Raw genomic sequence first — 57,671 nt, 5'->3', positions numbered from 1 at the left:
TCGGCAACAACGGCCGACAATGAGACGCCGGCAACCATGCTCAGCGTCCAGCCGGTCAAGACCACGCCGATGGTTCGGCTTTCGCGTCCGGGAGGCGCCACCGCCGCAGCGCTGGCATAGATTGCCGGCAACGCGATGCCGGACGCGACGCCGGCGGCGCGCTGCGCAGCCGCCAAGGCTGGCACCCCCCGCGACAGCCCGCTCAACGGCAGACCTGCAGACAGGCCCACGAGTGCCCACAACAGCATGCGCCGGGCACCCAACCTGTCGACGTGGCGCGCCATCAAGAGTGCGCTGGCAGCCGTTCCCAGCCCAAAGGCGGCCGAGCCCGACATGACCAGGGCAACATTCGAGCCCAGTGTGCGCGCTACCTCCGGTGCGATCGGCCCGAGCACCAGCGAGTTGGAACCTATGACCGCGATGCAGAAGGTGAGCACATAGGCTACCGCCGGCAAACGCGCAGTTTCAGCCAGCAAGGGAGGTGATTGATCCGTCTTCGTCATGGATGCATGATGGCGGAATGACATTCCGCAACAAGAGAAATTTCGACTATGAAGCAAGAAACAGATGACATTCGGCAAAACCGTGTTCCGGAACGCGACCTGGACGAGATGGACCGAAAACTATTAGGCGCACTGTGTGAGGATGCCACCGTCAGCTATGCTGAACTCGGCGAGAAAGTCGGGCTGTCGGCGCCGGCCGCGCATGAACGGGTCAAGCGATTGCGCCGAAGCCAGGCGATCCGCAGCACCTCGGTGCTGATCGATCCGGTCGCCGTCAACAAGCCGTTGCTCGCCTTTGTCCATGTCGACACACGCGGCTGGGGCAAGACGCCCGAGCTGATGGCGATTTCCGCCTATCCCGAGGTCGAGGAAATCCATTCGGTCGCGGGTGATGCCTGCATGCTGCTGAAAGTTCGCGCCAGGGACACGCGCGCACTGGAGGGGCTGCTGGCCAAGCTATATGATACGCCGGGAGTGATGGCCACTCGCAGTTATGTGGTGTTGTCGACCTATCTGGAACGGCCGGTACAACCCGGCTCGACCACGGTCTGGCCGATGCCCAGCTATATGGCGCAGCCGATCGAGCACCGGCGCAACGTCAATGCGATTGCCAAGGCCGATTGAAGGCAGCCTTTGCTATCTGATGAGATCAGGATGTCGGGTAATCGACGCCCGTAAGGAACAGACCGTCAGGTGGGGCGACCTGGCCGCAGGCAGCGCGGTCGCGCGCGTCAAGGGCCCCCTTGAGATCGGCGGCGGTCCACGCGCCTTCGCCGACCCGTTTCAGCGACCCGACCATGGAGCGCACCTGATTGTGCAGGAACGACCGTGCCGAGGTGCGAACTTCGATCATCTCGCCACGTCGCGTGACATCCAGCCGCTCCAGTGTCCGCAGCGGGCTGTTGGCTTGGCATTGCGTGGAGCGGAAGGTGGTGAAGTCATGCCGCCCGAGCAGAACCTTCGCCGCTTCATGCATGGCCTCGGCATCGAGCCGTTTCGGCACCCACCAGACCTTGCCCATATCCAGCGCGGGCGGAGCGCGGCGATTGGCGATGCGATAAAGATAGTGCCGGCCGACCGCGGAAAACCGCGCGTCGAATTCATCCGGCACGGCAACCGCGCCGAGGATCGTCACACGTTCGCCGGCTCGCTGCAGGTAAGCATTGACGGCATCGCGCACCGTATCCGCCGGCCAATCCTTGCTCAGGTCCGCATGCGCAACCTGTGCCGTGGCATGCACACCGGCATCGGTTCGCCCCGCACCCCGAATTGAGATCGCATCGCCACAGAAGCGTTCGATAGCCTGTTCGATAGCCGCCTGCACCGAGTGCTGGCCGACAGCCTGCCGCTGCCAGCCGGAATATGGCCCGCCGTCATACTCGATGTCGAGGCGATAGCGGGGCACGTCGAAACGCTACGCGGCCAGCGCGGTGCCGAAAGCCGAAGCGTAGACCAGCTCGCCGCTCTCAGGCGCCTCGCCCCAGGCCTGGGCCTGCAGCGCTTCACCCTGATATTCGCTGGCAAAGCCGGCCGCACGTTCGTGGCTGTAGCCGAAGCGGCCGTAATAGGCCGGGTCGCCCAGCACGATGGCCAGGTTTTCGCCGGCGTCCTTGAGACGGATATGAGCCTCGCGGACCAGCGCGCCGCCAATGCCCGTACCATGGAAATCCGGCTCGACGGCAAGCGGCGCCAGCGCCACGGCCGGGAACTGCTTGCCGCCACTCTCTACGTAAAGACGCGAAAACAGGATGTGGCCGACAACCTGGCCATCTTCTTCAGCGACCAGCTCAAGGACGGCGTCGCCTTCGGTAACGATCGCATCGACGAGGCCAGCCTCGGTCTGCTGGCCGAAAGCATGTTCTTCGACGAGGCGGATCGCCTCGCGATCCCGCAGCGTCGCCGCGCGTATCGACATCATGCTCATGACAGTTTCATTCCTTCTTCAAACTTTGCCCCGCGCAGGAACTCCTGTGCGGTCACGGGCCTACCGCCCGCGCGCTGCACTTCGACCAGCCTGACCGCACCTGACCCGCAGGCGACCGTCAGCCGGTCGTCGAGAATTCCTCCCGGTTCCCCCATGCCGTCGGCGACAGTCGAACGCAGCAATTTCAGCCGTTCGACCCGGCCGCCGATTGTGGCCTCGCACCATCCGCCGGGGAAAGGCGAAAGGCCGCGAATATGATTGTGGACCGCATCCGCGGGACGGGTCCAGTCGATCCGGGTCTCCGTCTTAGCGATCTTCGCGGCATAGGTCACGCCCTCGGCTGCCTGTTCCACAAAGGTCAGAGTCCCGGTCTCCAGCCTTGCCAAGGCTTCGACCATCAATCCAGCACCCGCCGCCATTAACCGGTCATGCAGATCGCCGGCCGTCATGTCGGGATCGATCGCCAACTTTTCAACCAATCCGACCGGACCGGTATCGAGCCCCTGCTCCATCTTCATGATCATCATGCCGGTTTCGGCATCGCCGGCCATGATGGCGCGCTGGATTGGTGCTGCACCACGCCAACGTGGCAAAAGCGAGGCGTGGCCGTTGAGGCAGCCAAGACGTGGCGCATCGAGAATCGGTTTCGGCAACAGCAGACCATAGGCGACAACAACCGCGACATCGGCATCCAGGGCACGAAATGCGGCCTGCTCGGCCTCACTCTTCAGCGAGACGGGAGTATACACGGCAATGCCGAGCCGCTCAGCCTCGCGCTGCACGGGAGACGGCGTCAATTCCAGCCCACGCCGACCCGCGGCACGCGGCGGCTGGGTGTAGACGGCCACGATGTCATGCCCGGCCTCAGCCAGCGCGCGCAGCGTCGCGACCGAGAAATCGGGCGTGCCCATGAAGACCACGCGAAGCGCCATGGATCTGTCCCGGATCAGCCCGCCAGGCGGCTTGGCGCCTTATCGCGGGCGAGTTTCTTGAACTTCTTGACCACCATGTCGCGCTTCAGCTTCGAGATGTGGTCGATGAACAGCACACCATTCAGATGGTCGATCTCGTGCTGCAGGCAGGTGGCCATCAATCCTTCGGCCTGCATCTCCTGCAGGCGGCCTTCGCGGTCGAGATAGCGCACCCTGACGGTGGCCGGGCGCTCGACCTCGGCATAGTAGTCAGGGATCGACAGGCAGCCTTCCTCATAGACCGAGCGCTCGGTACCGCTTTCCAGAACATCCGGATTGATGAAAACATGGGGAGCAGGCGGCTCGCCTTCCTTGGCCAGGTCGATCACCAGCATACGCAGCGGTTCGCCGATCTGGATCGCGGCAAGGCCGATACCAGGCGCATCATACATCGTCTCAAGCATGTCGTCGGCCAGCTTGAGCAACGGCTCGTCGATGCGCTCGACCGGCTTGGAAACCTGGCGAAGGACGGGATCGGGGAGAATGATGAGCGGCTTGATCGACATATCGCTCACCTAAAACCTTGCAGGGAAAGCGTCAACCGTACAGCTGTCAGCATGTTCACGGTTTGATCTTTTCCTGTCACGAGAATCGTTTATGCTGGGCTGATGAACGACCTCGGCTCCATCCTTTCCGAACCCGTCGCCCGGCTCGGTGCGACGACGATCACACTCGGCCAGGCATTGGGCTTCGTCGTGTTTCTTGTCCTCGTGCTGTTCGTTGCGCTGATCGTCGCGCTGTGGCGCGCTGCCAAGGCGCGGAGCGTTGCTGCGGCCGAAGCTGCCGATCATGCCCGCGACGCCGAGGCCCGCATGGCCGGCATCCTGCAAAGCCAAGCCGAAATGCAAGGCCGCATGGGAGCATTGGCGGAAGTGTTCGGCGCCCGCCAGGCGGAGCTGACGCAGTCGATCGGCCAAAGGCTGGACGCGATGACCGGCCGCATCGGCCAGACCATGACCGAGCAGACGAAGTCGACACATGAAAGCCTCGCCAGGCTGCAGGAGCGGTTGGCGGTGATCGACACCGCCCAGGGCAACATCCAGTCGCTCGCCGGGCAGGTCGTGCAACTGCAGGCAATCCTGTCCAACAAGCAGACCCGCGGTGCGTTCGGCCAGTCGCGTATGGAAGCGATCGTCGCCGACGGGCTGCCGCATGGCTCCTATGAATTCCAGGCCACCCTCTCGAACGGCAGCCGCCCGGATTGCCTGGTGAAGATGCCGAATGCCGCGCCCTCGCTGGTGGTCGACGCCAAGTTTCCGCTCGAAGCCTGGAATGCCATTCGTGCCGCCGAAAGTCCCGAGCTGCAGAAGGTGGCCGCGCAGGCATTCCGGCGCGATATCGAGGTGCACATCCGCGATATCGCCGAGAAGTACCTGATCCAGGGCGAGACCCAGGACACCGCCTTCATGTTCGTTCCCTCGGAATCGGTCTTCGCCGAGATTCACGAGAATTTCGAAGCACTGGTGCAGCGCGCCCATCGCGCCCGTGTCGTCATCGTCTCGCCGTCACTGCTGATGCTGTCGATCCAGGTCATCCAGGCGATCCTGAAGGATGCGCGCATGCGCGAGCAGGCACATCTGATCCAGGGCGAAGTCATCCGGCTGATGGAAGATGTTTCGCGCCTTGATGAAAGGGTGCGCAAGCTACAAACCCATTTCGGCCAAGCCACGAAGGATATCGACGATATCCTGGTCTCGTCCTCCAAGGTCACCAAGCGTGGCCAGAAGATCGAAGCGCTGGAATTTGGCGGAACGGACGGCACCGAAGATATCGAGACAGCTGCCGGGCAACGCAAGGTCGAGTCCGCCTCACGCACGGCTGATTCCAAAACCGGGCAGCTCAGATTGCGAGTGGTCGACCCCGACGACGCTTGATTGTTTCTGGCAGCGTCGTTCCTCGATCGTCACTGTCTCTCGGTTGTCGTCTCGACGCTCTCGAAATGCGGCAACCAGCTCAACGCCGATCCATGCCATTTTTCCGACCGCGGCACGAGATCCTGCCGCTGGCTGGCGGTGCCGACCCGGATGCCATAGACCTTCGGCCCGTCGCCTGCGCCGACGACGTAAAGATGTGAGCCGCAATCGCCGCAGAAGGCCTGCAGACGCTTGGCGCCGCTGCTGCCGGTTTTCACATAGATTTTCGGTTCGCCTTTGATGAGCCGAAACTGCGCTTCGGAGGCGGGGACGGTGACACGAAAGGCTGTTCCGGTGAGCTGCTGGCAGTCGGTACAGTGGCAAATCGATGTCGTGCCGGGATCGACCTCGGCCTCGTAACTGATTGCGCCGCAGTGACAGCTACCGTCGATCTTCATGGCATTTCTCCCGATCTTCCTGCAATGTAGCGCCGCAGGAGAGCCGGACAACGCCTGATTCAGCGTGGCATCATCATCGGATGACTGTGCCTTGCTCTTTGCGCGATCTGTTGTTTCACTCGATCCGTCGAATGGAGGAACGAATCATGGCCAAAGGTTCGATGAAACCGGGCAAGGAGGCCCGCAAGCCCAAAAAAGACGCCAAGAAGCCCGCGGCGGCGCCAGCGATAAAGGCGCCACCCGTGCAGGCGACCCGCATCAAGGACAAGTGAGCTGCGAACCAAGCAGTAAATGCTTGCCAGCCGGCACATGCTGTGCCGGCTGTTTCTGTCGATCCAGAGTCGGCCCTACACCTCGCGCAGACCGCGACGGAAGGCAGCCATGAACGGTTCCATCAGATAAGCGAGTACAGTTCGCTTTCCAGTCACGATCAAGACGTCGGCCGGCATGCCCGGCGTCATGGAAATCCCTTGATCCAGCGTCTCCAACTCGCTTTGCGGCACTTCGACCCTTGCGAGATAAAAGGACTGGCCGGTCGCTTCATCGGTCACCCTGTCGGCGGATACGGACTTGACCGTTCCCGTCACGCGCGGCATGCCGCGGCTGGCATAGGCGGTCAGATGTATGGTCGCTTCGAGGCCGGCTGCCACGACGTCGATGTCGCTTGGCGAAACCCGCGCGTCGATCAGCAGTTGCTCATTGGTCGGAACGATATCGAGGATGGCCTGACCCGGCCCGATCACGCCACCAGACGTCTTGAATTTGAGGTTGGCGATCTTGCCGGTGACGGGAGCGGTGATGACAGTGCGATCCAGCACGTCCTTGCTGGCATTGAGCCGCTCTGCCGTATCGATGTAACTCGCACGGGCCTTTTCCAGCTGGTCGGCGATGTCGGCCGATTGTGTCGCCTTCAGCGATACGCTCTGGGTTTCGAGCTCGCCGATCTTCTGCTCGACCTCCGCGATCTGGCCGATGAAGCTGCCGCGATCCCCGTCCAAGGCGGCCTTTGAGCGCTCCAGCTTCAGGGTCTCTGAGCGTGCCAACAACGCCTTGTCGACGAGGCTCTTCTTGACGCTGTGCTCCTGCACGGTCAGCGCAAGCTGAGCATCGACGCTCATCACCTGTGCCCGCAAGCCCGCCAGCTGCTCCTCGAATTGGCGCTTGCGCACGTCGAGGATCTGCAACTGCGCTTCGAGCGAGGAACGGCGCTGGTTGAACAGCAACGTCTGGCCGGCGATGATTTTCCTGGCACGCTCGTCAGCGCTTGCAACGAGATCGGCCGGGAATACGATCTCGTCCTTGCCTTCCTGTTCGGCCCTGAGCCGGGCCTGCGTCGCCTCCAGGGTTCGGGCCTGCTCCAGGTAGAGATCATAGAGAGCGGCAGCCTGCGTGCTTTGCAAGGTGACCAAAGGATCGCCGACGCGCACCAGGTCACCATCCCGGACCTTCAGATCCTTGATGATGCCCCCCTCGAGATGCTGCACGGTCCGCCGGCTTCCATCCGGGCTGACGATGCCGCTCGCGGTGGCTCCTTCGGCCATCGGCGCTACCGACGACCAGACGATACCGCCACCAATGAATAAGTAAGCCAGCAGGACGCCATACCGGGCAGGCCCGCGAACAACATCCTTCAAACGTATCGGCTCGACCTTGGCATCGATGACATCTGGCAATTTCCTGGCGATTGCCTTGGACTTGCCGGACTGGCTTTCGGACATGTTCTCCTCCCCTTGAAGCACCTGACCCATTTCGGCTCCATCCCATCAGGCAATCTGTTCGATCTGGGCTGCCGGCGGCGCAATCTTCTGCGATGTGTCCTCCGGGCCTTCGTCGGCCTGCGTCTCATCCGAGGCCCTGACCACATGCAGCGGGGTGCGCTCCCCTTCCCTGGCGATCGAACGCAACCGGGCGAGGACTTCGTCGCGCGGCCCGAACAGATGCATGCGTCCATCGCGCAGGAACAGCACCTTGTCGGCCTGCGCCAACGTCGAAGGCCGATGACCGACGATGATCAAAGACGTGCCGTAGGACTTCAGTTCGGCGATGGCCGCCGCCAGCGCAGACTCGCCGGCCTGATCGAGATTTGCGTTTGGTTCATCGAGCACCACGATCTTGGGCAGGCCGAAAACGGCTCTGGCGAGGCCGATACGCTGGCGCTGCCCACCCGACAGGCGTGACCCCGCATCGCCGATGGGTGTCTCGTAGCCCTGTGGCAGGCGCTGGATCATCTCATGGGCATGCGACAGCATGGCCGCATTGATCACAGCTTGATCCTCGGCCTTGGCCATGCGCGAAATGTTGTCGCGCACACTGCCGGAAAACAGTTCGACATCCTGCGGCAGGTAGCCCATCGCCTCGCCAAGCTGCTCGCCGTTCCAGTGCTGGACATCCGTGCCGTCGAGGCGAACCGTCCCCGAACTTGGTAGAACGATACCGGCGATCAACCGACAGAGAGTGCTCTTGCCACTGGCGGAAGGGCCTATGATGGCGACGGCTTCGCCGGGCTGGAACGCAACGCTCAGGTTGTCGATGATGGCGGGCCGCCCTGGCTGGGCAAAATAGGAGACGTTTTCCAGCGAGATCCGCCCTTTGGGCTCAGGAAGGCGGATCCGGTACGGCTCTGCGCTGACATTCTGCAGACGTTCCCTCAGACGGCCATAAGCGATGCGCGTCTGCCCGAGATTGCGCCAGATCGCCATCAGATGCTCGACGGGCGCCAGGGCACGACCGAGAAGGATAGAAGATGCGATCATCACGCCGCCTGTGGCTCCGCCCTGCAGCAGCAGATAGGCACCGAGACCCAGTGTTGCCGATTGGACGAACAGCCGCACGAATTTGGTGATGCCAACGATGGTGGCACCCCGCTGGGAAGCAACATCGGAGGCCCCGAGGAAGGCATCGTTGCTGGTGCGAAATCGTTCCAGCAGACCTGGAAGCATTCCCATCGCACGAACCACCTCCGCATTGCGGATCGTCATGTCCGCATTCTGGAGAGCCTGGATCTGCGAAGTGCTCGCCACCAGGGACGACTTCCGCGTGACGATTTCGTTGAGCACACCAAGCAGGATCAGAAGGATCGTGGCGGCAAGTGCGAATATTCCAAGCGCCGGATGCAGCAGCCAGATCAGCAGAAGGAAGACCGGCGTCCAGGGCAGGTCGAACAGCGCGGCAGACGCTTGCGACGACAGGAAAGACTGCACCTGTCCAAGGTCACGCAATGGCTGGGTGCCGGCCTGATCCCCCAGCAAACGGGCACGAACGCAACCGGCAATGATGACCGGGCTCAGGCGATCGTTGAGCCAGTTCGCGGTACGAGCCATGACGATGTTGCGCAACATGTCGAGCAGGCCGAGCACAAGCAACGCCGCGCCGGCCATGACCGTGAGCAATACCAGTGTTTCCAGATGACCGGTAACCAGAACGCGGTCATAGACCTGGAGCATGTAGATGGGCGATGCCAGCATCAGGAGATTGATGGCCAGACTGAAGACCGCAACGATGATCATCGCGGACTTCGCCTGCGCCATGGCGTCGTCGAGTTCCGTCTTTCTTGCCTTGCGAGCCCGCGAACCGACGACTGCCATGACATTACTCCGTTTTGAGATCGCTCAGGCCAAAAGCGCAGGATCGACGAACAGATCGTGCGAAACGAAATTGGTGAAGGCGTCGGTTATCGTCGTGTCCGGGTTCGTGGTTGTACGCTCGCCAAGGACAACGAAGGTCGAGCTTTCCATGCCGGGAGCCGTGCTGGCTACGCGGGCGACCCAGTAAGCGATGCCGCTGACCGTGAGCGACGCCAGAGACGCAGAGACAGCAGCCGGATTGGAGCGAATAAAGACATCCTCGCCAGTCAGGTAGTCGAAGATCAGGTTGTTGGTACCGCCCAGCACGCGGAAGATGTCTTGCCCGGCGACTCCGCCGTCGCTGACGCCATCGCCGAAAACGGTCTTGGTTCCGGCGCCGGTGATCGAGAGGATATCGGCGCCGCTGCCGCCGCGCATCTGGTCGTTGCCGCTGCCGCTGATGAGCCGGTCGTTACCGCCGGCACCGATCAGGACGTTGCTGAGTGCATTGCCTACGAGCACGTCACCGAAACTGGACCCGGTCAGGTTTTCGACGCCGCCCAATTGATCGCCCTGCGCGTGACCGCCGACGCCGGCAGCTGCGCCGGTATTGTCGAGTTGTACAAGGACACCCGCAGTGGAGCCGGAATAGGAAGCGGTATCGACACCATCTCCTCCGAGGAGAATATCGGCTCCGCCGCCACCGGTAAGAGTGTCGTTCCCGAGGCCGCCTTCAAGGCGATTTGCAGCCGACGCTCCAATCAGTTCGTCGTTGAATGACGAGCCGATGATGTTCTCCACGGCGACCAGCACATCGTTCTGCGCATCACCACCCACGGAAAGCACGCCGGACGTAGCACTATCCGAGAGGATCGCGCGCACCGCCGCGGCAGAAGTCGAATAGTCGGCGGTATCGATCCCCTCGCCGCCAACCAGGAATTCGTTGCCGGTATTGGCGCCACCACGAAGAAAGTCGTTGCCGGCGCCGCCATCGAGGCGATTGGTCGAGCCGTCGCCGACAAGCACGTCATCGAAAGCGGAGCCGATCAGGTTTTCGATGGCGCTCAGGACGTCACCCGCCGCGTCACCACCGCTAGCCGCAGCGCTCGCGAGATTGATCGATACTGCGGCCGACGATGTCGAATATTCGGCGGTATCGCTGGTACCCAGTCCACCGTCGATGCTGTCCGCGCCGGCGCCGCCGACAAAGATATCATTCAGCTCCCCGCCGACCAGGATATCGTCGAAGGCCGAGCCGATGATACGCTCGATCAACTGCAGCTGATCGCCCTCCGCATCGCCACCAGCGCCGGTTCCGATCGCAAGCGGATCGGCAACCGTCGTGTTGAGGCGGATCGTCACAGCTGCCGCTGATGTTGAATAATCGGACGTGTCGACGCCACCTTGGCCGATCATGGTGTCCGCGCCGCCATTGCCGGTAAAGGTGTTGGCATTGGCATCGCCGACCAGAATGTCGTTTTGCGCGGAAGCGACGATATTCTCGATGCTGATCAGCTGATCGCCGCCAGCGCCGCCGCTGAGGGCACCGGTGGCAAGATTGATGCCGATGGCGCCGCCTTGAGAATAGTCCACGGTGTCGGACCCGACACCACCGTCCATGAGATCTGCCCCGGCGTCGCCTTGCAGTATATCGTTGCCCGCGCCACCGAAGAGTTGGTCGTCACCGGCCGATGCGACCAACCTATCATTGCCGTCGCCGCCTTCCAGGAGATCGTTGCCGTCTCCAGCTTGCAGATCGTCATCGCCGCCTTCGCCGAACAGCTGATCGTTACCGATCGATGCCGTGAGAAAATCATTGCCGTCGCCGCCGTGCATGACGTCATTGCCAAGACTGCCGATCAGCTCATCGTTGCCGCTGCCGCCATCCATGAAATCGGTGCCGTCGCCGCCTGTCAGCAGGTCGTCGCCCGAACCGCCATAGAGCGTGTCGTTGCCGAAGCCGCCGATCAGCGTGTCGTCGCCGCTGCCCCCGTACAGGCGGTCATCACCGAAACCGCCGTCCAACGTGTCGCTGCCACCGCCAGGACCATCGATGCCGTCCGGGATGCCGTCGGCGTCGAGGTCGTCGGCAATGCCGTCCTGGTTGGCGTCGGTCGCTCCGTCGCCGATCAGAACATCATTGCCGTCCATGCCCCGCAACAGGTCGTCGCCGGCATTGCCGATCAGCTGATTGTCGAGCTTGTTGCCTGTCAGCGTGTCGTTGAAGACCGATCCAGTGATGTTTTCGATGCCGCTCAACGTGTCCTGCGCGGCATCTCCACCGGAACCCCGCGAGGTCCGTTGCGGGTCCAGCGGCAATGCAACCGTGACTTTCAAGCCCGAGGCCGAATAGTCTGCGGTGTCGATGCCATCGCCACCATTCAGCGTATCGGCGCCAGCACCACCGCGCAGCAGATCGTTGCCTGCACCGCCGTTGAGGATGTCATTGCCCAGGCCGCCATCGAGCACGTCGTCGGTAGCGGCCGCGTTCAGCGTGTCGTTGCCAGCACCACCATCCAGGTAGTCGCCGCCGAGAGTGGCAGCGGCGACCGTGATGACGTCGTTTCCGTCATGCCCTTCGATACGGAAGCTGCCATCGGCAGTCTGAGTGAAGTTGTCCGCGCCATTGGTGAGCTGGATCAGCACGAAAGGATCTGCGGCCAACGCAGTCAGCCCTGCCGAGACGCGCGGCGCTGCCGGTGCGGTCGTCGCCGGGGCGATAGAGGCGGACGTCGGCTCATTGGCAGCGGCAGTGACCTTCTGGCTACCGACCTGACGGGATATCGATATCTTGCGCATCTGAACCTCTCTCCGTCGTCCCTTTGCGCAGACAGGATTCTGCGAGGGCACCCAAGTGGAGCTTAGCGGTGAAGCGGAGCCGGCGGCACAACGCTTAGGTGGAGTTACACTTCAGGCGTAGACCGCGACTTCCTTGGTATGATCCGAATTGGCTCCACAGCGCTTTCGTCGGCGCATAAGAAAAAGGCTCCGCAGGGGAGCGGAGCCTTTCGGTCAGGCTGCAGCGTTGGGAGGATGCGCCACAGCCGACTGCGAGGACTGATCAGTCGGCGGCGGCGTAGCCGGTCGCCGTGATGCTCGACCACTCGTTTTCTTCAACCGCAACGACGAGGTTGAGGTCGGTCGCGGTATCGTGGCCATAGGCCTGGACGTCGATTGCGAACGTGGCTTCATTGCCGTCGATGTCGACGCAGACGTCGATTTCGTGGTTGACGTCGAGGTTGCTGTCGATGTCCGAGTAGAGGTCGAAGTTGACGTCGATGTCGGAGTCGAACTCGTACGAGGCGTCCAGATTCACGTCAGAAGGATCACAGTAGAAGGTCATGTCACTCTCCTTGTCGCTTGATGATGTCCGGTACTCAGGTCCGGCGCATTTGAAGCCTAGGGCCTATCGCGCCAATCATCAAATATTCAAGCGACGTAATTTCATTTTCTTCTAGAGTAATACTTTTGATATAATTTTCCATGATTGTGCAAACTGAAATGCAAGCCGGCGCCCGCCTTGGAAAAGACGAGCGCCGAAGAACCTGCTTTGTCTAATATTCAGCCAAAAACAGCCAGCAGATCACCCAGCTGAAAGGTTAGCTGCGCATCCGTCAACGCCGGATCGGCGTCGGCGTCCACGGCTATGGCGTGCATGACCATAGCCGTCTGCTGTGGCGTAAAAGCGCCGCGCACCGGCAGCGCGCCGAACCCAGGATTGTTGACGAAGAACTCGTCCAGGGTCAGCGTCGAGCGTTCGCCGTCCAAGCGTAGCGTTACCACAAGGTCATCCCGGTCGCCCCGATCACGCTCCATCGAAAGAGATTTCGATCCGACCAGCGTATCGAGACCTTCGACGGCAATGCGATCGCCGCCATCGAGCGAGAAATCGGTGATGATGTCGTTTTCGAATGCGCCGGCGATCAGATAGGTGTCGGCGCCGGCTCCGCCTTGCATCCGGTCATCCCCGTCGCCGGAAGAAGAGCCCAGCCTGAACATGTCGTTTCCTACGCCGCCCGATAGGTCGTCGTGACCGCCACCGCCGTCGAGAAGGTCGCCACCACTGCCGCCCGAGAGTATATCCTTGCCGTCGCCGCCGAGTATCAGGTCGTTGCCGATGTCACCGGAAAGCGTGTCCTTGCCATCGCCGCCAAACAGCCAATCGTCGCCGTCGCCGCCCCCTAGATTGTCACGGCCGTCGCCACCGAAAGCGGTGTCATTGCCGCCACCACCACTGATCCTGTCGTCGCCGTCGCCACCGAAAAGCCAATCATCGCCGTTGCCGGCACGGATGGCGTCGTCGCCGCGATTTCCCCGCACCAGCGAGTCGCCATCGCCTGTCGCGATCGTATCGTCGCATCTGGTGCCGACATATTCCGTATAGACGACATCAGCGTCGATCGCCGATGTCGCGGAGACGATGCTCGACGAATATTGATCTTCCAAGGCGATCGCATCGGCCTGCATATCGACAAAACTGTTTTCGCCATGCGCAGTCACATCGGCACTGAAGGTAGCCAGATTGCCCTGCAGCGACCCGACGCTCGAGCGACACGTCTCCACGGCGCTGCCATCGACCTGGTGCGCCGATCCCGTATCAAAAGCAAAACTGGCCCCAATCGCGGAGGTCGTAGCTTGCTGGTTCATGCCCTGGGCGTCCGAACCGGTTACCGTTTTGTTGTTGGTGACCGAAATATCGGCACCCACCATGGTGACCACCGCCGACGCCATGGCAAGCGGCGATTGGTCACCCGAGCCCTGCGCGGCAGCCTCCGCGCCGACCACAGCGATGGCGAATGAGGCAAGACCGCGATCGATCGTCGTCAGGTAGACCTGCGTGTTGGCGAAGGTGCCTTGACCGAATGCATCTGCACTGACCTGCGCGGACACTCCGATTGCGTTCTGCGCTGTAACAGTGCGCACCTGCACTGTCTGCGGCTGCTGGTTGCCGCAGGGCTGCTGATTTCTGCTCGAAATAGACGCGCTCATGGCGGACCCTCCGTTGCGCGACAAGCATAGTCGCCAAGGTGTTGTCCGGAACGGCTTCATAACGCTGATCGCCTTGATTGCGGCGCTACGCCTTTCGGCTGTGCGCCGTTGGAGCAGATGATGCGCGGAAGGCGAGGCTCGTCATTTGTTGCAGTGGGTAACCACACTCCATCTTAAAGAACATATGGGTTTGCCCAATCGCCGCGCAGGCACTTTCGGCGAGACGCCTTTGGCATGTGAAGCGCCTCACATCGCAGACGCCATCATTGAGATAGGAGTAGTGAAACCAACACGAGAAGAGGGTTCTGGCGGCGCATAGGCAAGCGCCCACAAACCAAGGAGAACAAAATGACTGGGGATGCACAAAAGGCAATTGTGCTGGTGGTAGACACGCTGGTGTTGAGATGCGCCGGCATCACGACTTTGATCAATGAATGGGTCGGCCCTCTCGGCAAATCGGCCCATGCGATAGAACCGGAAAACCTCGGCTTCTACTCTCAACAAGGTAAGGTCGTTTCTCTTATCGTCGTAAATGTAGGTGGCTCATCGCTGCAGGAACTGGCGGTGCGGACGACCCTACAGAGCGTGCGGGATCAATTCCCAACGACGCCTTGCGCCATTCTTTCCGACCGCAGAGAAGCAGATGAGGCCGTCAGCGCCGTCAGTTTCGGCTTCCAGGCCTTCATTTCGACCACGACGCCGTTGGCGATCGTGCATCAGGCTCTCGCCTTCATCATGAACGGCGGCGCCTATTTCCCGGGCGAAGCGCTGCTCGAAATCGCAGATGGCAGGGATCGCCCCCGTCATCATTCGAATGCGACTGCCGGCAACGGCCTGCTTACGCCTCGCCAGAGTCAGGTTCTCGATCGGCTTCGGTCTGGCAAATCCAACAAGCTGATCGCGCGCGAACTCGACATGCAGGAATCGACCGTCAAGGTTCATGTCCGTCAGATCATGAGCAAGCTTGGCGCCTCGAACCGCACCCAGGTGGCCATCATGGCCATGATGAAAGGCGACCTTGCGGGCGGCGCACCGGAATCCGCCGTGGCTTAGAGCGTTTCCGTCTTTCACGGAAACGCGGAAACGCTCTAAGTTGTTGTTTTGTGGTATTTTTTGTAACGCCAAGTGATTCCACTTGGCTACAAAATGCTCTAGGGCGGAGCGGCGCGCCAGGCAACGCTACGACCTGCTATCCAAGCCTCGTTATCGCGCGTAGAGTTTCGCGGACCAGAGCGAACTCGAATACCAAAGAACAACACTATTGAACTGAGATCACGCTCGGGGGGCCGATGTTGATGAGCAGTCTGGATCAGGATCCGAAACACACGCTGGCAAAGTTCGCCCACTACGATCGCGACCTGCTGGACAGGATGTTCGGCGACGCCAAGCCGGAAAAATATGCTGCGGGGCGACTGCTCTTTCTTCAGGACGACCCATCCGATCGCGTCTACGGCCTGCTTGCAGGGTCCGTCGAAATTTCGATCTTCTCGGCCGAGGGCGACAAGCTGGTTGCCAACCTGCAATTCTCACCAAGCCTGATTGGCGAAATCGGTGTCCTGGACGGCGGCCTCAGGACGGCGACCGCCATCTGCAGATCCGAATGCTCGATCGTCTCACTCAGCCGCAAACAGGTTCTGGACCGCATCGATCGGGATCCGCTGCTCGGACGCGCCCTCATCGACCTTTTGTGCAAGCGACTAAGATGGATCAGCGAAGAATTGGGCGATCACACCTTCCTTGGAATTGAGGCACGTCTTGCCAAGCGGCTGCTGCATTTGAGCGGGTTGCTTTCCGACGCCGCAGGCTGGATCGCAATCTCCCAATCGGAGCTTGCCCAGACGCTCGGCGCGACAAGGGAATCCGTCAACAAGCTGCTGAATGACTGGCGCGGCCGCGGGCTGATCGCCACCAAACGCGGCCATGTAAAAGTCAATGATCCAACCCGCTTGCAGCGGGTCAGTTCCGAGTGAGCACCGTCCCGAGGCGCTTCTCTTCATCAATCCCTTGAATCGGCAATGGCATGCTATGTCGTTCGTCATCGCGGGGCGAGGCATGCCGAAGGCTGCGGTGGAAGAGCAGTCCCGGCGGCTGCCCAGGGAGGCAGCCAGCTCAGACAGCAAAAATCAACACGCGCAAGCCGGGTCGGACGCACCGTCCTTCGGCTTCAAGCGCGACTTCAGATATCGCAACGCTGCACGGCTCGGCATGAAGAAGTAGCCGCCACCGCGCGTGGTGACAAAGGAAGGCAGGTTGGTCAGTTCAATGCCACCTTCCCAGCGCGGGATGGTGAAGCGGCCCGCCGCGCTGCCGTTCATATCGATATCCTGGTTGCCGATCAGCGGGTCCTTCTCGCCGCGCAGTCCGTGGAAATTCCGCGCTGACATCCAGGTCTGCTGGATGAATTCGTACTGGCGCTCGAAACTGGCGTTGAAGCAGATGAACAACAGACCCTTTTCCGGCTTGCCGTCGGTGCCGCTGTCCAGGCTGTAGCTGCGGCCAACCCGCAGGATGCGATGACGCTTCGATATCCTGAGCTGGGTGTCGATGTCGGTTCCGAGCGAATCGCGTGGGTTCGAGCGCCTTATGTGAGCACCCAGCGGGCAGTGCAACCCTTGCGGGTCTTCCGCGCCATAGGTGAACTGGTTGTCGAGTTCGCGGCCGGGCTTGTCGGGATTCCGGATCAGCGAAGAGCCGTCCTTCCAGCGGCCTATGATGCGAGCACCAACCCAATCGGCGTCGACCGCCTGATATTGGGCCAAGCCACTGCGGCGCAGATTGTCCGCTTCCGTCCGACAGTAGGTGTTGAACCCGTCCACATCCTGCGCGAGTTGGCGAATGACGACGAAGGAGCCGTTGCGGCCGAAATCATGCACGATGCTTCTGCCCTTGACCGGCCTGCCATCGGCATCGATCGCCAGCAGCTGCCCTTCCCGATCGAATTCGGAAGGTGTGGTGGGGCTGGGTGGATAGTAGCCATATTCGTCGCGGTAGCCGAAAAGGAATTCGCCAGCGGCGATTTGATGGATCGGGCTGGAATTATGGTTTCGCCGACGCCTCGTGCCTTTGATTACGGGTTGGGAGACGCCATCGATGAAGCCGAAATGCTCCCGCGCAGGCAACCGTTCCTCTTCGCTATAAGCTACCGGGGACACGGCCTGTTTCGAACGCTGCACCCCCAGCGATTTCGGCGGATGCTTCACCGGGCACCCCGGCCCGTCACGAACGATCTCGAGTGGAATGGCCGCCCTGTCGATCAGGCCCGTTGAACGGGCCAGCGTGGCGATCTCAAGAGTCATTTCGTTCAACGTTTGCTCTCGGTCGGCATAACAGAGGATAGCAAGGTCGACCGGCGTCTCTTTAGACCCCCACCGCCATTTGTCAGGGGCGCTATCGCCCTGATCGTCCAGGATGCGGCTGCGGTATTCGTTGGCCATGCCCTGTCGAAAGGTCATCGGGAAACTGGCAAGCGGGTCGCTCCCGGGGCTGCCGTTCAGACCAAGCTTCTTCAGGCCATTGGGGCCAAACACGCAGAACGTGGCTCGCCCCGCCGGTTTGATGTCGCCGAAACTCGTGTGTTTCACGAGATGGTCGAGCACCTGAAGGCGCTGCTGCGTGGTGGAGGAGTCTTGATCGATTTCGAAGGCGAACATCCTGGCAAAGGAGAGGCTGCCGAGCGGCCCGAAAATGAGCGACTGGATTTCGCCGGTTTCCAGGCTTTCGACCGCAGTGTCATCGGACTGGTAGAGAAGTTTCCCAAGCGACGATTGCTTCATGGCTTCCTGCCGCGGCAGCGAGGTGAACAGGCTCAGCCAGTCGCGGGCTTCGCTCGCGCGTGCACCATAAAGTCCCTGCCGGATCTGCGAGTTCTTGCGGATCAGCGTCGTGTTCAAATCGGGATAGGCGGAATACCAGAAGGAGGTCGGGATCTGCTCAGCCCGCGCCCAGCGCTTGAAGCGGTCACCGTCGCGGCTGCCGTCGAGGAACAGAAAGCGCGAACGCGGGAAACCCTTGGTGTTGCTCCAGATGGCGGTGAGGCCGGCGGAAGCCTTGGTGACGAAATCCTCGAGATAGCTCTCCCAGCTACCGCCGTAGTTGCTGAAAAACACCAGCCGGTCGGTGCCAGGTATCCTTACCCAGCGTGCGAAGTGGATCTGTCCGGTGTCGCCAAGGTGCCCCGGCCGGAAAGCCCATCTGGCCGTGATCGAGATCACGTAGAACGAAAAGCCGAGCAGGAACCATCGCAGCAATCCGGGCTTCATGACCGAGACTGCCGTCATGTGGTTCTGGCGGTAACCCAGGGCATCTTCGTTCTTCTGCAATTGCTCGAGCAGGCCGAGCTTGATGCCGGCATTGCTGACCTCTTCCCGACGTTCGATGCTGCGCAGCCAGAAGGCGACCGCCGTAAACAACACTGCCGCAGTGATTGTCAGCCCGACCACCGCCAGGATGAAAGAGTCGCCGATCCGCGCCAGCGTGCGGAACCAGCCGCCGCTGGTATCGAATTGCATCAGATAGGTCAGCCAGGTGAAGACTGCGACAAGGATGACCAGCGGAATGGCCGTGCGCAGGTTGAAGACGATGTGGTGGAGTGCTCGAAGCAGCGTTCCACCTGGTTTTTCAAGCAGGCTTTCGGCAGGCGCGAAGACCCAATGGAACTTCCCTGGCGTCCATTCCTCCGGCCCCCCTTCTTTTGATGTCGATTTCTGCGGCCTCAGACTGCACCGGACCTTTTCCAGTATTTCCGCCGCCGACAAATTGCCTGGGACCTGCGCTTTCGACGTGCTTGAGAGAGCTGCAGGATCCTTGAGCCAGGTGTGGTCATCGACGATTTTGGCGGCGGCTTCTGCCAAGTCCTGCTCGGCCTTGATGCGGGCAACCGAATGTCCGGGCGTGCCGCAGAACACGAGCCCCGCCATGCTGCCAAACTGAGGCGACACGTCGACCGTGTGCTTCAGCAAGAACGCTTCAAACGTCCCCTTGAGCGGATCCGCAGCATAGCGTTCGAACAGCGGCACGAAATGCCCATGCACGGCATCTGCAAAAGCCTTTATGACTTGCTGCTTGGTGCCGTCCCCCGACAATTCGAGCAGCAGATAGAAGTCGCCGCTGTCAGGCTTCCTGGAGCCACCGGTCGGGATGGCCGTGAGGCTGGCGAAGTGGATGGTTCCGGCCTTGTCGAGAGCTGACTTGATTGCACGACCAGCCGGATTTCCCAGGCCGTCGACATCCTTTTGCAACTGCTTCCGATCGATACCCGCTTGCACTCTTGCACACACCGTTACGAGCGACTGTTCGGTAAGGCGATTTTCTTCCGGGGCATCGAATTCCACCATGAGCCTGTCCGGATAAGGACCGAGGCGCGTGAGCTTGCCCTCTTTGCCCGGCGCGCGCCGGAAGCCCGGCTTTTCAAACAAGGCCCGGAAGGCTTCGGCGATCTGCACGCTGGCGATCGCCGCACCGATGCAGCGATGGATACCAACGCCGAAGACCATGTTCTCGCTCAGGCTGCGATCCGGATTGAACGTCCAGGGGTCGTTGACGACCGACTCATCGAACATCGCCGAGCGGGTGGCGGGCAGCACCGAAACCCCGGCGGGGATGCTGTAAGGGCGGCCGCGCTTGAGGCCGATCGTCTTGGCTTCCCCGGTGTAGCGCCAGGGCCAGATCCAGTGCGGTTTGAAGCGCATCGCTTCGAGGATTGCCTTGTCGAGGCGCGCGTTGTCACCGTCCTTGATGGCCTTCTTGATGTAGTCGAAAATCTCCGGCCGGTTCAGCACAGCGTCCAGGCAGTTGATGCCGCCCAGCAGGTTGGTCGGCGCGAAGCCGACGACCATGCCGACCATGATCGAGCGCACCACCTCGCGATCCGTCGCTGTCGGATTGGTCTCGTGAACGATCTGCATGACCCGCTTGAACGGATTGTCATGGTCGGATTGCGCCATGTGGACGAGCCGCCCGAGCGGCGTGTCGACAACGTTGCCTTGCTTGACAGCGTTTTCAGCGATGATGATGGAACGGTCCACCGTCGCGAACAGACTCGCGGCACCGGCTACCGCAAGCTCGCGCGTGACAGTGTCCGCACCCCAATCTCCGAACAGGATTTGATTGATGGAGATGGCCCAGTCGCCGAACTGTCGCGGGTCCTCGATGTCCAGGCCATAGTAGTCGCGGCAGATGAGGACCGGGACGATGCGCATCAACTGGCTGGCGGCATCGAATTTCTCGCCGGCGTAACTTACGATCTCCTTCGAGCACCTGGCGGCAATTTCGCGCACCCGGCCGTCCACCTCGTCAGGGGGGAAGGCGCTGAGCACCACGGACTTCTGTTCGCGGTAGAGTTTTCCGTCCTTCAGGCTGAGCAGGAAATCGAACCCGCCGGAAAATTCACGCAACTCGCGGCCATAAGGCGTTTCGAATTCGTCCTGTCGCTCGAGAACCTCGCGCACATCCTCGAAACGCGTGAGAAAAACGACCTTGCCCCAGCGCACGCGCGGGAAGAAGCGCCTGAAGATTCCAAGCCACCAATCTGGATGCTCGAAAGCCCAGGAGAATATCCGCCCCGTAAAGGTCGACCGGCGCAGCCTTTCGCGATCGAAAGGTGGCGCTTCTTCGCCGAACGGCAACTCAACTTGCCCCCTCAAGACGCCGTCATAATACTTGGTAGAGAAGCCCATTCTGACGATCCCCCCGGGAAAACGCAGAGAAATGCTGGCTATGCTATGGTCCGGCACATGCCGGGTAAGTGATCCTCTTCACACTGCTGCCGTGCGAAACGGCATAAACTGGCGGTCTTGCCGGGCTCAGCCAGCGCCATCGAAATTGTCGAGCAGCCTCTGGTTGATGGAACCATCCGCAAAGGGAATCCAGTCGATCCAGCTGCGGTTGAATCTCGGATGCCGAGCTTCGAACAGCTCACGCTCAGTGCGAGCTGCCTCGATCTGCCCGCTTCGGACCAGGGCTCCGATCTTGAGGAAGCGCGGATAGAAATAATCTTGCGCGAAAGATAGCGAGCGCTCGGCGGTCGATATGACGGCGGGCCAGTCTTCCATCAACGTATACGCTGCCGCAAGCTCCCCAAGTGTGTGAAACCGATAGTTCTCGAACGGCGACAAGCGGTCGGCGCGCTTGAGCACGGTGATCGCCTCCTGCGGACGTGACGCCATGAGCCGTGCGCTCCCCATGGCTTGATATGCGAGTACGAAACTCGGATTGTAGTGAAGGGCCTGCTGCAGGAAATCCAGCGCCGCGAGCGGCCGCCGCCGCAGGACTTCGATGGAACCCAGGAAGGCGTAGGGACGGGCATCCTGACTGTCCACCAGCAGGGCCCGCTGGGAAAGATCGGCCACGCGCGCAAGGTCCCCGGGCTCGCCGCGGTTGAGCCAGCCGCGCCACAGATACCACCATGCCAGTTCGCTGAGCACGCTGCTCGAGTTGGGGTCCTCGTCGTATGCCTGCTGGAATAGCTTCAGCGCGGCTTCCATGTCCGCGCGCGTGCGCCGTTGCATATGCCAGCGGCCGCGACGTACCAGTTGCCAGGTCTGCAGCCGCTCCCAGGGTATCTGGAAGGTCCGCACCTGTTCGACGCGGTCGACCTCGCGTTCGAGGGTGGAGACAATTTCCCCGCCGAGATCGTCCTGGAGTTGAGTGAGCTCCTCCAGGCTACGTTCGAATCTGCCGGACCAAATGACACGACCGTTGCCGCTGTCGGTGAGCGATGCACTCAATCGAATACGTTTGTCGAAGCTGGCAACGGAGCCCATCACCAAATAGCGCGCGCCCAAGAGATTGCCGATCGCAGCAGCCCCGAGCCATTGGTCTCGGAACTGAAAGCTGGAATCGCGTGCGATCACGGGGAGCGAGCGCGTTGCCGCGAGCCCGTGGATGATGTCGTCGACAATACCGTCCGCCAGATAGTCCGTCGAACGGTCCGGACTGCTGTTCTGGAACGGCAACACCGCGATGGCGGGTTGATGATCCTTGGTTTCGGTGTTCGCGGGCTGGACGATGGACGAACGGACTGCGGCAAATGCGCGAGACGTTGTTTGTCCCGAAGCAGGAGCGCTAACCAGGATCCTGACCGGTAGGGCGATGTTCTTGAGCTGCATGAGGCCGAGATCGGTAAATTCAACCGAAAACTTGCCGCTGATATGCTCATGCGTGGTGCCGGTGATGGCGACGCCGCCCGGCGGCGAAAACTCCTGCAACCGTGCCGATATGTTCACACAGTCGCCAAAGGTTCCATCCTCACTCTGGATGACCACGCCTGTCGCCACGCCGATACGAAACGGCATGCGCAGATTTTCCGCGGCAGCTGCATTGAGTTTGTCGAGACGCGTCTGGGCTTCAAGCATGGCGCGCAACGCTTCGACGGGGCTGCCGAACTCTGCCATCAGGCTGTCGCCCGCTGCCCCGAAAACACGTCCGCCGAATTCACCGACGGTCTCGGCAATCAGATTGCGCCGCTCGTAGAAGATTTTGACCGCTGTTTCCTGGTTCTCGTTCATCAGGCGCGAGAAACCGACTGCGTCAAGGGCGCAGATGGTGGAGAGCTGCCGGATCACCTGCTGATCAACCATTCATGTTGATCTCACAACCTCAATAGCCGTCAGGCCGACACAGGCCTGAACCGGCCCTTTCAAGGCCGATGGCAGATACTTTGAATCGCAGAACGATTGGAAGTACTTCGCCATTGTCCCCGCTTGGGCAAAGCCAAGAGAGACGCTAGCACGGATTTGGGCACCCGCAAAATCATTAGAATACAAACAACCCTGGCCGGCCTTGGAAATTTGTCCAAGGCCGGCCAAAGGCAGTAAAATTCCGATAAATGAAACGCTTGGCGCGGAAGATCGCCGCGGAGCGTGTCAGGATTTATTCGGCAATGTCGACGCTTTCGAACCGGTGCGAGCCGAGCGGATCCATGACGTAGCCGATCACCTTCTTTGACATCGGCAGCGACACGGTGGAATGGTCGAGCGTCGCCCAGGGCGCCTGTTCTTTGAACAGAACCTGCAGCTCATGATACATCTTCGTGCGTTCGGCCTGATCAGAGGTGACGCGGGCCTTCTGCATCAGGTCCTCAACCGGCTGGTAGCACCAATTGGCGAAATTGGCGCCACCGACGCCCGAACAGGCAAAGAAGTAACTGATCAGATTGTCGGGATCACCATTGTCGCTGGTGGCGCCGAGGATGATGGCACCGTCGCGATCCTTGTCGCGGGCGCGCTTCACATATTCGCCCCACTCATAGGAAACGATCTCGACCGTAACCCCGACCTTGGCAAAATCGGCCTGGATCAGTTCCGCGGTCCGCTGCGCATTGGGCATGTAGGGGCGGCTGACCGGCATCGCCCAGATCTTCATCTTGAGATCCTTCACACCAGCCTCGTCCAGCATCTTCCTGGCGGCTTCCGGATCGTATTTGTCATCAACCACGGCATCATTGTAACCCCACATGCCGGGCGGCAAGGGGTTCTTGGCGACCTGGCCGGTGCCCTGGAAGATGGCGTCGATGATCGCCTGCTTGTTCATCGCCATGTTGAGCGCGCGACGCACTTCGACCTTGTCGAAAGGGGGCATCAGCGTGTTGTAGGCGAGGTAGGCCACGTTCAATCCCGGCTTCTCCATCACCGTCAGGTTGGGATCGGCCTTGAGGTCTGCGATGTCGGCTGGCGCCGGATAAGGCGCCATCTGGCATTCACCCGCCCGCAAGCGCTGCATCCGCGCAGTCGGATCGACGGTAATAGCGAAGACCAGCTCGTCGAGCTTCGGTTTCTCCCCGAAATAGTCGGGATTGGCCTGGAACCGGATGACGGCATCCTGCTGATAGTCGACAAAGCGGAAAGGACCCGTGCCGATCGGCTGCTGGTTGAGTTTTTCCTTGGTGCCCGCGGCTAGGAGCTTGTCGGCATATTCCTTTGACAGAACCGAGCCGAAATCCATCGCCAGCATGGCCAACAGCGAAGCGGACGGCTGGTTGAGAACGATCTTCACCGTGCTGTCGTCGACCTTGGAGATGTCCTTGATGAGGTTCTGCATCTCCATGCCTTCGAAGATCTCCCAGCTCGAGCCGGCAATGTAGCCGTACCAGGGGTCGTTCTTGAGGCGCTGGCGATCCAGCGAGAAGATCACGTCATCGGCGGTCAGTTCACGAGTCGGCGTGAAATAATCGGTTGTCTGGAATTTCACGCCCTTGCGCAGCTTGAACGTGTATTCAAGCTTGTCGTCGGAGATGGTCCAGCTTTCGGCCAGACCGGGGACCACATTGGTGGTTCCCTGTTGGAACTCCACCAGCCGGCTGTAGATCGGCTTGGACGAGGCGTCCCAGGTGGAGTTGGTGGAATAAAGCGCCGGATCGAACCCCTCGGGCGCGCTTTCGGAGCAATAGACCAGGCCCTTGGCCAGCGCCTGGCTGGCAAACAGCCCGGACAGAAGGGCGACGGCCGCGCCGGTGGCAAACCGTGCAGCCAGGCGGCCGCGTCTTGGAACAGTCATGATCTTCCCCTTGTCGTTGTTATTGGCAGTCGCACGGTGGCCAACTCCTCACAGCGGGCCACCGCCAGAGTTTTATTCGGCCCTGCCACCGGTGGTCTCCAGGCCGCGACCGGCGCGCCAGACCGGATCCGGCCGGGTCCAAAGAATCTCGGACGTGACAAGTTTGGCGATCTCGCGTGCATGCAAACCGAGGAACTTCTCGCCCTTTTCGGCAGTGCCCTTGCTCGGGAAGCCCCAGGTGCCGGTCTTCGGTGCACGCTCGGAGAAGGAATAGAAGCGCGATGCACCGTGCGGCGCCTCATTCTGGCCCGCTTGCAGGGCTTCGGCATCCTTGAACTTGTCCGTTTTGACGATGTCGCCCGCGATCGCCAGCATGACCGAGGCCTCGCCTTCGCACGCATGTTTCGGACCGTCGTCAGACTCGAACAATGCCGAGGTTTCTTCCTGCGCCAGGAACCATGGCGTCGTCGCAACGATCGGCATATCGAACTCCACTGCAAGTTCGCGCACCGCAACGGCGAGCGGGTCGACATTGCCGCCATGGCCGTTGACGATGAGCAGACGGGTAAAGCCGATTGCCTTCAACGAACGCGCGATCGAGCGCAGCACACCATGATAGGCAGCATAGTCCAGCGTGATGGTGCCGCCGAATGGCAAGTGATGTTCGCTCATGCCGAGCCAGAGGCCGGGCAGGACAGCGAGCGGCACATCCTCGGAAACCAGCCGCGCGCCACGCACTGCGGCAGCCGCAGCACTTGCCGTGTCGGTGATGACGGGAAGATGCGGACCGTGCTGCTCCAGCGAACCGACCGGCAGGATGGCCAACGCATTGCCGCGCTCGGCGATCGCCCGCAGTTCGGGCGCCGTCATACGTGCCCATTCAACTTCCCGAGCCATGATTCCTCCGCGGCGGAAATTTCGTTTCTAATTCGCTAAATGATTTTCCTTGTTGCCGAGAATGTCAACGGCTATCGTCCTGTCATAGAACTGGACCAACGACTGGGGATTGATGGCCAAGCACCCGAAACTCGGTTCGAACCTCAAAGCGCTTCGCCAGAAACACGGCTGGAAGCTGAGCGACGTCAGCAGCAAGACCGGCGTGGCAATCTCAACCCTGTCCAAGGTCGAAAATGACCAGATGTCCCTTTCTTACGACAAGCTTCTGCAGATCGGCGAAGGATTGGGGCTGTCGATGGCCGAACTTGTCGCCGAGCCGGAAATCTCCGGTCATCCGCTGACCCGGCGCTCCATCAACCGGCAGGGTGACGGGTTGCAGCAGAAAACCCAGAACTATGATTATCTTTACCTCAGCACGGACATCACCAAGAAGCGCATGGTGCCGGTGCTGACTCGCATCACCACCCGCTCACTGGAAGAGTTCGGCCCGCTCATCAAGCATTCGGGCGAAGAGTTCCTCTACGTGCTCGACGGCGCCATCGAGGTGCACACCGAGCACTACGCGCCGGTTCGCCTCGAAAAGGGCGAGAGCATCTATATCGACAGCACCATGGGTCACGCCTATCTCGCGGTCGGCCAAGGCGACGGGCTTGTGCTCGCGGTATGCTCCAGCGCGCAACCGGACTTTCAGTCGGCGCTGATCGAGATGCTGGATCGCCAATCGAGCCCTTGACGCCGTTTTCAATTTTTGAAAAGGCTTAGCGCATAAGAAAATTACGCGACCGTTCACCGGCGCCGAGGGAGTGCCGGAATGACAGCGCAAGCCGAACCTGTGGAAGCCGACATAGTGATTATCGGCGGCGGCATTGCCGGCGCTTCGGTCGGCTACTGGCTAGCACCGCATCTCAAGGTGGTTCTGCTCGAACGGGAAAGCCAGCCGGGATATCATTCCACCGGACGTTCGGCCGCACTCTTCAGCGAGACCTATGGCACGGCGCAGGTCTGCGCGCTTACCAAAGCAAGCCGTGCTTTCCTCGAAACGCCGCCACCGGGTTTTGCAGAACACCCGATCCTGACGCCGCGAGGCATGTTGGTCGTGGCCTCGAGCGAACAGGAACATCTGCTAGAGGAACACCAGGAAGCGGTGCGTTCGATCGGGCTTTCCGGCGAACGGCTCAATTTCGAAGCCGCCAAAGCCTGGGTCCCCGTATTGCGGCCCGAGAGTGTCGTGGGCGCAGTCTACAATCCCAATGCCGAGGATATCGACGTGCATGCCCTGCACCAGGGTTATCTGCGCGGGTTGAAGCGTGCCGGCGGCACCCTGATCGGCAATGCGGAAGTGACCGCCGCAGAAAGGATTGGCAGCGACTGGCGGGTTGTCGCTTCCGGCAAGGAATATCGTGCGCCGATCGTTATCAATGCAGCCGGCGCCTGGGGCGACGAGATCGGCACCCTTTTCGCAGCTACGAAGCTTGGCCTTGAGCCGCGCCGCCGCACTGCCTTTGTCTTCAACCCTCCGGCCGGTTTCGACGTCACCCGCTGGCCAATGTTCATCAGCGCCGACGAGAGCTGCTACATCAAGCCCGATGCCGGAATGCTACTCGGCTCACCGGCCAATGCCGACCTGATGCCGCCGCAGGATGTCCAGCCTGAAATGGAAGACATCGCGCTCGGCATTCATCGCATCGAGGAGTTGACGACGCTTTCCGTGGGCCGGCCGAGCCGCGTTTGGGCCGGCCTGCGCACCTTCGTCGGCGACGGGGATCTGGTTGGCGGCTTCGACACGTCTGTGCCTGGCCTGTTCTGGCTGGTTGCCCAAGGCGGCTACGGTATCCAGACTTCCGCAGCCATGGGCGAGGCCTGCGCAGCTCTTGTGCGCGGCCAGCCGCTGCCATCCAGGATAGCCGATTTCGGGCTCGACGAAGCAATGCTCGGACCCGGCAGGCTCATGAGACAGTAAGACCGGTGCCAAACCGGCAGATCAACCGCATAGCGGCACATGCAAAGAGCCCGCTTCGACAACACGAAGCGGGCTCTTCTTTATCTCTCGAGGCGATCAGCGGGCCTGGAAACCAGGCGGCGTGCGGCCGACACGCTGCTTACGCGCCGCATAGCGGGCGTCTCGCTTCGCCTTGCGTTCCGCCTCGTCGGCCAAGAGACGCGCTATACGCTCGTTCTCTTCGGCTTCGCGGATGGCGGCTTCTTCTCGCGCTTTCGCTTCGGCTTCGAGCCGTGCTGCCTCCGCGGCAGCCTCACGCGCTGCCTTTTCGGCGGCTTCCAGCGCCAGGCGCTCCTGCTTCAACCGAGCCTTTTCGGCTTCGCGAATAGCGCGCGCTTCGAGGATCGCCTTGCGTTCCGCCTGGCGGGCCAGCACTGCCGGATCGTCTGCTGCCGGTCTTGCCTTGAAGCGCTCCAGAAGCGCTTTCTTTGCCTCGTTTGCGGCGTTGCGCCGCTCGAAAATGTCTTTTTCCCTGTAGATAGCCAAGTCCAGTTCCCTGAAGTCTATGTGCGCCGCTTACATACGCGCGCGAAAGCAGAGTTCAAGCGCCAAAACGGTATGCCAGCCATGAATAGAACGCGTATGTTGCAGCGCAACGACACATTTGGCGCCTTTGGAGGGGCAAAAATGGCGTCCTAACACATTGAATTCATGAATTCGTGTTTTCGGAAGTCGCATTCGACAGTCCGGCGGATGCTTTCGCGGCTGGCCCAATCTCTTGATTTGGCTCTTCGTTAACCTCTCCCTATATGGGATCGGACAGCCAGCGGGACACGCCCATGACCGATCTTTCCGTTCTCGACCTCTCGCCCGTCGGCGAAGGAAGCACCCCCGCGCAGTCGCTGGCCAACACACTGGACCTTGCCCGTCATGCCGAACGGCTGGGCTACAAACGCTATTGGTTGGCCGAACATCACAATATGCCCGGCATCGCCAGCGCCGCCACCGCCGTCGTCATCGCTCATGTCGCGGCAGGCACCAAGACAATCCGCGTCGGCGCCGGCGGCATCATGCTGCCCAACCACGCACCGCTGGTGATCGCCGAACAGTTCGGCACGCTGGCGGCCCTTCATCCCGGCCGCATCGATCTCGGCCTCGGCCGCGCGCCGGGCACCGACATGATGACGGCCCGTGCGCTGCGCCGGAACCTCGACGCCAGCGTCGACAATTTCCCGCGCGATGTCGTCGAGCTAATGGCCTATTTCGAGCCGGCGGAGGAGGGTCAGCGCATCCGCGCTGTACCAGGCGAGGGCGAGAATGTGCCGGTCTGGATCCTCGGGTCCAGCCTCTACGGCGCGCAACTGGCCGCCATGCTTGGCCTGCCCTATGCGTTTGCTTCGCATTTCGCCCCGGCCGAACTCGACCACGCGCTTGAAGTCTACCGCACGCGGTTCGAACCGTCACAGCATCTCGACAAACCACGCGTCATGCTCGGCCTCAACGTGATCGCGGCCCCGACAGACGCCGAAGCGCAGCTGTTGTTCACCTCGCTGCAGCAGGCTTTCGTCAATCTGCGCAGCGGCCGGCCGGGAAAGCTTCCGCCGCCGGTCGAAAACTATGATCGCGATCTCGATCCCGTTGCGCGAACCATGCTGAATCAGGCGCTGTCCTGTGCCGTGGTGGGATCTCCGGAGACAGTGAAACGAGGTGTCGAGGCTTTCATCGCACGCACCGGTGCCGACGAGTTGATGGTGACCGCACAGGTTCACGATCATGCCGCTCGCGTGCGCTCTTTCGAGATGCTGGCCGACATTCATCGCAACATGTCGAAGGCGGCTTAGCAGCCTTCGCGGCGGAGTTTACTTGACCGACTGGACGAGCTCCGCGTCCGGGTAGCAGGTTGCGGCGCGACCGTTCTTTGTCTGCCACTCGCCAATCGAACGCCGTGTCTTGAAGCCGGGCAGGCCGTCCGCGCTGCCGACATCGTAACCCTCCTTTTCGAGCGCCCGTTGCAAAGCCGCGATATCGGACCTGTATAGTCCCCCGACCGCCCCCCATTGCGTGGAAAAGCGGTGGTCGCCGCGAGCGATGCGGTCTGCGCCAAGGCCGATGAACAGTGCATAGAGGTCGGAGGTGTTGTATTCCTTCAAGACGTAGAAATTCGGCGTGACGAGGAAAGCCGGACCATGACGTCCGGCTGGCATCATCAGGAAGCTTTCGGCTGCGCTCTCGCCTGCAGGAAACGGCTTTCCATCGACGCGGCGGACGCCGAGCTTGCTCCAAGCCGCAACCGGCTTGCCGCGGTCCGGTCCTTCCAGCGAGCAGGAAACGGCCTCCGGTGCCGTCACTTCATAGCCCCAGCCGCGCCCCTTCACCCAGCCATAGTGAACCAGGTAGTTGGCGATGGACCCCATGACGTCAGGCACGGAATTCCAGATATCGGTCTTGCCGTCGCCGTCAAAATCGACGGCATGTTTCAAAAAGGAGGTGGGCATGAATTGCGGCTGGCCAAGCGCGCCAGCCCAGGAGGATTTCATGGCGCCAACCGGAGCGAGACCCCGCTGCACGATCTCCAGTGCCGCCAGCAACTCCTGGCGGAACATCTCCTTGCGGGTTGCCATGAAGGCCTTGGTGCCAAGCACCTCAAAGGCGTCATAGGGCATCTTGGCCGCGCCGAAACCGCTTTCCCGACCCCAGATCGCCAGGACGACGGAACCCGGAACGCCGTAGCGCTTCTCGATCTGCCGGAGCGTCGCGGCGTATCTACCTGCGCGGACGCGTCCGCCATTGGAAACTGCTGCGACGATCTTCTCCGCGAAATACGAACCCGGAGAACCGAACTCGGCCTGGTGTTGTTTCTTCGGCGTTTTCGGTTTTTGGCCCGGCAGCACCAGATCGGGCAGCTTGAGATTGGGCTTCACACCGTCGAACGCGGCGCTGAAAGTCGCGTGCGAGATGCCTTTAGACTTGGCTTCAGGCCAAAGGTCGTTCTGCAGCCAGGCACGGAACTGGTCATCGACGGTGGCGGCGGAGACCGCTCCGGCAAAGCTGAAGAAGACGGTGGCGAGCAGCAGAAAGCGCATCAGCGCGGGGATCGGGAAGCGACCTGAAAAGCGATCCATGCCCCGTCCTTCCCGGCTCCTTAGAACGTCGTGCGCGACTTCAGCGCAGCGGCCAGCGTACCCTCGTCGAGATAGTCCAACTCGCCGCCGACCGGCACGCCATGCGCCAGCCTTGTCACCTTCACGTCGAAGCCGGAGAGCTGGTCGGTGATGTAGTGTGCCGTTGTCTGACCCTCAACCGTGGCGTTTACCGCCAGAATGACTTCCTTGACCGTGCCTCCGGCGATCCGATCGACGAGCGAGCGGATGTTCAACTGGTCGGGACCGATTCCGTCGAGCGGCGACAGCGTTCCGCCGAGCACGTGGTAGCGTACATTCATCGCCGACGCCCGTTCCAGCGCCCAGAGATCCGAAACGTCCTCCACGACGATCAGCGTCGCGTCGTCACGGCGCGGGTCGGTGCAGATCATGCAGGGATCCGCCGTGTCGACATTGCCGCAGGTCGAACAGATGCGCACCTTCTCCACTGCCTCACCCATGGCGTTGGCGAGGGGCGACAAGAGCTGATCTTTCTTCTTGATGAGATGCAGCGCGGCGCGCCGCGCCGAACGCGGCCCCAGCCCCGGCACCTTGGCCAGCAGCTGGATGAGGCGTTCGATTTCGGGACCGGCGATTCGCTTGGACATCGCACCGATGTAGGATTTTTCCGACCGCTTTGGAACCGAGGAGCCACGGGCGCCGATGCTATTGCGGCCAGATACCGCCGATAGCTAGCCGCCGGCGGCCCAAACTGCAGCGGGAATCACTGCAGCGGGCGGCTTTCCGAGACAATCAGCGCGCCGATGGCGTCGGTGTTTTCCGGCGTCGACTGGAACGACATGACCGGCTCGGGCTCGGAAGTCGTGACGGACGCCATTACCGGCTGCGGTCTTTCGCTCGGCACAGCTGAAGCGGCAACCACCGGCAACCTGGCAGGCTCAGCCGATGCCACCATTACAGGCGCAACGGCCTGGCCCGCCGCTGGCTTTGTGGAAGCAAAGGCCGTCGTGGGGCCGGTGGAAGCGGACGCCATGGCAACGGTCTCGGCCGGAGCTGCCGGCAACGCCGCTGCAATCATGGTCGGGTTCTCATCGGGCAAAGGCTGCCAGTTGCGGCCGCGCTTCTCGTAGAAGGCATTGCCGCCGGCCACCAGCACATAATGCATGTTCTTGTATGGGAACTTCAAGCCTGCCGTATGGAAGAACATCGAGTTCTTGGCCTTGGCCGAACGCTCGCCCTTGAGCACCGCCTCGGCTGCCTCCATGACGTCGGGCAAAGCCTTGGAATTCATGCGGCGAGTCATGACGCCCGGCGCAAACTGACCGCGCTGGCCAACGACGCCGCAAATGCTGTCGCCATATTTGCCGGAGCGCAGGCGATTCATCACCACGGTGCCGACGGCAACCATGCCATCGCGGCTAGAGCGATTCGATTCGAAGAACATCGCACGCGCCAGGCATTCCTTGTCGCGGCTGGTATAGCGGTAAGCACGGACCTTGGAACTGGGAGCTACCGAATCCGAGAGCTTGGCGACGGACAGGCCGTGACTGCCGGTGGTCTGGCTGCAAGCAGCCAGGAAGAGCGGGCCCAGGACAATCGTCCCCAAGGCAAACAGCCTTTTCCAACGCGTGGCGTTCAACAAACGTCCCTCATATCTTGCTGCCGCCTTGTCCCCAGGATGTGCGGCAAGAATGAGACACTTTCGGGCAAAAAGATGGCTAAAGCCTTACTTCGCCGAACAAGGTGAACAATTCGTGGATTTAGGGAAGGTGTTACCGAATGATTAATCCCGCAGCATAACGCAATATTTCATTCTGTAACAAAAACGGAGCAAGAGAAACGCAGAAGATATTCTTACTGTCTTCTCTTGCTCCGTATCATGATACTGTCTTTCAAATCAAAACGGCAGCTTCATGCCGGGCGGCAGTGGCAAACCGGCAGTCAAGGCCTTGGTCTTTTCCTGCATGATCTGTTCGACCTTGACCTTGGCATCATTGTGCGCAGCCAGGATGAGGTCCTCGAGGATTTCGACTTCGTCTTCCTTGAACAAGGAAGGGTCGATCTTCAAAGCCTTCATTTCGAACTTGCCGGTCAGCGTTACGCTCACCAGACCGCCACCAGCCTGTCCGGAAGCTTCGAGATTGGCGATCTCTTCCTGCATGGACTGGAACTTGGCCTGCATTTCCTTTGCCTTGCCCATCAGGCCGAGCAGATCTTTCATCGTCTGATCCTTCTCAAAAATCGATATCGTCATCCGAAGCCGATTCTATCGGCTGGCCGGCATCATCATTTTCTTCTTCATTCGGCGCGTCTGGGATGCGCACGTCGATGATCTTTGCGCCTGGAAAGCGCGCGAGAATGGCCGCCACCGCTGGATCGGCACGTGCGTCGGAAAAAGCGTTTTCGCGCCGCGTCGTCTCGACCTCGGCCAGGGTCTGACCGCCCTCTTCCTTGGACAACGACACCAGCCAGCTGCGGCCTGTCCAGGCACGAAGCTTGGAGGTCATGTCATTGAGCAGCATCTTCGGTGCATCTTCGGTCAGCGTCACATCGATGCGGCCCGGCTCGAAACGCACCGGCCGTACATAACGCTTGATCTGCACCTTGAAGGCGATATCGCGGTTCTGATCGGCAAGAGCGATGATGTCGGCCAGCGATTTGACCGGCACCGATTGCTGCTCCTGCACAGGTTCGGCCGTCGGCACGAAAGCAGGAGCCGAAACCGGCTCCACCAGCCGCATGGTCTGCCCACCACCAGGCGTGACAGGCATGCGCACGGATGCAGCGGCCGTCGAGCTGGCGCTTCCACCAGCGGGCCCCGGGATGCCATTCGCACGCACCGCCGTCCCAGGCGCCGGCTGTCCGTTCTCCAAGGACCTCAACGCTTCGTCGAGAGTGGGCAGGTCGGCCGCATGGGCGAGGCGGATCAGAACCATTTCGGCGGCACTGACCGGGCGATTGGAGCTTTGCACTTCCGGGATGCCTTTGAGCAGCATCTGCCAGGTGCGGGACAGCACCCGTACCGAAAGGGTGCGCGAGAATTCAAGGCCTCTGGCGCGCTCGTCTTCGCTCAGCGCCGCATCATCGGCGGCCCCCGGCACAAAACGCAGGCGCGTGACCAGATGATTGAATTCGGCAAGATCCGTCAATACGGCCGCGGGATCCGCCCCGACATCGTAAAGCGCCCTGAGCCCTTGCAGTGCCGAGGCAACATCGCCCTTCATGATGTGCTCGAACAGATCGACGATCCGAGCCCGATCGGCAAGACCGAGCATGGCGCGCACGGCTTCGGCGGTGACATTGCCGGCGCTGTGGGCAATAGCCTGATCGAAGATCGATTGAGCATCGCGCATCGAGCCTTCGGCGGCGCGGGCAACCATGGCGAGCGCATCGTCATCGACTTCGATCTGTTCCAGCCCGGCGATGCGCTTTAGGTCCGCCTTGATCATGGCGGCATCGATGCGACGCAGATCGAAACGCTGACAGCGCGACAGCACGGTGATGGGTACCTTGCGGATTTCCGTGGTCGCGAAAATGAACTTCACATGTGGAGGCGGCTCCTCCAGCGTCTTCAGCAGGCCGTTGAAGGCCTGCGTGGAGAGCATGTGCACTTCGTCGATGATATAGACCTTGTAGCGAGCGGAGACGGGCGCATAACGGACGCGGTCGATGATATCGCGGATGTCGTCGATGCCGGTATGGGAGGCGGCGTCCATTTCGATGACGTCGACATGGCGGCCTTCCATGATCGCCTGACAGTGCTCACCGGGCACGGAGAGATCAACCGAAGGCCGGTCGACATCCGCCGTCTTGTAGTTGAGCGCCCGCGCAAGAATGCGCGCCGTGGTTGTCTTTCCCACACCGCGTACGCCGGTCAGCATCCAGGCCTGGGCGATACGGCCCGTGGAGAAAGCATTGGTCAGCGTTCTGACCATCGGCTCCTGGCCGATAAGTTCGGAGAAATTGGACGGCCGGTATTTTCGCGCCAGAACGCGGTAGCCGCCAGGAGCCGTTCCCGATGCGGAATTATTTCCGGCTTCGCTCATCCGCCCTGAATGCTCCCTCGAACCGCCGGCCGCGGATTGTTCCGCAAAGAGTTTTCGCCCGCTGAGCTGCGCGCCGTCACTGCTCGCGACAGAAAGACCGCGGGAAAAGGGCGAAGAAGGTGGGAGGCTGGAACAATGACCCGTTCCGGGCTCGTTAGGGCTGCTTCCTTCCGGACCTGACCCGGTTGGCGAGTGGATCGTCCACCACCAACCTCCCACCACCCATATCGGAAATTTGGCGTCGGAATGCAAGGGTAATGGAAGCGCAGAGAAAAGGCACCGGCTATCGAGCCGGCCTAATGAGGGGCTTGCGACGAATCCAACGCCGATTTAGCCTTCCTAGAAATTTCTGGGGGAATGCCGATGCTGCCTGGCCTCAAGGCCGGATTTTCGCTGGACGCCCGGTTGGAGGCAGACAGCGAACAATTGCTGTGGCTCGGCCTGTGCGAACTGCGCATCATGAACGACAGGCGATGGCCCTGGCTCATCCTGGTGCCGCAGCGGCCCGGCGTCGAAGAATTGCATGACCTGACCCCGCTCGACCAGGCGATGCTGACCTTTGAGGTCAATATGGTCGGCCAGGCACTGAAGACAGCGACGGCCTGCACCAAGGTCAACACGGCCGCATTGGGCAATATCGTGCGGCAGTTGCACGTTCATGTCATTGCCCGCAACGAAGGCGATCCGGCCTGGCCGGGTCCCGTCTGGGGCCACGGCCCACGCGAACCCTATAAACGTTCAGACCTCCATCGGTTTGCCGAACTGATCAAGGCAGCGCTATAAAACGCGCAATCTCTACCAGCCTCTGAGTCTCCCATGAGCTTTCGCCTGTTCGACGCGCCCTTGCGCGAGCCCAGCCAGTTCGTCGGCTTCGCCGGCAACCGCATCGATCGCCAGTCCGAGAATCGTTCCAGCGATTGCGTGGAGGTCGCGCTCAAAGACCATCGAGCACGCATCCTGCCGATGCGCGACGGGCGCCTCTATCTGAAACTGAAGGACGGCGTCTTCGATCCATGGTTCAATCTCACTGAAAGCGCGAGTGTCGAGACGCAGCTGGCGGAAGCCATCCTGCTCGGATCTTCCGATGGGATCCCTATCCTGGCGGCGCCTGCGGCGCTGGCATCCGAAGCTTTGCCGGAAACCATCAAGGCCATCGACTATCGCTCCGTCTACATCCAGGGCCTGATCGATGAAGCCGCCCTCGGCGCATTGGCGCAAGGGGCGGCGCTGTTGTCATGGAATGTCAGCCACCGCTTCTGTTCGAAATGCGGCAACCCTTCGGAAATGCGCGCCGGCGGCTACCGCCGACATTGCCCGGCTTGCGGCACGGATCATTTTCCACGCACCGACCCGGTCGCAATCATGCTGACGGTCTCGCGTGAGCAATGCCTGCTGGGCCGCGGCCCTCATTTCGCCCCAGGCATGTATTCCTCGCTCGCAGGCTTCATCGAGCCCGGCGAGACAATCGAAGCTGCGGTGCGTCGTGAAACGCTGGAAGAAGCCGGCATCCGGCTCGGGCGTGTCGTCTACCACGCCAGCCAGCCCTGGCCGTTCCCTTATTCGCTGATGATCGGTTGTTTCGGCGAAGCCCTGAATGAAGACATCCATGCCGACCTCAACGAGCTCGAGGATTGCCGCTGGTTTTCGCGCGAAGAGACCCGTCTGATGCTGGAGCGACGGCACCCGGAAGGTCTGATGACCCCACCGCCGGGCGCCATTGCACATCACCTGATCAAGACCTGGGTGGACAGCGAAGGCTGATCGCACCGATCTGGAAATCGAGGCCGACTGCTCCGATATGTGCCATCCGCACAGTGTAGCGTGGACCTTGCAAGCCCTGAACAGGAGCACGTCTTGACCCAACGCCAGACGATCAATCCCGCCGGGCTGTTCGACAGCCAGCAATACGGTTTCAGTCAGGCGATGGTGGTCGAGGGCGGGCGCAGGATGCTGTTGTCCGGACAGGTCGGCGTCGATGAGAACGAGAACATCGTCGAGGGCGGCATCGGCCCACAGATGCTCAAGGCGCTCGACAACATCGACCACCTGCTGCAGCAGGCCGGCGGCAATCTCTCGCATGTGGTGATGCTTCGCATCTATATTGCAGAGGCGGCGCGTGACGATCAGGGACCAATCGCCGAAGCCTTGCGCCGCTATTTCCCCACCAACCCGCCGCCCTCTTCCTGGATCATCGTCACAGGCCTCTCGCTGCCGGAATGGCTGATCGAGATCGAGGCGGAGGCGGTACTACCCTAGAATCCGAAGGCGGACTCAGTCCGCCAGCTTCCATTGCTCGCGCGAATCGCTGGCCGGATAAACGCCGAGGATACGCACCTCCTTGGAGAAGAAGCGCAGTTCCTCAAGCGCATTCTTGACGCCCGGATCCTCCGGGTGACCCTCGATGTCGGCATAGAACAGCGTCGCTGTGAAGGCGCCGAGCTGGTAGCTCTCCAGCTTGGTCATGTTGACGCCGTTGGTGGCAAAGCCGCCCATGGCTTTATAGAGCGCAGCCGGCACGTTGCGGACACGGAAGATGAAGGTCGTCATCATCTTGGTGTCGGGGGAGGGGCGCTCGACCCATTGCTTCGACTTGGTCAGCACCACGAAACGCGTGACGTTGGAATCGGTATCCTCGACATTTTCCTCCAGGATATCGAGACCGTAAAGCGAAGCAGCAAGCCGCGGCGCCAAGGAGGCCATGGTTCGGTCTTTTTCGGCGGCCACGAACTTCGCCGATCCAGCGGTGTCGCCCGCCACGACCGGCTTCCAGCCATTCTTGCGGATGTATTTCCGGCACTGGCCAAGTGCATGGATGTGGCTATGCACGGTCTTGATTTCGGAACGCTGGACGCCGGGCAGCACCATCAGCTGGAAATGGATCGGCAAGAAATACTCGCCGATGATGTGCAGCCTGGATTCGGGCAGAAGATGGTGGATGTCGGCCACCCGCCCGGCAATGGTGTTCTCGATCGGGATCATGGCAAGATCGGCCTTGCCGGTCTCCACGGCATTGAAGGCATCTTCGAATGTCGGGCAGGGCAGCGGCTCCATGTTCGGGAACATGTTGCGGCTGGCGGTGTCGGAATTGGCGCCCGGCTCGCCCTGGAACGAGATACGGTTGGTGGGGGCAGGAGACATTCTTGGCTAAGCTTTCGTCAGTGAGACAGAATTTCGCGCGCGCGTTCGAGATCCTCGGGCGTGTCGACGCCAAGAGGGACCGAGCGGACGATTTCCGCATCGATGCGCATTCCCGCTTCCAGAGCGCGTAATTGTTCGAGGCTCTCGCGTCGCTCCAGTACCGATTGTTTGAGTGCCACGAACCGCTCGAGCGCGGCGCGGCGATAGGCGTAGAGCCCGACATGATGATAGAGCGGGCCGTCGCCCCACGGCGCGGTGGCTCGCGTGAAATAGAGTGCCCGCAACCGCGTCTCCGACAATGGCGAGCCCACGATCTTGACGACGTTCGGGTTGGTCTTTTCTTCCTGGCGCAAGATCTCGACACCGAGCGTGGCGATGTCGACCGCCTTGTCTTCAAACGGTCTCAGCGCCGCGCCGATGATCGCCGGCTCAACGGTCGGCAAGTCGCCCTGGACATTGACGATCGTCTCGATCTCGCCCTTCGGATCGAATGTCCCAAGCGCTTCGAAAATGCGGTCGGAACCGGATTGATGGTCGGCGCGGGTCATGACCGCTTCGTAACCATGCGCGCGCACCGCTTCCGCCACCGCCTCGGTGTCCGTCGCCACCGCCACCCGGCCAAGATTGGCCTCCGCCGCGCGGGCGGCCACGTGCACTATCATCGGCTTGCCCGCTATGTCGGCCAGCGGCTTTCCCGGAAGCCGGGTGGACGCCATGCGGGCGGGAATCAGGATCAATGTGGACATGAATGACGCGGAACTGAACGGGCGGGGCGAAAAGTGGCAAAAGGTCTCACTGGAAGCGTCCTTATAAGTGTTGCAACGGAATAGCAAAAGACCTAGTTTCCGCCCGATTTGACCCCCTCGACGGGGAGGGTCTCGATACCGACAGCCGGAAGGACGGAACGGTCTGCCGGAAAAGGGAGCTGGGGTTTATGGATTCCAACGAAGTCAACAAGGTACTGGCCGGCCTGCTCGGAACCGTGTTCGTGGTTTTTTCGGTCGGCATCGTATCCGACTCGCTGTTTGCCTCGCCCAAGCCTGACAAGCCTGGCTTCACGATCGAAGCGACCGAGCCCGAAGCTGGTGCCGCCGGCGGCGGAGAAGCCAAGGCCGCGACGCCGGTTGCCGATCTTCTGGCAGCGGGCAAGGCGGAAGCCGGCGCGACCGTTTTCAAGAAATGCCAAGCGTGCCATAGCGGCGAGAAGGGTGGCCCCAACAAGATCGGTCCGGATCTGTGGGAAATCGTCAATCGCCCGGTCGCCCATCACGAGGGTTTTGCCTATTCGGCGGGCATGAAGGATTTCGCCAAGGGCGGCGAGACGAAGTGGACCTTCGAGAACCTGAACCACTTCCTGACTTCCCCGAAGGGTTTGGTGAAAGGCACCGCTATGGGCTTCGCCGGTCTGCCGAAGGATGAAGACCGCGGCAACCTGCTCGCCTATCTGCGCACGCTGTCCGACAACCCGGCTCCGTTGCCGGAAGCAGGCGCCGCGCCCGAGGCTACGCCGGCTGCAGCGCCAGCCGATGCCAAGCCCGCTGAAGGCGCTCACTGACGGATTTGTCATCTTGGAAATCATGAAAAAGCCGGGTTTGACCCGGCTTTTTTGTTGCATGCGGGCAAATAAGGCAGGTTCTGCCGGTTTTCGCAGGCCGCGAATAAGCTAAAGTGCCGGTTCCAACAGACTACAGGCAGAAGGATCAGGGATGCAGCGTTTCTGGCTCGGGATGCCCTTGAAGTTGCTGGCGGCAGGTGCCGTCCTTGCCATCGGTATCCAGGCAGCAATGGCCGACGAATGGCGCACCACTTCTTCGCTGCTCGGCGAATCGAAATACGGCCAGAATTTCCAGCGCTACGACTACGTCAATCCGGACGCGCCAAAGGGCGGCACGCTGAATTCGACGGTCATCGGTACCTACGACAGCTTCAATCCTTACATCGTGCAAGGTTCGCCAGCTGCTGGTTTTGCACCGTTTGGCGGCGGCCTTCTTTACGAAACGCTGATGGAACAAGCGATCGACGAAGGCAGCGTCAGCCACCCGTTGGTTGCCGAAGCTTATAAATACCCGGCCGACTATTCCTCCGCCACCTACCGCCTGGACCCGCGCGCGAAATGGCATGACGGCAAGCCGATCACCGTCGACGACGTGATCTGGTCCTTCAGTGTCCTGAAGACCAACAGCCCGATGTACAACCGCTATTTCGCCAACGTCACCGAGGCAGTGGCGGTCGGCGAACGCGAGGTGGAATTCCGTTTCGACCAGAAAGGCAACCGCGAACTGCCGAAGATCATGGGCGATCTTGTCGTGTTGCCCAAGCATTGGTGGGAAGGCACGGACGCCAAGGGTAACAAGCGCGACATAACCAAACCCACTTTGGAAATCCCGTTGGGTTCTGGTGCCTACAAGGTGAAGAACTTCAAGCCAGGGACGGAGATCATTTGGGAGCGCGTGCCGGACTATTGGGGCGCCAAACTGCCGGTGAAGATCGGCCGCGAGAATTTCGACATCAAACGGTACGTCTACTTCCTCGACGACAGCGCCGCATGGCTCGCCTTCACCAAGGGCGGCCTCGAAGACATCAACGTCGAAAACAGCGGTCGCAACTGGATGACGAAATACGACTTCCCATCCTTGAAGGCCGGCGACGTCATCAAAAGGCAGTTCCCCGCTGCGGCGCTCGCCAATTTCCAAGGCTTCGTCATCAACACGCGCAGGCCGCTGTTCCAAGATCGGCATGTGCGTCAGGCACTGTCTTATCTGTACGATTTCGACACGATCAACCGCACGCAATCCTTTGGGCTGAATACGCGCATCACCAGCTATTTCATGGGCAAGGATCTTGCCTCCAGCGGCTTGCCGCAGGGCAAGGAGCTCGAAATCCTCAACCAATACAAGGACAAGCTGCCGCCGGAGTTGTTCACCGAGGAATTCAAGATTCCAGCCTTCAACAATCCCCAGGCGGAACGCAAGATCCTGAAATCGGCGGTCGACCTGTTCAAGCAGGCTGGATGGGTGATCAAGGACGGCAAGATGGTCAACGCCAAGACCGGGCAGCCCTTCGCCTTCGAAATCCTCGACTTCCGTCAGGGCGCCGAAGCGACACTCAATCCCTACGTCGCCATGCTGCGCAAGATCGGCGTCGTCGCAACGCTGCGCTTCGTCGACAGCAGCCAGTACGTCAATCGCGTCAACAATTTCGATTACGACATGACCACACAAGTTCTGCCGCAGTCGGATTCCCCCGGCAACGAGCAGCGCGACTTCTGGTCATCGAAGGCCGCCGACTCCCCAGGCTCCCGCAATTATGCCGGTATCAAGGATCCTGTCGTGGACGCGCTGGTCGACCGCGTCATCTTCGCCACCGATCGCGATGATCTGATTGCCGCCACCCGCGCCCTCGACCGCGTGCTGTTGTGGAGCTTCTACGCCGTGCCGCAATTCACCCGCCCGGATGTGCGCCTGGCTTATTGGAACAAGTTCGGCATTCCCGACAAACAACCGTCTTATGTCGGACCGGACATCGATTCCTGGTGGGTCGATGTCGAAAAGGAGAAGGCCCTGGCCGCGAAGTACAAGGGCCTCAATTGATGGCAGGTCCATCCCGCCGCGATGTTCTGGCGCTTGGAGCAGCGACGGCAGCCGTTGCGCTTCTGCCAAGCCGGGTTTTTGCTGCAAGCCCGACCGAAACGCCTCTGCACGGTTTGTCGGCCTTTGGTGACCTGAAATACGCCGCTGGCTTCAGCAACTTCGACTATGTGAACCCGGAAGCACCGAAGGGTGGCACATTCAACTTCTCGCCCTTCAGCTGGTTGTTCAACCAGAATCCGCAGACCTTCAACACGTTGAACTCCTTCATCTTGAAGGGCGATTCACCGCCACGCATGGAAATGTGCTTCGACTCGCTGATGGCATCGGCACTGGATGAACCGGATTCGATGTATGGGCTGGTCGCGAAGACGGTGACGATCGCACCCGACCGCAACAGTTTCACCTTCAAGCTGCGGCCCGAAGCGCGGTTCCATGATGGCTCGCCGCTGACGGCCGAGGACGCCGCCTTTTCCTACAAGCTTTTGAAAAGCGACGGAGCTCCGGATTTCGCCATCCCGCTGGCGCGCCTCGCCGATGCCGTTGCCGACGACAAGCAGACGCTGCGACTCATTTTCGACGGCAAGCAGAGCGAGCGGCTCATCCTGTCGATCATCGGGTTTCCGATCCTATCCAGGACCGACATCGAGACCAACGGCTTCAAGGGCGGCATGCGCCCGCTGCTGGGCTCGGGCGCCTACAAGGTTGGCCGCGTCTCTCCCGGCCAGACCATCGAATACGAGCGCGTCGCCGATTACTGGGCCCGCGATCTCAACGTCAATCGCGGTCAGAACAATTTCGACCGCATCCGCATTGACTTCTACCTCGATCGCCGTGCCAATTTTGAAGCCCTCAAGAAGGGCGACACCTTCTACCGCGAAGAATCTGTTTCCCGCAGTTGGGCGCTCGACTACGACTTTCCGTCGCTGAAGGAAGGCAGGGTCGTCAAGCGTGAGTTCCCGACCGAAAAACGCCCTCGCATGCAGGCGATAGCGCTTAACCACCGTCGCGACCGTTTCAACGACGTCAGGGTGCGGCAGGCCATCGGCCTCTGCTTCGATTTCGAATGGGCAAAGCGCAATTTCTTCTACGATCTCTACAATCGTTCCCAGTCGCTGTTCGAACTTTCCGACTTCCGAGCCGAGGGCAAGCCGGGAGCCGAAGAACTCGCACTGCTCGAACCGCTGCGGGGAAATATCCCTGAAGAAGCGTTCGGCGAAGCCGTGCTGCAGCCGGTGTCCGACGGCTCGGGCCGGGATCGCAAGATGCTCGGCAAGGCATCGAAGCTGCTGGCCGACGCGGGGTGGAAACGCACCGGCTCCTTCGTCGAGAATGACAAAGGCGAAAAGCTGACATTGGAAATGCTAAGCGACGAAGAAGTGCTGTCGCAGCGATTTTCTCCTTTCATCGAGAACATGCGCGCTGTCGGCATCGATGCCACCTCCCGCATCGTCGACACGCCGCAATATCAGCGCCGGCTGTCGGAGTATGACTTCGACCTCGTCATTGCAGCATTCCTGTTTTCGCCGTCGCCGACGCAGGACGAGATGGAGCAATTCTTCCATTCACGCAGCGCAGCGATGCCGGGAACCCGCAACTATGCCGGCATCTCCGATCCTGCTGTCGATACGCTGGTCGACGCCGTTGGCGCGGCCAAGGACCGCCAAAGCCTGATTATCGCCATGCGGGCGCTCGACCGGGTCTTGCGCGCGCGCCACGACTGGATTCCAAACTATCACAACGCGAATCACTGGGTGGCGTTCTGGGACATGTTCGGTTTCAAGGAGCCGAAGCCCGACTATGCTTTCCCGATTGAATCGCTGTGGTGGTTCGACAAGAACAAGGCGGCAAAGATTGGCAAGGCCTGACGGGATGCATGGCATCCGACATCATACGCAAGGGACCTTCCGATCCCTGAGAGGCACGGCCTGATGGGCGCCTATATACTGCGCCGGCTGCTTCTGATGATCCCGACCCTGTTCGGCATCATGGCGATTTCCTTCGTGGTGGTGCAGTTCGCGCCCGGCGGGCCGGTCGAGCAGGTCATCGCCAAGCTGACCAACCAGGGCGGCAGTGCCTCCGATCGCCTGGGCGGCGGTGGCGGTGGCGATCTCGCCGGCGGCAACAATTTCGACCCGGCCGCCAGCGTCAACTCCAAATACCGCGGCGCGCAGGGGCTCGATCCCGAATTCATCGCCAAGCTGGAAAAGCAGTTCGGTTTCGACAAGCCGCCACTCGAGCGCTTCGGACTGATGCTGTGGAACTATGCCCGCTTCGATTTCGGCGACAGCTACTTCCGCGATATTTCGGTGGTGAACCTGATCCTGGAAAAGATGCCGGTTTCGATCTCGATCGGCCTGTGGATCACGCTGCTTTCCTATCTGATCTCGATCCCGCTCGGCATCCGCAAGGCGGTGAAGGACGGTTCCTCCTTCGACACCTGGACCAGCGCCATCGTCATCATTGGCTACGCCATTCCAGGCTTCCTGTTCGGTATCCTGCTGATGATCCTTTTCGCCGGCGGCTCGTTCTGGGACTGGTTCCCACTGCGCGGCCTGACGTCCGACAATTGGGACCAGCTGTCCTGGCCCCAGCGCATTCTCGATTATTTCTGGCATCTCACGCTGCCGCTGACCGCCATGGTGCTGTCGGCCTTCGCCACTTCGACGCTGCTGACGAAGAATTCCTTCCTGGAGGAGATCCGCAAGCAATATGTGGTGACGGCGCGCGCCAAGGGTCTTTCCGAACGGCAGGTGCTGTACGGCCACGTTTTCCGCAACGCGATGCTGATCGTCATCGCCGGCTTCCCCGGCGCCTTCATCTCGGCCTTCTTCTCCGGCTCACTGCTGATCGAGAACATCTTCTCGCTCGACGGACTTGGCCTGCTCGGCTTCAAATCCGTGGTCGATCGCGACTACCCGGTCGTCTTCGCCAATCTCTACATCATGTCGTTGATCGGCCTGTTCGTCAGCCTGATCTCCGACCTCACCTACACATGGATCGATCCGCGCATCGACTTCGAGCGGAGGGACGTGTGATGGCGGACGTGCCAGCCAATCCCGTTGCCGAGGCCGCACCGATCGGCCGTCCGAAGGTGTCTCCGCTCAATCAGCGCCGCTGGGCCAATTTCAAGGCCAACCGGCGCGGCTACTGGTCCCTGTGGATCTTCCTCGTGCTGTTCGTATCGTCGCTGGGTTCGGAACTCATCGCCAACGACAAACCGATCATCGCGTCCTACAAAGGCGAGATCCTGTTTCCAGTTCTGGTCGCCTACCCGGAAGAAAAATTCGGTGGCTTCTACGCCGTCACCGACTATCGCGATCCAGTGATCCGCGACGAGATCAACGCCAATGGCTGGATGATCTGGCCCCCGATCCGCTATTCCTACCGTTCAGTCAACAACGCCGTGCCGGAGCCGGCTCCATCCAAACCATCCTGGATGTACGATGCGGAAAGGCGTTGCGCGCAATATCCTCAGAAGACGGCCGACCCCGACTGCATCGTCGGCAACTGGAACTGGCTGGGCACGGACGACCAGGCACGCGACGTGCTGGCGCGCGTGATCTACGGCTTCCGCATTTCCGTGCTGTTCGGCCTGGTCCTGACGCTCGGTTCGGCGCTGATCGGTGTCTCGGCCGGCGCGATCCAAGGTTATTTCGGCGGCTGGACCGACCTGCTGTTCCAGCGCTTCATCGAAATCTGGTCGGCGATCCCGGTGCTTTATCTTCTGCTCATCGTTGCCGCGGTGCTACCGCCCGGCTTCTTCATCTTGCTCGGTCTGATGCTGCTGTTTTCCTGGGTCGCCTTCGTAGGCGTCGTGCGGGCGGAATTCCTGCGCGCCCGGAACTTCGAATATGTCAACGCAGCGCGCGCGCTTGGCGTGCCGAACGGCACGATCATCTTCCGCCATCTGCTGCCCAACGCCATGGTTGCGACGCTGACCTTCCTGCCTTTCATCCTGAACGGGTCGATCTCGACGCTGACCTCGCTCGACTTCCTCGGCTTTGGCCTGCCGCCCGGTTCGGCTTCGCTAGGCGAATTGCTGAAACAGGGGCAGCGTAACCTCAACGCACCCTGGCTCGGCCTGTCCGGCTTCGTCGTCATCTCGGTGATGTTGTCGCTGCTGATCTTCATCGGCGAAGCGACCCGTGACGCCTTCGACCCGAGGAAGACGTTCAAGTGAGCGAGACGCCCCTTCTCTCCGTCAACGATCTTTCCGTTGCCTTCCTGCAGGGCGGCAAGGTCTCGACCGCCGTCGACCATATCTCCTTCGATATCGCCAAGGGCGAGACGGTGGCATTGGTAGGCGAATCCGGCTCCGGCAAATCGGTCTCGGCGCTTTCGGTGCTGAAGCTCCTGCCCTATCCGCCGGCCAGTCATCCGTCCGGCCAGATCCTGTTCGGCGGCCAGGACCTGCTCAAGCTTGACGAGCGGCAGCTGCGCAGCGTGCGCGGCAACAAGATCACCATGATCTTCCAGGAGCCGATGACGTCGCTCAACCCGCTGCACACGATCGAGCGGCAGATCGGCGAAATCCTGAAGCTGCACCAGGGCATGGGCGAGGTCCAGGCACGCAAGCGCACACTGGAACTGCTGAACGAAGTCGGCATCCGGGAACCGGAAAAGCGGCTCGACGCCTATCCCCACCAGCTTTCCGGCGGTCAGCGTCAGCGTGTCATGATCGCCATGGCGCTGGCAAACGAGCCTCAGCTCCTGATTGCCGACGAGCCGACCACCGCACTCGACGTGACGGTTCAGGCGCAGATCCTGGAGCTGCTGGCCAAGCTGAAGACGAAGAACGGCATGTCGATGCTGTTCATCACCCACGACCTCGGCATTGTGCGCAAGATCGCCGACCGGGTCTGCGTGATGACCAAGGGCAAGATCGTCGAGAGCGGCCCGACCAAGGAAATCTTCGGCAATCCGCAACATGCCTATACGCGTCATCTGCTCGCCGCCGAGCCGAAAGGGCGGCCGCCGGTTGCCGATGCAAATGCCAAGGCGGTGATGCGCGGCGACGACATCAAGGTCTGGTTCCCGATCAAGCAGGGCTTTTTCCGCCGCGTGGTCGATCATGTGAAGGCCGTGGACGGCATCGACGTGACTGTGCGGGCCGGTCAGACGCTTGGCGTCGTCGGCGAATCCGGTTCCGGCAAGACGACACTCGGCCTGGCACTGTCGCGCATGATCTCTTCGACAGGTGCGATCCAGTTCGACGGACGCGACATCAACAAACTTTCCTTCAGTGCCATGCGGCCGCTGCGCAGCGAACTGCAGATCGTCTTCCAGGACCCGTTCGGTTCTCTCAGCCCACGCATGTCGATCGCCGAGATCATCGAGGAAGGGCTGAAGATCCATGAGCCGAAACTCAGCGCCGACGACCGTGACCAGCGGGTCGTCGATGTTCTGACCGAGGTCGGCCTCGATCCCTCGACGCGCTTCCGCTACCCGCACGAATTCTCCGGCGGCCAGCGCCAGCGGGTCGCGATCGCGCGCGCCATGGTCCTGAAGCCGCGCTTCGTCATGCTGGACGAGCCGACTTCGGCACTCGACATGAGTGTCCAAGCGCAGGTGGTGGATCTTTTGCGCAGCCTGCAGACCAAGCACAATCTGGCATATTTATTCATCAGCCACGATCTGAAGGTCATCCGCGCACTGGCCAACGACGTCATCGTCATGCGCAACGGCAAGGTGGTCGAGGCTGGACCATCCGAACAAATTTTCGAACGACCACAGACCGAGTATACTAAGGCCCTGATCTCGGCGGCTTTCCGCATCGAGACCGCGCCACTTGGTGCGGTCAACGACTAACGATAGCACCGACGCGCAACTTCTCGGGGAAGAAAACACGAAATGCCAGATCTGGAAAAAGGCCGTGTCCTGCTTTCGGTCACCGGATTCCACCCGCAGCGCTGGCATGAACTGCTTTCCGCCGAGCGCGAGGTGGTGACAGAACCTGCGGGCACCTCCGATCCGTCGATCGCCTACGCCGTGGTGTGGAAACACAAGCCGAACCTGCTTGCGGGCCTGCCGAACCTGCGCGCCATCTTCTCGATCGGCGCCGGTGTCGACCACATCTTCAACGATCCGGGCCTGCCCGACGTGCCGATCGTCAAAGTGGTGGCCGATAACCTGACGCAATACATGACCGAGTATGTGGTTTGGCGCGTACTCGACCACCACCGCCAGGGCGCGCTTTATCGCCAACAGCAGCAAAAGAAGACCTGGCATGAGCCACAACAGCGGCCCGCAGGCGACATCTCAGTCGGCATCATGGGGTTGGGGACACTCGGCCGTGCCGCGGCTTCGGTGCTGCTGTCGCTCGGATTTTGCGTCAATGGCTGGTCGCGCACATCACATCCGATGGACGGCGCTACCGGCTATGTCGGCGACAGTGGTTTGATCCCTTTCCTCAATGCCACAGATATCCTGGTGGTGCTTTTGCCGCTGACGCCGACGACGCGCGGCATCGTCAACTACGGACTGCTCAAGGAACTGCGCCGTCGCAACGGCCTGGGAGGCGCCGTGCTCATCAATGCCGGGCGTGGCCGACTGCAGAAAGATGACGATATCCTGCGCGCGCTGGACGAAGGCATTCTCAAGGAAGCAAGCCTCGACGTGTTCGAGGTAGAACCTCTGCCGAAGACCAGCCCGCTATGGAGCCATCCGAAAGTGTACGTGACGCCGCACGCTGCCGCGACGTCCGATCCCAACCATCTCGTGCCGATCATGCTGGCGCAAATGGCGGCTTTCGAACGCGGCGAACCGCTGCAGAACACGGTCGATCGCTCCGCCGGCTATTGAAGAGCGGACGCTCCAATCAGCTTTCCGGAGGCTTCGGAATGCACTGGCGCCTGATCAGAGAGCGATTCATGGCGTCGATTTCAGCGGCTGCCTTGTCGGCCGACTGTCTCTTCGCCGAGCGTGTATCCGGCAGCACAGGGCCGAGGCCGAGCGGCGTTTCCGCGAAGACCGGCTTGGCATCAGTTGCAAGCCCGTTGGCGCTGGCGAGCGCGTTGCGCTGAGCAATCAGCCTCTTGCACTCGACCTTGTCGTATTGGATCGATGACTGCAGGTCCGCATCCTGGCGCGAGACTAGCGAAGAATCGCCCGCACATCCGGCGAGCAGAAGCAGGAACAGCAAAGCTGACGATCTCGGCGCCATCGGGCGAATCTCCATCGGTCGGACCGGCAATTTCGCACGCCGGCAGGCTAGCCCGCAACCCAAGGTATCTCCCGCTTCGCGGCGCGCCGACCAAATCCTGCCATTGTCGCCCTCTGCGTAAGGGCGACAGCGAATGTGCCGGAAGCCTATCCGCGCAGTTCGCGCCGCAGGATCTTGCCGACATTGGTCTTCGGCAGCTCCGTCCGGAATTCGATGTACCTCGGCCGCTTGTAGCCCGTGAGGTTCTGCTTGCAATATTCGAGCAGCGCCTCGGCCGTCAGGTCTGGGTCCTTCTTGACGACGAAGAGCTTCGGAATCTCACCCGACTTCTCGTCCGGCACGCCGATCGCCGCCACCTCTAGAACACCCGGATGCTGGGCCACGACTTCCTCAAGTTCATTGGGGTAGACATTGAAGCCGGAGACCAGGATCATGTCCTTCTTGCGGTCGACGATCTTCGTGTAGCCCTTCTCGTCCATGAAGCCCATGTCGCCGGATTTGAAGTAGCCGTCGTCGGTCATCACCTTGGCGGTCTCGTCAGGTCGGTTCCAGTAACCCGCCATGACTTGCGGACCCTTGATGCAGATTTCGCCCACGTCTCCGAGCGGTACCGGATTGCCGTCTTCATCGCGGATGGAGATCTCCGTGGATGGGATCGGCAAACCGATCGTGCCGGTGAAATCGTCGGCGTCGAACCGATTGGCCGTCGCGACCGGTGATGTTTCGGACAGGCCGTAGCCTTCGGAAATGTTGATGCCGGTAAGCTTTTTCCAGCGCTCGGCGACCGGCCGCTGTGCCGCCATGCCTCCGGCAAAGACCAGAAGCAGCGGTTTGAAATCGAGCTTGCGGAAATCCTCGTTGTTGAGCAGCGCATTGAACAGCGTGTTCAGCCCCGGAAAAACGTTGACGGGATATTTCTGCAGTTCCTTGACGAAGCCCGGAATGTCGCGCGGGTTCGGGATCAGGATATTCTGGGCGCCCTGTTGCATGCCCATCAGCGCATTCACCGTTAGGGCATAGATGTGATAGAGCGGCAGCGCGCAAACGAAGACCAGCCGCTCGGGGCGCGCCCGTTTGACGAACGCCGTTTCCTGCCACAGACGGTTCTGCTCGACATTGGCCAGCACGTTGCTGTGCAGCAAGGTGGCGCCCTTCGAGACGCCGGTGGTCCCGCCGGTATATTGCAGGAAGGCGATGTCGTTGCGTGTGACAGCCACCGGCTTGAACGCCTTGCCTGCACCCTCCCTTAGGGCGGCATTGAACTTGACATGGCCAGGCAACGACCAGGCCGGAACCATTTTCTTGACCTTCCGCACGACCAGATTGACGATCATGCCCTTCAGGCCACCCAGCATGTCGCCCATGGATGCGACGACGACATGCTTCACCGGCGTGCGGGCAATGACCGCCTGCAGCGTGTTGGCGAAATTTTCCAAGATGATGATCGCTTCCGCGCCCGAATCCTTGAGCTGGTGCTCGAGCTCACGTGGCGTGTAGAGCGGATTGACGTTCACCACGGTATAGCCAGCTCTGAGGACTGCCATCATCGCGACCGGATATTGCAGCACGTTCGGCATCATGATGGCGACGCGCGCACCTTTGGCCAAACCCCTCGACTGCAGAAAGGCCGCAAAAGCAGTCGAATGCCGCTCCAGTTCCGCATAGGTCATGGTCTTGTCCATGCAGGTGTAGGCAGGACGCGACGCAAACTGCTTGCAGGCCGTGACCAGGAGATCACCGATCGATTCCGCAGGCAGGCCGGCGATCTCGGCCGGAACGACATCGGCATAGCTTGCCAGCCACGGCTTGGGCGGCTGACCATTGGCGAGCGACGCGGCCGCCCTCGGAAGGGTCTCGGCCCGGGCGCTCGATGTCTTCGGTGCCTTGGCACTGTTCGTCTTCGCCGACGCCTTCGCTGCGGCTGGTTTGGCAGCGACCTTCGCCGCTTCCGCCTTCGGCTTGGCTATCTTTCCCGCTGGAACAGCATCCGTTTTCGTTGACGCAGCTGCCGCCGGTTTCGAAGTCCCGGCTTTCGCGGTTGCAGCCTTTGCGGCGGCGGTTGGCTTCGCCGAAGCCTTGACCGCCGGCGCAGCCTTGGCCGTTGCCGGCTTGGCCTTTGCGGCTTCCGCCTTCGGCTTGACGGCTTTGGCAGCCGGATTGGATTTCACCGCCGCGGTTGCTGCGGGCTTCGAGACCGTGGCGGCTGCTTTTGCTGCCTTCGCCTTCGCTGGCGCCTTCTTATCGGCGGCTGTCGTTGCCTTCGTCGTAGACTTGACCGAACCTGTTGTCTTCGTTGCCTTCGCCACCTGTTCCTCCCTCGACAATTGTGGGCCGGCTCGACCCCTCTTGGGCGGGGGCTGGTGCGCCGTGCGACTGGCGCTATTCGCGCCGAAAACCCTGCTGCCGACTATGTATTGCGACTATTCGCTCCCGTGCAAGCCTTGCCCCAACGGCACCTTGACTGGAATTTGCAGCAGCGTTCCGACAACCCACTGGGCGCGTCCTTTTTTGCCTCAAATTGCCGTAGGAGGTTTTTGCGCTTCAACGAAAGATACGGGCGTTCATATTCCCGTGATAGGCTGATGAAGCAATAATACTATCAGATATTTGGCTATCTCTAGAATATTATTTCCATAACTGAAGGAGAGACAGACAGGGAGTTCCAATGCCAGAAAAACGGTGCTTATATGCGCCCTTCGCGAGCCTATAGAGGGGCTTGGCAGAACACCAGGGAGTGCTCAATGAAAACGAAACTGACTTTTGCGGCCGCGCTGCTGGCCGCAACCGTCATGGGTGGGATGGCGAACGCCAAGCAGTTGGTTTACTGCTCGGAAGCATCGCCAGCGGGGTTCGATCCATCGCCATGGAGCGGCGGCAACGACTTCGACGCCTCGTCGCGCACCATCTATTCCCGGCTGGTCGAATTCGACCACGGCAAGACCACCATCTCGCCCGGCCTGGCCGAGAGCTGGACTGTTTCCGACGATGGCAAGGAATACACCTTCAAGCTGCGCAAGGGCGTGAAGTTCCAGACGACCGACTGGTTCACCCCGACCCGCGATCTCAACGCCGAGGACGTCAAGTTCTCCTTCGAGCGTCAGTGGAAGAAGGAAAGCCCGTGGTACAGCTACCTGGCCGGCACCGGCTGGGAATACTTCACCGGCATGGGCTTCCCCGAGCTGCTGAAGGAAATCGTCGTGGTCGACGACCTCACCGTCAAGTTCGTGCTGAACAAGCCGGAAGTGGCTTTCCTGCCGGACCTCGGCATGGACTTCGCCTCGATCGTGTCGAAGGAATATGCCGATCAGCTCGAGAAGGCAGGTACGCTGGCGCAGTTCTCGCAGAAGCCGGTCGGCACCGGCCCGTACCAGTTCGTCGACTACCAGGTTGACGCGGTCATCCGCTATCAGGCCTGGGACGGCTATTTCGGTGGACGCCAGAAGATCGACGACCTGATCTTCGCCATCACCCCCGATGCAGCCGTGCGTGCGCAGAAGCTCAAGGCCGGCGAATGCGATATCATGTCCTACCCGGCGCCGGCGGATATCGCCGGCCTGAAGGCTGACACCAATCTCAACGTCGCCGAGCAGGAAGGCCTGAACGTCGGCTACATGGCCTACAACACGACCGTAGCGCCGTTCGACAAGGTCGAGGTCCGCAAGGCCCTCAACATGGCCGTCAACAAGCAGGCGATCATCGACGCCGTCTATCAGGGCGCCGGCCAGGTGGCCGTCAACCCGATCCCGCCGACGATGTGGTCCTACAACAAGAACATCAAGGACGACGCCTACGATCCGGAAGCGGCCAAGAAGATGCTGGCCGACGCGGGCGTGAAGGATCTTTCCATGAAGATCTGGGCCATGCCGGTGTCGCGTCCGTACAATCCGGGCGCACAGCGCGTTGCCGAGATGATCCAGGCTGACTACGCCAAGGTTGGCGTCAAGGCCGAGATCGTCTCCTACGAGTGGACCGAATATCGCGAACGCGGCAAGGCCAAGGATCGTGATGGCGCTTTCCAGCTTGGCTGGACCGGCGACAACGGCGATCCGGACAACTTCCTGTTCCTGCTCGGCTGCTCGGCCATCGGCCAGTCCAACTATGCGATATGGTGCAACAAGGAGTTCGAGGACCTGCTCCAGGCGGGCAAGGCCACCACGGACGTCGCCAAGCGCACCGAGATCTATGAGAAGGCCCAGGAAGTGTTCAAGCGTGAGGCCCCATGGCTGACGATTGCTCACTCCAAGGTGTTCATGCCGATGAACAAGAAAGTCGTCGGTTTCGCCATGGATCCGCTCGGTATCCACCGTTTCGACGGTGTTGACGTTACCGAATAAGGCTTTCAACGTGAAATAGGGAACGGCGGCGCTGGACTTTCAGCGCCGCCGTTTTATTAAGGCCCATGTTCCGCTATCTACTCCACAAGCTGGCATTGATTGTGCCAACCATCTTCGGTATCTCGCTGGCGGCCTTCGCATTTGTGCGCCTGCTTCCAGGAGATCCGATCCTCGCTATGGCTGGCGAGCGCGGCGTGAGCCCCGAACGCTATGCCGAACTGGTCGAACGGTTCGGTTTCAACCGGCCCTATATTGTCCAGTACTATGAATACATCAGCCGCGTTCTCGGTGGCGACTTCGGCATCTCGCTCTCCACCAAGCGGCCGGTTTTCGGCGAATTCATGACACTCTTCCCAGCGACGCTGGAACTTGCTCTCGTCGCCATGATCATCGCGATCCTCATCGGCATTCCCGCCGGCATCTTCGCAGCCGTCAAACGCGGCTCCTGGTTCGATCAAGCCACCATGGGCGTGGCGTTGACCGGTTATTCGATGCCGATCTTCTGGTGGGGTTTGCTGCTCATCATCTTTTTCTCCGGCTATCTCGGCTGGACCCCTGTCTCGGGCCGCATCGGTCTGCAATTCTTCTTTAAGCCTGTCACCGGCTTCATGCTGATCGACAGTTTGATCTCCGGCAGACCCGGCGCCTTCTGGTCAGCGGCCAGCCATCTCATCCTGCCGTCGATCGTGCTCGCCACCATTCCGCTGGCCGTCATCGCGCGACAAACGCGATCAGCAATGCTCGAGGTTCTGGGCGAGGACTATGTGCGCACCGCGCGTGCCAAAGGCCTGTCGCCACGCCGCGTCATCGGCCTGCACGCCTTCCGCAACGCACTCATCCCGGTCATCACGACAATCGGCCTGCAGGTCGGCACGCTGATGGCCGGCGCCATCCTGACCGAGACGATCTTCTCCTGGCCGGGTATCGGCAAGTGGATGATCGACGCCATCGGAAAGCGCGACTATGCGGTCGTGCAGAGCGGGCTGCTCATCATCGCGCTCATCGTCATGGCCGTGAATCTCGTCGTCGACGTGCTTTATGCCGTCATCAACCCACGTATCCGGGTGCAGTGACATGACAGATCAAACAGCAGGCGAAACCACCGCCGCGACGGTGCCTTCCGGCCCGAAGCAGCGCGCCTTCGCCGAATTCTGGCACTACTACTCCATGAACACCGGCGCCGTCATCGGCCTGGTGGTGTTCACCCTCCTGGTCCTGGTGGCCCTATTCGCACCGCTTGTGGCGCCACACCTGCCGGACGAACAGTTCCGCGACTCCCTGCTCACCCCGCCGGCCTGGCAGGAAGGCGGCAAGTCGATGTTCATCCTGGGCACCGATGCCGTCGGACGCGACATTCTCTCGCGCCTGATCTTCGGAGCGCGTTATTCGCTGTTCATCGGCCTTATCGTCGTCGTCTTCGCGCTGTCCTCGGGCATCGTGCTCGGCGTGCTGGCCGGGTACTTCCGTGGCTGGGTCGACGCACTGATCATGCGCGTCATGGACATCATCCTGGCCTTCCCGTCGCTGCTGCTCGCCCTTGTGCTTGTGGCGATCCTCGGGCCTGGTCTCTTCAACGCCATGCTGGCCATCGCACTGGTGCTGCAGCCGCACTTCGCGCGTTTGACCCGCGCCGCCGTGATGGCCGAGAAGAACCGTGAATATGTCGTCTCGGCCAAGGTCGCGGGCGCCAGCCATCTGAGAATGATGCTGGTGACGATCCTGCCGAACTGCGTGGCGCCGCTGATCGTTCAGGCGACGATGTCGTTCTCCAATGCCATCCTCGAGGCAGCCGCGCTCGGCTTCCTGGGCATGGGCGCCCAGCCCCCGACGCCGGAATGGGGTACGATGCTCGCCTCCGCGCGCGAGTTCATCCTGCGTGCACCGTGGGTCGTCACCTTCCCCGGCCTCGCCATCCTGATCACCGTGCTCGCCATCAACCTGATCGGCGACGGTCTGCGCGATGCGCTCGACCCCAAGCTGAAGAGGTCGTGACATGGCATTGCTAGAGATCAAGAATCTGACGGTCTCGTTCGATACGTCGAGCGGGCCCTTCATGGCGGTGAAGGGCATCGATCTGTCGATCGAGCCGCGGGAAGTGCTGGCAATCGTCGGCGAATCCGGCTCCGGCAAGTCGGTGTCGATGCTGGCGGTCATGGGCCTGCTGCCGCCTTCGGCGACGGTGAAAGCCGATCGCATGAGCTTCAACGGCAAGGACCTCCTGGCCCTCGACCCAGCCGAGCGCCGCAAGATCATCGGCAAGGACATCTCGATGATCTTCCAGGAGCCGATCGCCAGCCTCAATCCGTGTTTCACGGTGGGCTATCAGATCGAGGAAGTGCTGCGCGTGCATATGGGCATGGACAAGGTCCAGCGCCGCGCCCGTGCCGTCGAGCTGCTGACGCTCGTCGGCATTCCCGAACCGACGGAGCGGCTCAACTCCTTCCCGCACCAGATGTCGGGCGGCCAGTGCCAGCGCGTGATGATCGCCATGGCGATCGCCTGCAACCCGAAGCTTTTGATCGCCGACGAGCCGACCACCGCGCTCGACGTTACGATCCAGAAGCAGATCCTCGACCTTCTGATGAAGCTGCAGGCCGAACACGGCATGGGCCTCATCATGATCACCCACAATATGGGCGTGGTCGCCGAAACGGCCGACCGCGTCGTCGTGCAGTACAAGGGCACGAAGATGGAAGAGGCAGATGTGCTGTCGCTGTTCGAGAACCCGAAGAGCAACTATACGCGCGCCTTGCTTGCAGCTCTGCCGGACAACGCCACCGGCGACCGGCTGCCAACCGTCTCCGACATGCTGTTCGAACCCGCAGTTTCGGGAGCCGCCTCATGACCGTTGTCGTCGAAGGAAAGAACATCAAGCGCGACTACCATGTCGGTGGCGGCATGTTCCGGCCGGCGCGCACGGTTCATGCGGTGAAGGGCGTTTCCTTCTCGGTCGAGAAGGGCAAGACACTGGCCATCGTCGGCGAGTCCGGCTGCGGCAAGTCTACGCTTGCGCGCATCATCACACTGATCGACGCTCCAAGCGCCGGCGAGCTGTTCATCGACGGCAAGAAGGTCGATATCGCCAAGGACGGCCTGTCCAAGGAGATGCGCCGCAAGGTGCAGATCGTGTTCCAGAACCCCTATGGCTCGCTCAATCCACGCCAGAAGATCGGCGACATCCTGGGCGAGCCGCTGGTGATCAACACCGATGTCCCGGCCTCCGAACGCCGCGACCGCGCCATGGCGATGCTGAAAAAGGTCGGCCTTGGGCCGGAGCACTACAACCGCTATCCGCACATGTTCTCGGGCGGCCAGCGGCAGCGCATCGCGATCGCACGTGCACTGATGCTGAACCCGAGCCTGCTGGTGCTGGACGAGCCTGTTTCGGCGCTTGACCTCTCGGTGCAGGCACAGGTGCTCAACCTGCTTGCCGACCTGCAGGACGAGTTCCAGCTGACCTACGTCTTCATCAGCCACGACCTGTCGGTGGTGCGTTACATCGCCGACGACGTCATGGTGATGTATTTTGGCGAGGCCGTCGAATATGGCTCCCGCGACGAGGTCTTCGCCAACCCGCAGCACAGCTACACCAAGACGCTGTTCGCCGCGACCCCGCGCGCCGACGTCGACAGCATCAAGGCGAGACTTGCGCGCAAGAAGGCGGCCTAGGCCGCCTTCCATGTCTTCCTTTCAGGCCATCGAAAAGCGCGGTCCGTGCCAGCAGGCGTTTGCCCGATGAACGCGCCACGCTTGCCCGACCTGCCCGTAACCGCTGTCTTGCCAGCGCTGAACGGCGCTCTCGAAACCGACACCAGCGCGGTGCTGGTGGCGCCGCCGGGAGCAGGCAAGACGACCTTGGTGCCGCTCGCCCTCCTCGACGCCTCCTGGCTCAAATCCGGCAAGATCGTGCTGTTGGAACCGCGCCGGCTAGCCGCCCGCGCGGCAGCCAGGCGCATGGCCGCCCTGCTTGGCGAAGAGCCGGGCGGCACGGTTGGCTACGCCATGCGCATGGAGAACCGTACTTCGGCCAACACGCGCATTCTCGTCGTCACCGAAGGCGTTCTGGCACGCATGATCCTCGACGATCCGGAGCTGCCAGGCGTGTCTGCGGTGATCTTCGACGAATTCCACGAACGCTCGCTGGATGGCGATTTCGGACTGGCGCTGGCCCTCGATGTCCAGGGGGCGCTGCGGCCGGATCTGCGCCTTCTGGTGATGTCGGCGACGCTCGACGGCGCTCGCGTGGCGAAACTTCTGTCCGGCGCGCCCGTGATCGAAAGCGAGGGCCGCAGCTTTCCCGTAGAAATCCGATATGAGGAGCGCCCCGCCGGCGTGCCCATCGAGGAGGCGACGGCCAAGGCAATAAGAACCGCTCTGGCCGACGAAACGGGCAGCGTGCTCGCTTTCCTGCCCGGACAGCGCGAGATCGAACGCACCGCAACGCAACTCGAAGGGCGTGTCAGTGCCGACACGGATGTCGTGCCCCTCTATGGCCAGCTCGACGGCAAGGCGCAGGATGCTGCCATCCGCCCAGCGGCGCAAGGTCGCCGCAAGGTGGTGCTGGCGACCGCGATCGCGGAAACCTCGATCACCATCGACGGCGTGCGCGTCGTCATCGATTCCGGCTTGTCGCGCCTGCCGAAATACGAGCCGGCGAGCGGCCTGACGCGCCTGGAGACGGTGCGCGCCTCGCGTGCCTCCGCCGATCAGCG

At 61.3% G+C, this 57,671-nt stretch carries 49 protein-coding genes and 1 other RNA gene (1 of these 50 running past the window's edge); 24 read left to right on the top strand and 26 right to left on the bottom strand.

What is annotated here, in order from left to right:
• A protein-coding gene (locus L4923_RS21410; protein ID WP_239368894.1) for an MFS transporter crosses the window boundary here: on the bottom strand, positions 1-503 show its 5' end (the start). The gene continues 691 nt to the left of window position 1, outside the view; the window shows 503 of its 1,194 coding nt (coding positions 1-503); its start codon is at positions 501-503; the stop codon falls past the left edge of the window.
• A 48-nt stretch (positions 504-551) separates the two neighbouring features.
• Between L4923_RS21410 and L4923_RS21405 the strand changes: the two genes are divergently transcribed.
• Positions 552-1,127: an Lrp/AsnC family transcriptional regulator gene (locus L4923_RS21405; RefSeq protein WP_239368892.1), complete on the top strand. Its 576-nt coding sequence runs from the start codon at positions 552-554 to the stop codon at positions 1,125-1,127.
• 25 nt (positions 1,128-1,152) lie between these two features.
• On the opposite strand, the gene truA is transcribed toward L4923_RS21405, so the two are convergent.
• From truA to def, 4 genes are read right to left on the bottom strand one after another with little or no spacing between them, the layout of a single operon-like run.
• Positions 1,153-1,908: a tRNA pseudouridine(38-40) synthase TruA gene (gene truA, locus L4923_RS21400; protein WP_239368890.1), complete on the bottom strand. Its 756-nt coding sequence runs from the start codon at positions 1,906-1,908 to the stop codon at positions 1,153-1,155.
• Positions 1,909-1,917: 9 nt separating this feature from the next.
• Entirely contained in the window at positions 1,918-2,427 is a 510-nt protein-coding gene (locus L4923_RS21395; protein ID WP_239368888.1) for a GNAT family N-acetyltransferase, read from the bottom strand.
• Positions 2,424-3,359 (bottom strand): methionyl-tRNA formyltransferase, encoded by a 936-nt coding sequence (gene fmt, locus L4923_RS21390; protein ID WP_239368886.1) that lies wholly within the window; start codon positions 3,357-3,359, stop codon positions 2,424-2,426. The genes L4923_RS21395 and fmt overlap by 4 nt, the downstream gene beginning before the upstream one ends.
• Before the next feature lie 14 nt (positions 3,360-3,373).
• Positions 3,374-3,904: a peptide deformylase gene (gene def / locus L4923_RS21385; protein ID WP_239368884.1), complete on the bottom strand. Its 531-nt coding sequence runs from the start codon at positions 3,902-3,904 to the stop codon at positions 3,374-3,376.
• 102 nt (positions 3,905-4,006) lie between these two features.
• Between def and L4923_RS21380 the strand changes: the two genes are divergently transcribed.
• Positions 4,007-5,272, top strand: coding sequence for a DNA recombination protein RmuC (locus L4923_RS21380; RefSeq protein WP_239368882.1), 1,266 nt, complete (start codon positions 4,007-4,009; stop codon positions 5,270-5,272).
• 29 nt (positions 5,273-5,301) lie between these two features.
• Here the strand turns inward: L4923_RS21380 and L4923_RS21375 are convergent, their stop codons facing one another.
• On the bottom strand, positions 5,302-5,709 hold the full coding sequence (locus tag L4923_RS21375) for a GFA family protein (protein ID WP_239368880.1): 408 nt from the start codon (positions 5,707-5,709) through the stop codon (positions 5,302-5,304).
• A gap of 146 nt (positions 5,710-5,855) precedes the next feature.
• Between L4923_RS21375 and L4923_RS30975 the strand changes: the two genes are divergently transcribed.
• The gene (locus L4923_RS30975; protein WP_152979900.1) at positions 5,856-5,981 is read left to right on the top strand and encodes a hypothetical protein; all 126 of its coding nucleotides are present in this window, start codon (positions 5,856-5,858) and stop codon (positions 5,979-5,981) included.
• Positions 5,982-6,056: 75 nt separating this feature from the next.
• Here the strand turns inward: L4923_RS30975 and L4923_RS21370 are convergent, their stop codons facing one another.
• From L4923_RS21370 to L4923_RS21350, 5 genes are all read right to left on the bottom strand, one after another.
• Positions 6,057-7,427, bottom strand: a complete 1,371-nt coding sequence (locus L4923_RS21370; RefSeq protein WP_239368878.1) for an HlyD family type I secretion periplasmic adaptor subunit — start codon at positions 7,425-7,427, stop codon at positions 6,057-6,059.
• A 45-nt stretch (positions 7,428-7,472) separates the two neighbouring features.
• Positions 7,473-9,293 carry a type I secretion system permease/ATPase gene (locus L4923_RS21365; RefSeq protein ID WP_239368876.1) on the bottom strand — a complete coding sequence of 607 codons (1,821 nt, stop codon included), beginning with the start codon at positions 9,291-9,293 and terminating at the stop codon, positions 7,473-7,475.
• A gap of 24 nt (positions 9,294-9,317) precedes the next feature.
• On the bottom strand, positions 9,318-12,071 hold the full coding sequence (locus tag L4923_RS21360) for a calcium-binding protein (protein WP_239368874.1): 2,754 nt from the start codon (positions 12,069-12,071) through the stop codon (positions 9,318-9,320).
• Between the two features lie 262 nt (positions 12,072-12,333).
• The gene (locus L4923_RS21355) at positions 12,334-12,615 is read right to left on the bottom strand and encodes a hypothetical protein (RefSeq protein ID WP_239368872.1); all 282 of its coding nucleotides are present in this window, start codon (positions 12,613-12,615) and stop codon (positions 12,334-12,336) included.
• Between the two features lie 218 nt (positions 12,616-12,833).
• Positions 12,834-14,261: a calcium-binding protein gene (locus L4923_RS21350; RefSeq protein WP_239368870.1), complete on the bottom strand. Its 1,428-nt coding sequence runs from the start codon at positions 14,259-14,261 to the stop codon at positions 12,834-12,836.
• Between the two features lie 348 nt (positions 14,262-14,609).
• Between L4923_RS21350 and L4923_RS21345 the strand changes: the two genes are divergently transcribed.
• Both L4923_RS21345 and L4923_RS21340 read left to right on the top strand, forming a co-directional pair.
• A complete protein-coding gene (locus tag L4923_RS21345; protein WP_239368868.1) occupies positions 14,610-15,314 on the top strand; it encodes a helix-turn-helix transcriptional regulator in 705 nt (234 codons plus the stop codon).
• 242 nt (positions 15,315-15,556) lie between these two features.
• Positions 15,557-16,231, top strand: coding sequence for a Crp/Fnr family transcriptional regulator (locus tag L4923_RS21340; RefSeq protein WP_239368866.1), 675 nt, complete (start codon positions 15,557-15,559; stop codon positions 16,229-16,231).
• 153 nt (positions 16,232-16,384) lie between these two features.
• Here the strand turns inward: L4923_RS21340 and L4923_RS21335 are convergent, their stop codons facing one another.
• The 4 genes from L4923_RS21335 to L4923_RS21320 form a co-directional block, all read right to left on the bottom strand.
• Positions 16,385-20,935 carry a cytochrome P450 gene (locus L4923_RS21335; RefSeq protein ID WP_239368864.1) on the bottom strand — a complete coding sequence of 1,517 codons (4,551 nt, stop codon included), beginning with the start codon at positions 20,933-20,935 and terminating at the stop codon, positions 16,385-16,387.
• A gap of 126 nt (positions 20,936-21,061) precedes the next feature.
• Positions 21,062-22,837 carry an adenylate/guanylate cyclase domain-containing protein gene (locus tag L4923_RS21330; RefSeq protein ID WP_239368862.1) on the bottom strand — a complete coding sequence of 592 codons (1,776 nt, stop codon included), beginning with the start codon at positions 22,835-22,837 and terminating at the stop codon, positions 21,062-21,064.
• Positions 22,838-23,129: 292 nt separating this feature from the next.
• Positions 23,130-24,752, bottom strand: a complete 1,623-nt coding sequence (locus L4923_RS21325) for an ABC transporter substrate-binding protein (protein ID WP_239368860.1) — start codon at positions 24,750-24,752, stop codon at positions 23,130-23,132.
• 72 nt (positions 24,753-24,824) lie between these two features.
• A complete protein-coding gene (locus L4923_RS21320; RefSeq protein ID WP_239368858.1) occupies positions 24,825-25,649 on the bottom strand; it encodes a creatininase family protein in 825 nt (274 codons plus the stop codon).
• Positions 25,650-25,761: 112 nt separating this feature from the next.
• On the opposite strand from L4923_RS21320, the gene L4923_RS21315 reads away from it, so the two are divergent.
• Both L4923_RS21315 and L4923_RS21310 read left to right on the top strand, forming a co-directional pair.
• Complete coding sequence (locus L4923_RS21315) at positions 25,762-26,382, top strand: helix-turn-helix domain-containing protein (RefSeq protein ID WP_239368856.1); 621 nt, start codon at positions 25,762-25,764, stop codon at positions 26,380-26,382.
• Positions 26,383-26,460: 78 nt separating this feature from the next.
• Positions 26,461-27,609: an NAD(P)/FAD-dependent oxidoreductase gene (locus L4923_RS21310; RefSeq protein ID WP_239368854.1), complete on the top strand. Its 1,149-nt coding sequence runs from the start codon at positions 26,461-26,463 to the stop codon at positions 27,607-27,609.
• A 96-nt stretch (positions 27,610-27,705) separates the two neighbouring features.
• Here L4923_RS21310 and L4923_RS21305 read toward each other — a convergent pair whose 3' ends face one another.
• Positions 27,706-28,134, bottom strand: a complete 429-nt coding sequence (locus L4923_RS21305) for a DUF6481 family protein (RefSeq protein WP_239368852.1) — start codon at positions 28,132-28,134, stop codon at positions 27,706-27,708.
• A gap of 293 nt (positions 28,135-28,427) precedes the next feature.
• Here L4923_RS21305 and L4923_RS21300 point away from each other — a divergent pair, with 293 nt between their 5' ends.
• Complete coding sequence (locus L4923_RS21300; protein ID WP_239368850.1) at positions 28,428-29,429, top strand: LLM class flavin-dependent oxidoreductase; 1,002 nt, start codon at positions 28,428-28,430, stop codon at positions 29,427-29,429.
• A gap of 18 nt (positions 29,430-29,447) precedes the next feature.
• Here the strand turns inward: L4923_RS21300 and L4923_RS21295 are convergent, their stop codons facing one another.
• The 6 genes from L4923_RS21295 to ffs form a co-directional block, all read right to left on the bottom strand.
• Entirely contained in the window at positions 29,448-30,671 is a 1,224-nt protein-coding gene (locus L4923_RS21295) for a lytic murein transglycosylase (RefSeq protein WP_239368950.1), read from the bottom strand.
• Between the two features lie 59 nt (positions 30,672-30,730).
• The gene (gene recR, locus L4923_RS21290; protein WP_239368848.1) at positions 30,731-31,336 is read right to left on the bottom strand and encodes a recombination mediator RecR; all 606 of its coding nucleotides are present in this window, start codon (positions 31,334-31,336) and stop codon (positions 30,731-30,733) included.
• A gap of 116 nt (positions 31,337-31,452) precedes the next feature.
• Complete coding sequence (locus tag L4923_RS21285) at positions 31,453-32,295, bottom strand: cell wall hydrolase (protein ID WP_239368847.1); 843 nt, start codon at positions 32,293-32,295, stop codon at positions 31,453-31,455.
• Between the two features lie 291 nt (positions 32,296-32,586).
• On the bottom strand, positions 32,587-32,910 hold the full coding sequence (locus L4923_RS21280; RefSeq protein ID WP_239368845.1) for a YbaB/EbfC family nucleoid-associated protein: 324 nt from the start codon (positions 32,908-32,910) through the stop codon (positions 32,587-32,589).
• Positions 32,911-32,923: 13 nt separating this feature from the next.
• A complete protein-coding gene (locus tag L4923_RS21275; RefSeq protein WP_239368843.1) occupies positions 32,924-34,735 on the bottom strand; it encodes a DNA polymerase III subunit gamma/tau in 1,812 nt (603 codons plus the stop codon).
• A 119-nt stretch (positions 34,736-34,854) separates the two neighbouring features.
• Positions 34,855-34,951, bottom strand: an RNA gene (gene ffs, locus L4923_RS21270) — signal recognition particle sRNA small type.
• A 147-nt stretch (positions 34,952-35,098) separates the two neighbouring features.
• Here ffs and L4923_RS21265 point away from each other — a divergent pair.
• The 3 genes from L4923_RS21265 to L4923_RS21255 all read left to right on the top strand — a co-directional run bounded on the left by L4923_RS21265 (position 35,099) and on the right by L4923_RS21255 (position 36,991).
• Entirely contained in the window at positions 35,099-35,518 is a 420-nt protein-coding gene (locus L4923_RS21265) for an HIT domain-containing protein (protein ID WP_239368841.1), read from the top strand.
• 33 nt (positions 35,519-35,551) lie between these two features.
• A complete protein-coding gene (gene nudC / locus L4923_RS21260; protein ID WP_239368839.1) occupies positions 35,552-36,496 on the top strand; it encodes an NAD(+) diphosphatase in 945 nt (314 codons plus the stop codon).
• A 93-nt stretch (positions 36,497-36,589) separates the two neighbouring features.
• Positions 36,590-36,991 carry a RidA family protein gene (locus L4923_RS21255; RefSeq protein ID WP_239368837.1) on the top strand — a complete coding sequence of 134 codons (402 nt, stop codon included), beginning with the start codon at positions 36,590-36,592 and terminating at the stop codon, positions 36,989-36,991.
• A 15-nt stretch (positions 36,992-37,006) separates the two neighbouring features.
• Here L4923_RS21255 and L4923_RS21250 read toward each other — a convergent pair whose 3' ends face one another.
• Together L4923_RS21250 and L4923_RS21245 are read right to left on the bottom strand one after the other, a co-directional pair.
• The gene (locus L4923_RS21250; RefSeq protein WP_239368835.1) at positions 37,007-37,873 is read right to left on the bottom strand and encodes a prephenate dehydratase; all 867 of its coding nucleotides are present in this window, start codon (positions 37,871-37,873) and stop codon (positions 37,007-37,009) included.
• A 17-nt stretch (positions 37,874-37,890) separates the two neighbouring features.
• On the bottom strand, positions 37,891-38,619 hold the full coding sequence (locus L4923_RS21245) for a 3-deoxy-manno-octulosonate cytidylyltransferase (protein ID WP_239368833.1): 729 nt from the start codon (positions 38,617-38,619) through the stop codon (positions 37,891-37,893).
• Between the two features lie 188 nt (positions 38,620-38,807).
• On the opposite strand from L4923_RS21245, the gene L4923_RS21240 reads away from it, so the two are divergent.
• The 7 genes from L4923_RS21240 (at position 38,808) to L4923_RS21210 (ending at position 48,264) form a co-directional block, all read left to right on the top strand.
• On the top strand, positions 38,808-39,428 hold the full coding sequence (locus L4923_RS21240) for a c-type cytochrome (RefSeq protein WP_239368831.1): 621 nt from the start codon (positions 38,808-38,810) through the stop codon (positions 39,426-39,428).
• Positions 39,429-39,579: 151 nt separating this feature from the next.
• On the top strand, positions 39,580-41,463 hold the full coding sequence (locus L4923_RS21235) for an extracellular solute-binding protein (protein WP_425530984.1): 1,884 nt from the start codon (positions 39,580-39,582) through the stop codon (positions 41,461-41,463).
• On the top strand, positions 41,463-43,328 hold the full coding sequence (locus L4923_RS21230; protein ID WP_239368829.1) for an extracellular solute-binding protein: 1,866 nt from the start codon (positions 41,463-41,465) through the stop codon (positions 43,326-43,328). Before L4923_RS21235 ends, L4923_RS21230 begins: the two co-directional genes overlap by 1 nt.
• Before the next feature lie 63 nt (positions 43,329-43,391).
• Positions 43,392-44,498, top strand: coding sequence for a microcin C ABC transporter permease YejB (locus L4923_RS21225; RefSeq protein ID WP_239368827.1), 1,107 nt, complete (start codon positions 43,392-43,394; stop codon positions 44,496-44,498).
• A complete protein-coding gene (locus tag L4923_RS21220; RefSeq protein WP_239368825.1) occupies positions 44,498-45,643 on the top strand; it encodes an ABC transporter permease in 1,146 nt (381 codons plus the stop codon). Before L4923_RS21225 ends, L4923_RS21220 begins: the two co-directional genes overlap by 1 nt.
• On the top strand, positions 45,640-47,271 hold the full coding sequence (locus L4923_RS21215) for an ABC transporter ATP-binding protein (RefSeq protein ID WP_239368823.1): 1,632 nt from the start codon (positions 45,640-45,642) through the stop codon (positions 47,269-47,271). Before L4923_RS21220 ends, L4923_RS21215 begins: the two co-directional genes overlap by 4 nt.
• Positions 47,272-47,322: 51 nt before the next feature.
• Positions 47,323-48,264 (top strand): 2-hydroxyacid dehydrogenase, encoded by a 942-nt coding sequence (locus L4923_RS21210; RefSeq protein ID WP_239368946.1) that lies wholly within the window; start codon positions 47,323-47,325, stop codon positions 48,262-48,264.
• Between the two features lie 16 nt (positions 48,265-48,280).
• On the opposite strand, the gene L4923_RS21205 is transcribed toward L4923_RS21210, so the two are convergent.
• Positions 48,281-48,625, bottom strand: a complete 345-nt coding sequence (locus tag L4923_RS21205; protein WP_239368821.1) for a hypothetical protein — start codon at positions 48,623-48,625, stop codon at positions 48,281-48,283.
• A 146-nt stretch (positions 48,626-48,771) separates the two neighbouring features.
• Positions 48,772-50,793, bottom strand: coding sequence for a long-chain fatty acid--CoA ligase (locus tag L4923_RS21200; RefSeq protein ID WP_239368944.1), 2,022 nt, complete (start codon positions 50,791-50,793; stop codon positions 48,772-48,774).
• 573 nt (positions 50,794-51,366) lie between these two features.
• Between L4923_RS21200 and L4923_RS21195 the strand changes: the two genes are divergently transcribed.
• The 6 genes from L4923_RS21195 to L4923_RS21170 all read left to right on the top strand — a co-directional run.
• Positions 51,367-52,959, top strand: coding sequence for an ABC transporter substrate-binding protein (locus L4923_RS21195; RefSeq protein WP_239368819.1), 1,593 nt, complete (start codon positions 51,367-51,369; stop codon positions 52,957-52,959).
• 65 nt (positions 52,960-53,024) lie between these two features.
• Complete coding sequence (locus L4923_RS21190; protein ID WP_239368817.1) at positions 53,025-54,032, top strand: ABC transporter permease subunit; 1,008 nt, start codon at positions 53,025-53,027, stop codon at positions 54,030-54,032.
• A 1-nt stretch (position 54,033) separates the two neighbouring features.
• Complete coding sequence (locus tag L4923_RS21185; RefSeq protein ID WP_239368815.1) at positions 54,034-54,951, top strand: ABC transporter permease subunit; 918 nt, start codon at positions 54,034-54,036, stop codon at positions 54,949-54,951.
• Position 54,952: 1 nt separating this feature from the next.
• Complete coding sequence (locus tag L4923_RS21180; RefSeq protein WP_239368813.1) at positions 54,953-55,804, top strand: ABC transporter ATP-binding protein; 852 nt, start codon at positions 54,953-54,955, stop codon at positions 55,802-55,804.
• The gene (locus L4923_RS21175) at positions 55,801-56,628 is read left to right on the top strand and encodes a dipeptide ABC transporter ATP-binding protein (protein WP_275448511.1); all 828 of its coding nucleotides are present in this window, start codon (positions 55,801-55,803) and stop codon (positions 56,626-56,628) included. The genes L4923_RS21180 and L4923_RS21175 overlap by 4 nt, the downstream gene beginning before the upstream one ends.
• Before the next feature lie 66 nt (positions 56,629-56,694).
• Positions 56,695-57,671 (top strand): DEAD/DEAH box helicase (locus L4923_RS21170; RefSeq protein ID WP_239368811.1); only part of this gene is annotated, 977 nt, incomplete at its 3' end.

The sequence above is a fragment of the Terribium retamae genome (assembly GCF_022347545.1).
Taxonomy (GTDB): Bacteria; Pseudomonadota; Alphaproteobacteria; order Rhizobiales; family Rhizobiaceae; genus Mesorhizobium; species Mesorhizobium retamae.
Note: the sequence above shows the minus strand (reverse complement) of the source record. Positions and strands in the feature narration are given on the sequence as shown.

Coding starts and splice junctions, on each gene's coding strand:
- L4923_RS21245 (WP_239368833.1), bottom strand. CDS start 38,619: ATGTCCACATTGATCCTGATTCCCGCCCGCATGGCGTCCACCCGGCTT.
- L4923_RS21250 (WP_239368835.1), bottom strand. CDS start 37,873: ATGTCTCCTGCCCCCACCAACCGTATCTCGTTCCAGGGCGAGCCGGGC.
- L4923_RS21275 (WP_239368843.1), bottom strand. CDS start 34,735: ATGAGCGAAGCCGGAAATAATTCCGCATCGGGAACGGCTCCTGGCGGC.
- L4923_RS21310 (WP_239368854.1), top strand. CDS start 26,461: ATGACAGCGCAAGCCGAACCTGTGGAAGCCGACATAGTGATTATCGGC.
- L4923_RS21230 (WP_239368829.1), top strand. CDS start 41,463: ATGGCAGGTCCATCCCGCCGCGATGTTCTGGCGCTTGGAGCAGCGACG.
- recR (WP_239368848.1), bottom strand. CDS start 31,336: ATGTCCAAGCGAATCGCCGGTCCCGAAATCGAACGCCTCATCCAGCTG.
- def (WP_239368884.1), bottom strand. CDS start 3,904: ATGTCGATCAAGCCGCTCATCATTCTCCCCGATCCCGTCCTTCGCCAG.
- L4923_RS21375 (WP_239368880.1), bottom strand. CDS start 5,709: ATGAAGATCGACGGTAGCTGTCACTGCGGCGCAATCAGTTACGAGGCC.
- L4923_RS21315 (WP_239368856.1), top strand. CDS start 25,762: ATGGCCAAGCACCCGAAACTCGGTTCGAACCTCAAAGCGCTTCGCCAG.
- L4923_RS21190 (WP_239368817.1), top strand. CDS start 53,025: ATGTTCCGCTATCTACTCCACAAGCTGGCATTGATTGTGCCAACCATC.
- L4923_RS21195 (WP_239368819.1), top strand. CDS start 51,367: ATGAAAACGAAACTGACTTTTGCGGCCGCGCTGCTGGCCGCAACCGTC.
- L4923_RS21220 (WP_239368825.1), top strand. CDS start 44,498: ATGGCGGACGTGCCAGCCAATCCCGTTGCCGAGGCCGCACCGATCGGC.
- fmt (WP_239368886.1), bottom strand. CDS start 3,359: ATGGCGCTTCGCGTGGTCTTCATGGGCACGCCCGATTTCTCGGTCGCG.
- L4923_RS21280 (WP_239368845.1), bottom strand. CDS start 32,910: ATGAAAGATCTGCTCGGCCTGATGGGCAAGGCAAAGGAAATGCAGGCC.
- L4923_RS21265 (WP_239368841.1), top strand. CDS start 35,099: ATGCTGCCTGGCCTCAAGGCCGGATTTTCGCTGGACGCCCGGTTGGAG.
- L4923_RS21330 (WP_239368862.1), bottom strand. CDS start 22,837: ATGGTTGATCAGCAGGTGATCCGGCAGCTCTCCACCATCTGCGCCCTT.
- L4923_RS21295 (WP_239368950.1), bottom strand. CDS start 30,671: ATGCGCTTTCTGCTGCTCGCCACCGTCTTCTTCAGCTTTGCCGGAGCG.
- L4923_RS21405 (WP_239368892.1), top strand. CDS start 552: ATGAAGCAAGAAACAGATGACATTCGGCAAAACCGTGTTCCGGAACGC.
- L4923_RS21225 (WP_239368827.1), top strand. CDS start 43,392: ATGGGCGCCTATATACTGCGCCGGCTGCTTCTGATGATCCCGACCCTG.
- L4923_RS21395 (WP_239368888.1), bottom strand. CDS start 2,427: ATGAGCATGATGTCGATACGCGCGGCGACGCTGCGGGATCGCGAGGCG.
- L4923_RS21325 (WP_239368860.1), bottom strand. CDS start 24,752: ATGACTGTTCCAAGACGCGGCCGCCTGGCTGCACGGTTTGCCACCGGC.
- L4923_RS21345 (WP_239368868.1), top strand. CDS start 14,610: ATGACTGGGGATGCACAAAAGGCAATTGTGCTGGTGGTAGACACGCTG.
- L4923_RS21300 (WP_239368850.1), top strand. CDS start 28,428: ATGACCGATCTTTCCGTTCTCGACCTCTCGCCCGTCGGCGAAGGAAGC.
- L4923_RS21350 (WP_239368870.1), bottom strand. CDS start 14,261: ATGAGCGCGTCTATTTCGAGCAGAAATCAGCAGCCCTGCGGCAACCAG.
- L4923_RS21240 (WP_239368831.1), top strand. CDS start 38,808: ATGGATTCCAACGAAGTCAACAAGGTACTGGCCGGCCTGCTCGGAACC.
- L4923_RS21180 (WP_239368813.1), top strand. CDS start 54,953: ATGGCATTGCTAGAGATCAAGAATCTGACGGTCTCGTTCGATACGTCG.
- L4923_RS21355 (WP_239368872.1), bottom strand. CDS start 12,615: ATGACCTTCTACTGTGATCCTTCTGACGTGAATCTGGACGCCTCGTAC.
- L4923_RS21320 (WP_239368858.1), bottom strand. CDS start 25,649: ATGGCTCGGGAAGTTGAATGGGCACGTATGACGGCGCCCGAACTGCGG.
- L4923_RS30975 (WP_152979900.1), top strand. CDS start 5,856: ATGGCCAAAGGTTCGATGAAACCGGGCAAGGAGGCCCGCAAGCCCAAA.
- L4923_RS21205 (WP_239368821.1), bottom strand. CDS start 48,625: ATGGCGCCGAGATCGTCAGCTTTGCTGTTCCTGCTTCTGCTCGCCGGA.
- L4923_RS21370 (WP_239368878.1), bottom strand. CDS start 7,427: ATGTCCGAAAGCCAGTCCGGCAAGTCCAAGGCAATCGCCAGGAAATTG.
- L4923_RS21380 (WP_239368882.1), top strand. CDS start 4,007: ATGAACGACCTCGGCTCCATCCTTTCCGAACCCGTCGCCCGGCTCGGT.
- L4923_RS21185 (WP_239368815.1), top strand. CDS start 54,034: ATGACAGATCAAACAGCAGGCGAAACCACCGCCGCGACGGTGCCTTCC.
- L4923_RS21175 (WP_275448511.1), top strand. CDS start 55,801: ATGACCGTTGTCGTCGAAGGAAAGAACATCAAGCGCGACTACCATGTC.
- L4923_RS21335 (WP_239368864.1), bottom strand. CDS start 20,935: ATGGGCTTCTCTACCAAGTATTATGACGGCGTCTTGAGGGGGCAAGTT.
- L4923_RS21235 (WP_425530984.1), top strand. CDS start 39,580: ATGCAGCGTTTCTGGCTCGGGATGCCCTTGAAGTTGCTGGCGGCAGGT.
- nudC (WP_239368839.1), top strand. CDS start 35,552: ATGAGCTTTCGCCTGTTCGACGCGCCCTTGCGCGAGCCCAGCCAGTTC.
- L4923_RS21340 (WP_239368866.1), top strand. CDS start 15,557: ATGAGCAGTCTGGATCAGGATCCGAAACACACGCTGGCAAAGTTCGCC.
- L4923_RS21360 (WP_239368874.1), bottom strand. CDS start 12,071: ATGCGCAAGATATCGATATCCCGTCAGGTCGGTAGCCAGAAGGTCACT.
- L4923_RS21365 (WP_239368876.1), bottom strand. CDS start 9,293: ATGGCAGTCGTCGGTTCGCGGGCTCGCAAGGCAAGAAAGACGGAACTC.